The sequence below is a fragment of the Pseudarthrobacter xylosi genome, from assembly GCF_055412765.1.
Genome location: NZ_JBVAYT010000013.1, coordinates 1 through 57,312, shown reverse-complemented (window position 1 = coordinate 57,312; position 57,312 = coordinate 1). Strand labels below are relative to the sequence as shown.

The window sequence follows — 57,312 nt, the reverse complement described above, 5'->3', positions numbered from 1 at the left end:
TTCCAGTCAACCCAGCCGCCCGGGAACCGTCCCGTCTGCCAGCCGCCATAGCCGACGTCCCAAGGCTCGGCAATCAGTTTTACGTCCGACAACACAGGATCGGCGGCCACGGCAACGAGGAACGGGTGGCGTGGGTCAAAGTCGTTGTCCGCGTTGCGGCAGAGCGTCACTGCCAGGTCAAAGCGGAAGCCGTCGATGTGGAATTCGTCCACCCAGTACCGGAGTGAATCCAGCACCAGCTGGACCACCCGGGGCTGACCGAAATTCAGGGTGTTGCCGCAGCCTGTGGTGTCGATGTACTTCCCGTGGCCATCCGTGCGGTAGTACGTGTCCTCGCCGAGTCCGCGGAAGCTGATGGCCTGGCCATCCGGACCGCCCTCAGCGGTGTGGTTGTAGACAACGTCGAGAATCACCTCAAGTCCTGCCGCATGCAGCAGCTTGACCATGCCCTTGAACTCGTCCTGGACGGCGTGCGGTCCGGCATCCTGCGCAGCCTGAGAGGCATAAACCCCATGCGGTGCGAAAAACGCTGCCGTGTTGTAGCCCCAATAGTTGGTCAGGCCGAGGTTCTGCAGGTGCATTTCATCGAGGTGGAAGTGCACCGGGAGCAGCTGGACAGCGGTGATGCCCAGGCTCTTGAAGTGTTCGATGATGGCCGGATGGGCCATTCCGGCATACGTTCCGCGCAGTTCCTCGGGGACATCGGGATGCAGCATGCTCTGGCCGCGGACGTGGGCCTCATAAATGATGGTGTTCCGCCATTGCGTCCGGGGCCGTTCGTCGTTGCCCCAGTCGAAATCGCCGGCCATTCGGACGCTCGTCAGGAACCCTTCCCGCTGGTCCACCGCCCGGCCGTAAGGATCGAGCAGAAGAGGCTGCCCGCCGTCGTCGTCCAGGTCCACGGTGGGGACCGCCAGCGGCAGCGTCTCGGTCTTGGACGTGGCGCGGAATCCGTACAGCGATCCGTACGGGAAATTCTCAACAATTCCGTGGTGCACGCCATGCGTGACGTTGGGCAGGGTCTGCAGATGCCAATCACCGCCGGGGGCCTTGTAGGCAATCTCGAGGTCCTCTACGGCCGGGGCGAACACGGCCACGTTTGCGCTGGACTGCACGCCGTAATCAGCTCCCGATCCCGGGCGCGGGACGCTAACACCGAGCGGATATGCCGAAGAGGCATCCTTGGTGGAAGCGGTATCGAAAAGCGGCATGACCATCATGTCCATGGTAACGGCCAGCGGCTGGTGAGCTGCACTGCCGCTTTTATGACGTCATCCAAGGGGCCGGGCATACCGCCGGGAACTCTATAGAATCAGCAACGCTCCCCCACCGAAAAAGGTGAGAGAGCGTTGCTGTTTATCCCACCAAAGGTGAGAGAGCGTTCGCGGAACGGCGGGCATCCGGAAGCGTGCGTCAGGGCGACGAAGGAGCAGCACGCGGACGATGTCCGCCGTTCCGCCCCGTGCGCCGCACCGAGGACTACTTGACGGCGCGCTGCCTGGAGATTTCGTACAGCGAGATGCCAACGGCCATGGACGCGTTGAGCGATTCCATGGCGGAGTTGATCGGGATGGAGACGATCTGGTCGCAGTTTTCGCGGACCAGGCGGCTCAGGCCCTTGCCCTCGGAACCGACCACAATACAGACGGGCTCCGTGGCCAGGGTGAGGTCGGGCAGCGAAACGTCGCCGTCGCCGTCGAGCCCCAGGACAAAGATGCCCATGTTCTTGAACTGCTTCAGGGCACTGTTCAGGTTGCCCGCACGTGCCACCGGAACGCGAACGGCAGCGCCTGCGCTGGTCTTCCAGGCGGACGCCGTGACGCCCACGGAGCGGCGTTCCGGCACGATGACGCCGTGGCCGTTGAAGGCCGAGACGGAGCGGATGATGGCCCCGAGGTTGCGCGGGTCCGTAATGCCGTCCAGGGCGACAAACAGCGGCGCGTTGGCTACGTGGCCCTTCTTCCAGCGGTCCACGGTTTCCACGGCAAGGTCATACGCGTCCTGGTACTCGTAGGGCGGGATCTGCAGGACCAGGCCCTGGTGCACGGCGTCTTCCGTCATGCGGTCCAGTTCGACTTTGCCGGTCTCAAGCAGTGGGATGCCGCGTTCGGCGGCGATCTTCAGCGACTCCTTGACGCGGTCATCCATTTCAATCCGGATGGCGATATGCAGGGCCTTCGCAGGGATCCCGGCGCGGAGGGCTTCGACAACCGAATTACGGCCGGTGACTACTTCCTCAGTGGCGCGGCCCTTAGGGCCCGAGCGGGAGGCGCCGGCGCTGCGCGCGCCCGTGCCGCGCTTGGCGGCCGAACGTTCGGCCAATTGCTTGCTCTTGTGCGCCTTATGGTACGGGCGGTCCTCCGCCTTGGGCGTGGGACCCTTGCCTTCCAGGGCCTTGCGGCCATGACCACCGGTTCCGATGGTTGGCCCCTTCTTTGCTTTGACCGACCGGCGACCGTTGTTGGCCATGATTTTCCACCCTTGATTGTTTGACTGAGTCTGCTTACCAGTCTACTGAATCAAGTAAAATCGCCGGTTCAGTCCCGTTGCAGGCTCCAGGTAGCGCCATCCGCGCCATCTTCGACGACGATGCCGGCCGCCTTCAGCATGTCGCGGATGGCGTCGGAACCAGCCCAGTCCTTGCTTGCCCGGGCTTGCGCGCGAGCAGCGATCTGGGCTTCCACCAGGACGTTGAGGGCGGCCGATTCCCGGACGTTACCGGTGTGGGGCGCTGCAACAGCGTTTAGCCCCAAAGCAGTGGTCATGATCATGACCGCGTTCATCGCATGCCGGCCCGCTTCGTCGTCGCCCGCTGCGAGGGCGTTGTTGCCGGCGCGTACCGTTTCGTGCAGGGCCGCCAAGGCGCGCGGGACGTTCAGGTCGTCATCCATCGCCGCCTCGAAAGTGCGGAGAGCGTCCGTGGACGGGCCGAAGTTACCAGCCACAAACCCGAAATCGGTACCCAAGCGGGCTACGGCCTTCGCCTGGAATCCGTCGATGCGATCGACGGCGGCCGCCGCTTCTTCCAGCGAAGTGGGGCGGTAGTCCAGCACTGAGCGGTAGTGGGCCTGCCCGAGGTAGTAGCGGACCACCCGCGGTGACGCGAGGTCCAGCATCTCCGAAGGGCTGATGGTGTTTCCGATGGACTTGGACATCTTTTCGCCCTGGTAGGTCACCATCCCGTTGTGCATCCAGAAGTTGGCGAAACCGTGCCCCGCTGCCTGGGACTGGGCCATCTCGTTTTCGTGGTGCGGGAAGCGCAGGTCCAGTCCGCCGCCGTGGATATCAAATTCGGTGCCGAGGTACTTGGTGACCATGGCGGAGCATTCCAGGTGCCAGCCCGGGCGTCCGGCGCCCCAGGGCGAGGCCCAGCTCGCCGTCGTCGGCTCCCCTTCTTTGGAGCCCTTCCACAGCGCAAAGTCGCGGGGGTCTTTTTTGCCCCGGGGATCGGCGTCCGGGGCACCCTGCATGTCGTCAATGTTCTGCCGGGTAAGGGACCCGTACTTGTCCCAGGAGCGCACGTCGAAGTAGACGTCGCCGGAATCGTCCAGAGCCGGGTAGGCGTGGCCCCGGTCGATCAGCTGCTGGATCAGCGCATGCATTTCGGGGATATGGCCGGTTGCCCGGGGCTCATACGTGGGGCGGCCAACGCCGAGCGTGTCGTAGGCCTGCAGGAACGCCTGCTCGTAGCGGTACGCCAGTGCCCACCATTCCTCCTCGCGGGCGGTGTCCGGGCCGGCGTCGAAGTCCGGGGCGAACGACTCGGCGGATTTTGCAAGGATCTTGTCATCGATGTCCGTGACGTTACGGACCACGGTGACCCGCAGCCCCCGGTACTCGAGCCAGCGCGTGAGCTGATCAAAGGCAATCGCCGAGCGGATGTGGCCCACGTGCGGCATGCCCTGCACGGTGGCTCCGCAGTAGTACAGGCTCGCTTTTCCCGGGACGAGGGGAACGAAGTCACGGACTTCGGCGGCAGCGGTGTCATGGAAGCGGAGAGTCACCGCTCCAGATTAGCGGAAAAGGCCTGTGCGCCGGCCCCACGCGATATCCGGCATGAACAGCCCGGCGTGAATCAGCGCGGTGAATCAGCGCGGATAGACCAAAGCGGTGGCCACGGCGGAAATGCCCTCGCCCCTGCCAGTAAAACCCAGTCCATCGCTGGTGGTGGCGGTGACACTGATCGGGGCCCCTGCCGCTTCGCTCAGCACACGCTGGGATTCTTCGCGCCGTGGGCCGAATTTGGGCCGGGTAGCCACGAACTGCACAGCCACATTGCCGATCTCAAAGCCCGCAGCACGGACAATCTTGGCCGCCTCGGCCAGCAGCGTGACGCCGGAGGCGCCGGCGAACTCCGGGCGGTCGGTGCCGAAGTGCGTACCGAGGTCCCCGATGCCGGCGGCGGAGAACAGGGCGTCGGCGGCGGCATGGGCCACCGGGTCCCCGTCCGAATGCCCGGCCAAGCCACGCTCGCCTTCCCAGAACAGCCCGCCCAGCCACAGCGGACGGGGAAGGTCCTCGGAGGCGTAGGCATGGACATCAAGGCCAATACCCGTGCGGGGCAGGATCATCTTGGTTTCACTCATGATCAGCCTTCCACCCAGCGGATGCCCAGTGGGCCTTCCAGCAGCCCTTCGGCAATGATCAGATCCAGCGGCGTGGTGATTTTCAATGACTGCGTGGAGCCATGCACCGCGTGCACCGGAACGCCCAGCAGTTCCACCAGCATGGCGTCGTCCGTGACCGCGGCAGCTTGTTTCTCGTCGAAGCCCGACGCCGCCTGATGGGCCTGGATCAGCGTGGAGAGGCGGAACCCTTGGGGTGTCTGGACCGAACGGAGCTCTTCCCGCGGGGCGGTCCCCGTCACGAGTTCCGGGGCGATGCTGATGTCGTCACCGGTGGTGGGGGCAACCATCTTCACCGTATCCACCACGGGCACTGCCGGAATCACTGCAACGGCGCCGGCAGCCAGGGAATCAACAACGCGGTGGAAGACGTACTCGGGCGTCAGCGCCCTGGCGGCGTCGTGGACCAGGACGGCTTCGGTTCCGTCCAGCAAGGCGGCCAGCGCTGACCGGACGGACGCGGCACGGGTGGCGCCGCCGTCGACCGTTGTCAGCGCGGGAAGCGGGTTTTCCGGATTGCCGTCATGCCCCGCCCGCAGCTCCTCGGCGAAGGCCGCGCACAAGTCCTGCAGGACGGTATCGCCGGGCGGCAGGGCCACACAGATCTGGCGTGCAACGCCGGCGGCGGCAACACCCCGGAGGGCATGCGTGAGGATGGTGTCACTCCCCAGTGGCACGCGCGCCTTGGGCATGCCGTAACCCAGCCGTTCGCCGGAACCGGCAGCCACTATAACGACGGCGGTGACGGGGCGGGGAAGTCCGTTGTTCATGTTGTCCAGCCTACGTGTCCGCCTGCCCGGCCGGCCGAATCCCGCCCGAATCCCGCCCGAAGGACGCGCCTGGCGCACCGGACGTGGCCCGAAAAAGGGCAAAAAGAAACCCCGGAGGCACTTGCGTACCCCCGGGGCTCAATTCTTAGGAAGCCAAGACCTCGTCGAGAACGCTTGCTGCCTTCTCTTCGTCGGTCTTTTCAGCCAGAGCAAGTTCAGAGATCAGAATCTGCCGGGCCTTGGCCAGCATGCGCTTCTCACCTGCGGAAAGGCCCCGATCGTGATCGCGGCGCCAAAGGTCGCGGACGACCTCTGCTACCTTGATGACGTCACCGGATGCAAGCTTCTCCAGATTTGCCTTGTACCTGCGTGACCAGTTGGTGGGTTCTTCTGTGAACTCGGCCCGCAGCACGTCAAATACGTGCTCCAAACCTTCTTTGCCCACAACGTCGCGAACCCCAACAAGGTCAACGTTCTCTGCTGGAACTTCAATGGTCAGATCACCCTGAGCCACCTTGAGCTTGAGATACATTTTCTCTTCGCCCTTGACAGTGCGCATCTTGATTTCTTCAATTTTTGCAGCACCGTGGTGAGGGTAAACTACTGTCTCGCCGACCTCAAATACCATGTAAACATTCCCCTTTCCCGCAGACCAGTTTATCACGATTCAGGCATATGCCTGGCCTCGAACCGGCCCCGGAACCCCGGAAATACGCGGAAAATGGGCAGAATAGACCCCCTTGGACCCCTTGACGGATGCAGATAATAGTGCATGCGCGGCTCGCTGCCAAGGGCAATATGACCGCGCGGAATCCTCGTTTGGCCCGGTTTGCCGTTAGGCTATGGCTGAATAATGTTTCAAGACTCTCAAGGAGTACGTGACGTGCGTTTCACTGCGATGAACCGGGCCCAGGGCGGCAAACTGGCACTGGCGGCAGGATCCCTGGCCCTCGTCCTGGCGACGATGACAGGCTGTGGCTACATCAACCCCCAGCAGACTTCTCACCAGTACGCGGCATCGGACGGTATCCGCGCCGACCTGGGTCCGCTGCAGCTGCGCAACATGCTGATTGTCTCCGCCGGCGAAGACAAGCCCGGCCGCCTGCTCGGCGCCGTCTACAACTCCTCTTCGAAGGACGTCAAGCTCACGGTCAACGGTGCCGAGGGGTCGCAGACGCAGGTGCCGGTGAAAGCCAACTCCTACACGTTGCTCAATGACTCCACGGATGAGGCCATCCTCAGCACCAGCGGCGGTATCGCCGGTTCTCTGGTGGACGTCAAGGTCACCGAAGACGGCACTAACGTGAGCAAGACTGTACAGATCCCCGTCCTGGATGCTTCCCTCTCGGAGTACAAGGAATACCTGCCGGCAGGGAGCGAACCGACCGGTTCCGCCACACCCAGCCCGTCGCCGTCGGCCGCCAGCACAGCAGCGGCCCACTAAGCATCAGCAAGTAAGCGCAAAAGGAGGGGCTCCCCGCGGGGAGCCCCTCCTTTTGTGCTTACTGATGCCTCGCGTGCGTGACGCCTTGTGGCCTTACCGGCGGCCTACGGTTCGAACTTGTAGCCCAGGCCGCGGACGGTTACCAGGTAGCGGGGCACGGAGGGGTCGGGCTCGATTTTGCCGCGCAGCCGCTTGACGTGCACGTCAAGGGTCTTGGTATCCCCCACATAGTCCGAACCCCAGACCCGGTCGATGAGCTGGCCGCGGGTCAGGACGCGGCCGGAGTTGCGGAGCAGCATTTCCAGCAGCTCGAATTCCTTCAGCGGCAGCAGGACCTGCTGGCCATCGACGCTGACCACATGCCGTTCGATGTCCATCCGCACCGGGCCGGCCTGGACTGTGGCCGAGATCAGTTCCTCAGGTTCACCCTGCCGGCGGAGTACGGCCCGGACGCGGGCCACCAGCTCCCGGGAGGAATAGGGCTTGGTGACGTAGTCGTCGGCGCCCAGCTCCAGGCCTACCACCTTGTCTATCTCGGAGTCCTTGGCCGTGAGCATGATGACCGGAACGCTGGAGCGCTGCCGCAGCTGGCGGCAAACCTCGGTGCCTGACAGGCCGGGGAGCTGCAGATCCAGCAGCACCAGATCGGCCCCGTTCCGGTCGAATTCGGTGATGGCGTCCAAGCCGTTGTCTACAACTTCAACCTCGAAGCCCTCCTTGCCCAACAAATAGGACAACGGATCACTGAAAGATTCTTCGTCTTCAACAATCAAAATCCTGCTCAAGCGCTGGCTCCTTGCTCATGTACGCCGCGTTGTTTAGCACGCTCGGGTACAACTCGTTGTTTGACACCTGCAGTATCCGGTTCGTCCTGGCTTTCCATCTCAGGCAGCCGCAGGGTGAAAGTGGAACCCTGGCCGGGCCGTGACCACAAGGTCACTTCACCGCCGTGGTTGGAGGCGACATGTTTTACGATGCTCAGGCCCAGACCCGTTCCGCCTGTGTGGCGCGAACGCGCCGCATCCACCCGGTAGAAGCGCTCAAACACCCGCTCCTGGTCCTCCGGGGAAAGGCCCTCGCCTTGGTCCGTGACAGAAACGGCGATCAGCCCCTCCTTCGAGCGGACACCGACGCCCACCCTGGTGTTCTCCGGGGAGTAGCGGATGGCGTTGTCGATCAGGTTACGCAGTGCTGTGACCAGCAGGTCCCGGTCACCAAAGACTGTAGCTTCAACCCGGTCCCCCACCACGATCCGGATGTTCTTGCTTTCAGCGGGGAGCTGGGAGCGGTCCACTGCTTCGGTGATGACCGTGTTGATGTCCACGGCCTTGCCCTCCTGGGAGACGCTGGCACCCTGGAGGCGGGAAAGTTCGATGATGTCCTGGACCAGGGCCGCGAGCCGGCCTGATTCCTTGTGCATCCGTTTGGCGAACCGGCGAACGGCTTGTTCGTCGTCGGCTGAGGACTCCAGTGCCTCGGCCAGCAGGGATATCGCACCCACCGGGGTCTTCAGCTCGTGGGACACGTTGGCCACGAAGTCGTTTCGGATCTCTTCGGTGCGGGTGATTTCGGTGCGGTCGTCGGCCAGCAGCACGATATATTCCTCGCCGAGCATGGCTGCCCGGACCTGCACGATGATGGTGCCGTGGCCCAGCGGACCACGCTGCAGCTCCAGCCGTTTTTCCAGGATCACGCCGTCGCGGCGAACGCCGGCCGTCATGTCCAGCAGTTCCTTGTGGACCACTGTATGGCCGCGTACCAGGCCGTACGCATAAGCGGCCGGGCTGGCACGTACTACGCCGTCCACCGCGTCCACCACCACAAAAGCGCGTCCGACGACGGCCAGCACTTCCGCGGCGCCGGCAGGCAAAGCGGGTTCGTCCATGTCGACGTCAACCAGCTTGCGCTGCTTCTCGCTGATCCTGAACGCGAGCACGCCAAAGGTGCCGAGCGACAGGCCGACCAGGCCGGCGATGACACCGATGAGCATAGGATCCACAGCTCCAGCTTAGGCCGTGGTTCCTGCCGGCACGGTGCGTCATGGGCCTTAAGGGAGACGGTTCAACTAACGTTCATCTACAAGCGACTAAACGTTTACCGGACACTGACAGAGTTATATGTTGGAGTGCCGAATGGCGACATGAGTTCCGTCTGCCACCTGAGGGGCGGAGTTCCAAAGAAAGGACGCCCACGTGCGTAAGGTTTTTCAGGAAGAGCTGACCCAGGTGGGTGAACAGCTGGTGGAGATCTCGAAGCTGGTCAGCGAAGCAATGGGGAAGGCTGCTCTGTCTTTCCAGGTTGCCGACGTTGATCTGGCAGAGGACGTCATTGCCGCGGACGCCCGCATCGACTTTTTGCAGACCAGCCTCGATGAGCGCGCCATCGATATCCTCGCCCTTCAGGGGCCGGTGGCCAGCGATCTGCGGATGATCGTGGGCTCCTTGCGCATGAGTGCTTCCCTGGAGCGGATGGGGGACCTGGCCCGCCACATCGCCCAGCTGGCCCGGCTGCGGTTCCCGTCCACTGTGATTCCAGCGTCCATGACGGAAACGTTCAACCAGATGGCCGAGCAGGACCAACTGATCGCGGACAAGCTCATCGTGCTCCTGGAGTCCCGGGACCTCGAAGTAGCCCGCGACATCCTCAAGGCCAACAACACCATCGACGATCTTCACCTGAGCGTCTTCAAGGCGATCGCCGCCCCGGACTGGGCCGAATCCCCCGCCACCACGGTGGACGTAGCCCTGGCCAGCCGCTACTTCGAACGCTTCGCTGACCACGGTGTGTCCGTTGCCCGAAAGGTCACGTACCTGGTTACCGGCGAATGGCAGCCGCAGGGCTTCTAGCCTCTCTCTTTACCGCGTTCGACGGCGGGCCGGTCACCTGAGGTGACCGGCCCGCCGTCGAACGTTAACTACTGCTCTATTTCTTGCCCTGATTGGCCACGGCCAGGATGGCCTCCGCGGCGGCCGCCGGATCCAGGTAGGTGCCGCCCGGCTTGATCGGCGCGAAGTCCTCGTCCAGGTCGTAGACCAGCGGGATGCCTGTGGGGATGTTCAGGCTGGCGATGGCGTCGTCGCTGATACCGTCCAGGTGCTTGACCAAAGCGCGCAGCGAGTTGCCGTGGGCGGTGACCAGGACGGTCTTGCCGGCTTTGAGGTCTTCCTTGATGTCGGATTCCCAGTAAGGCAGCAGGCGGACCAGGACATCCTTGAGGCACTCGGTGCGGGGCAGCGCGTCGCCGAGGTCCGCGTAGCGGGGGTCGCGGGCCTGGGAGAACTCGGAGTCGTCGGCCAGGGGCGGCGGCGGGGTGTCGTAGGACCGGCGCCATTCCATGAACTGTTCCTCGCCGTATTCGGCCAGGGTCTGTGCCTTGTCCTTGCCCTGCAGGGCGCCGTAGTGGCGTTCGTTCAGGCGCCAGTCCCGCTTCACGGGGATCCAGCCGCGGTCGGCCTTGTCCAGGGAGATGTTGGCGGTGTTGATGGCCCGCTTCAGGAGCGAGGTGTAGAGGACGTCCGGGAGAAGATCGTTCTCGACCAGGAGCTCGCCGCCGCGAGCTGCTTCCTCGCGGCCCTGGTCGTTGAGGTCAACGTCCACCCAGCCGGTGAACAGGTTCTTGGCGTTCCATTCGCTGTGGCCGTGGCGCAGCAGAATCAGCTTGTAAGTCATGATTTTTATCCTAGCCGAGGGCACGCTGGAGCCCGCTGTGCGTTACAACACAGGACGCGCCGGGGATAAAGTTGGGACCGTGGTCCAAAAAGCTGAACGGGTGAACGCTCCCCATCATCGGAGCGGCCGGCCGGTCGGCAACGTCACCCGGGGCACCACCAATCCCAACCGGATGCGGCGGGTGGACCGCTGGCTCACCGGCCCCCAGGCCTGGCGCCTACGCGCCGCCGAAGACCCGCTCGTGGTTGACCTGGGCTACGGCGCAACGCCGGCCACCGCCGTCGAACTCTTTGAACGTCTCCGCGCCGTCCGGCCGGACGTGCGGGTGTGCGGCATCGAAATCGAGCCGGAGCGCGTCCGGGCGGCCAAGGAGCTGGAGAGACCGGGCCTGAGCTTCCAGGTGGGCGGGTTCGAGTTGCCGCTTCCCGGGCGCCCGGTGCTGGTTCGCGCCTTCAACGTCCTGCGGCAGTACGAAGAGGCCGATGTGGCGGGGATCTGGCGGCTGGTCCAGGGCCGGCTTGCCCCCGGCGGGCTCTTTGTCGACGGGACGTGCGATGAGATCGGGCGGCGCGTGACGTGGATTGCCCTCGACGCCGAGAGGCCGTTGTCTCTGAGCATGTCCGTGCGGTTCGGCAGCTTTGACCTGCCATCGGAAATTGCCGAGCGTCTGCCGAAGTCGCTGATCCATCGCAACGTTCCGGGCGAGCCTGTCTACGGGCTGATGCAGGCCATGGACCGCGCCTGGCTGGAGTCAGCGCCGCTGGCGTCGTTCGGCAACAGGCAACGCTGGCACGCCATGTGCCGGGCACTGCTCGACGGCGGGTGGCCGGTTCAGGACGGGCCCTCGCGGTGGCGCCTGGGCGAACTGACCGTAGGTTGGGAAGCTGTGGCTCCCACGGTCTAGGGTGGGCCCACGCCGGCAGGGTTCCCTGAGCGAGCTTGCGAGCTGAGGGTGCCGGTGGGGATTACCAGCCGCCGTAGGGCCCCGTATTGCGGCTGCCGCCGCGGCCCGCGTCCTTGACCGCTGGCCGGACGTCGGCAAGGTACACGGAGGCTGCCACCACTGCGGCAAGCCCGAAGAGGCCCAGCGTGCCGAAGATTCCGCCGCTACTGAAGAGCGAGATGACGCCGATCAGGGTGGCACCGCCGGTCAGGGCCAGCCAGAAGGTCTTGGTCCGTTTGCCCGTCGCCTCAAAGGCGGCGGACTTGTGCCTGATGCAGTCCAGCAGAGCCCACACCTCAAGTGCGAGTGCCACCAGGGCAAGGATAAAAAACACTGCCAGCTCTACAGGCCGAATAATCAGTTCACCGTCCACCGTCCAAGCCTAGCGGCCCAGCGAGTCCAGCGCCTGCCTCAAATCGGCCCAGAGGTCCTCAATGTTCTCAATGCCGACGCTCAGCCGCACCAGGTTGTCCGGGACACTCAGCGGCTCGGCGGCGTGCCGGCGGCGCCGTTCGATCAGCGATTCCACCCCGCCCAGGGAGGTGGCCGGCAGCCACAGCTGCAGGGCGCGGATCAGTTTGTCGGCGGCGTCCGCTCCGCTCAGCCCGGCAACCGGCGCGATCTGGACGCACACAATCGAACCGAAACCCGTCATCTGGGTCTTGGCCCGCTCGTGGCCTGGGTCCGTGGGCAGGCCCGGGAACCGGATGCTGTCGATCAGTGGGTGCGCGCTGAGGCGTTCAGCCAGGACCGCCGCCGACGCCTGCGACCTTTCAACACGCAGGGCAAGCGTCCGCAGCCCGCGCAGTGCCAGCCATGCCTCGAACGGCCCGGCAATGCCGCCGTGGATGATGCGGTGGTGCAGCAGCGCTGCCCGGATGTCGAGGTTGGAGGTCACCAAGGCGCCGAGGACGACGTCGGAGTGCCCGGCCAGGTATTTGGTCACCGAGTGAAGAACGACGTCGGAACCCAGGCTCAGCGGCTGCTGGACCAGCGGCGTGGAGAACGTATTGTCCGTCACCACGATGGCCCCCACCCGATGGGCGGCTGCAGTTAGTTCCCGGATATCAGCGATGCCCAGCATGGGGTTGGTGGGGCTCTCAAGCCACAGCATCCTGGCCGCCTTGGCGTCCGGGCCCTGCGGGGCGAGCTGTGCTTTGACCGCGTCTGTGTCCGCGATATCCACGGTCCGCAGTTCCAGGAAACCCTTCTGCGCCAGCTCGGTGGCCATCACAAGCGAGCCCGAGTAGCTGTGCGACGGCATCACCAGGACTCCGCCGGCGGGCAGCAGGGACAGCGCCGAACTGACGGCCGCAAGTCCGGACGCATAGAGCAGGCCGGGCAGTTCAGATCCTTCAAGCTGGCCCAGGGCTTCCTCAAAGGGGTCCCAGGTGGGGTTGGAATAGCGGCCGTAGCCCCGGTCCCCATCGCCGAGCGCTCCCGTGCCGAAGTATGTCGAGGACAGCACGATGGGCGGGTTGACGGGCTCGTCCCGTTCACGCGGCGGCCGGCCGGCGGCAACCACCAGGGTTTCGGCCGACAGGGACGCTGCATACTGTTCCGAGAGACTCATGGGGAAAGCGTACTTGGACGTGCGGCGGCGTCCGAAGTCGGTAGTCTTGAGCGGTGACAACCAACAGCCCTGGACTTTTCATCGCCTTCGAAGGCGGCGACGGCGCCGGCAAATCCACCCAGGCTGCCCGGCTTGCCGAGACCTTGGAAAAACGTGGCCTGACGGTCCTGCGGACCCGCGAACCCGGTGGGACGCCCATTGGCGAAAAACTGCGTTCCCTGGTCCTGGACCACGGCCACGGCCACATCGACGCCCACACCGAGGCCCTCATCTTTGCCGCCTCCCGCGCAGCCCATGCCAGCCAGGTTATCCGCCCGGCGCTGGAACGCGGCGAGGTTGTCCTGACGGACCGCTACATTGATTCGTCTGTGGCGTACCAGGGGGCCGGCCGGGATCTGGGTGCCGACGCCGTGCGAACCCTCAACGAATGGGCGACGTCGGGGCTGCAGCCCGATCTCACTGTGTTGCTGGACGTGGATCCCGCTGACGGCCGCCGCCGCCGCACAGCCGGCGACGCCGCCGAAGACCGCCTTGAGTCAGAGGCCGATGAGTTCCATTCAACAATCCGCGGGGCGTTCCTCGAACTGGCCGCCGGCCGGCCGGAGACATACCTGGTCCTGCCGGCGGACCTGCCGGTCACCGAACTGGCCGCGCGCATCCTCGCCCGGGTGGATGCTTTGCTCGCGTCTGCAGGCCGGGGCGCCGCATGACTGTCTGGGACGACCTTCAGGGCCAGCCCGCCGTCGTCGAACAGCTCCGCCAGGCCTCGCGGGGCGAGGGACTGACCCATGCCTGGCTGTTCACGGGCCCGCCCGGCTCCGGTCGTTCCAACGCCGCGAAGGCCTTCGCGGCGGCCCTCAACTGCGACCAGGACGACGTCGCCAGGCGCGGCTGCGGCGAGTGTCCCGCCTGCCTGACCATCCTCGGCGAAACCCATTCGGACGTGACGTACGTCAGGACCGAGAAGGTCACCATCACCATCGATGAAGCCCGCGATCTTGTATCCAAGGCGGGCAACCGGCCATCGTCCGGGCGGTGGCGGATCATTGTGGTGGAAGACGCCGACCGCATGGCCGAGCGGACCACCAATGTGCTGCTGAAGGCCATCGAGGAACCCACGCCGCGGACCATCTGGATGCTGTGCGCACCGTCGCCCGCTGACGTCCTGGTAACCATCCGTTCGCGCTGCCGCGCCGTGGCCCTGCGCCTTCCCCCGGCCGCCGACGTCGCCGCTTTGCTGGTCAAGCGCGACGGAGTGGACCCGGAGCTCGCCGAACGCGCGGCCCGCGCGGCCCAAAGCCATGTGGGAATCGCCCGCCGGCTGGCGCGGGACCCTGAGGCACGGGAACGCCGGCTGGAAACCGTGAGGTTCCCGCTGGGGCTGCGCGGCGTGACTGCGGCGGTGATGATGGCGGACAAGCTGGTGAAGATCGCCACCGCGGAAGCCAACAGTTCCAATGAAGAGCGCGACGCCGCCGAGAAGGTTGCGCTGCTGGCCACGCTGGGTGCCCCGGATTCAGGGACGCTCCCACCATCGATGCGCAGCCAGGTCAGGCAGCTTGAAGACGACCAGAAACGGCGGGCCAAGCGATCCATCACGGACTCCCTGGACCGGACACTGACGGACCTCCTCTCGTTCTACCGGGATGTGCTGATCATCCAGCTCGGGAACGCCGTGGACCTGGTGAACGTTGAGCTCAGGGGTGAGCTGGAGGAATTCGCTGCCCGGTCAGCCCCGGAGACCACCCTCGCCCGCATGGACGCCATCAACAAAGCCCGCCAACGAATTACCACCACTAACGTTGCTCCGCTATTGACCATTGAGTCGATGGCAGCCAGCCTGATCTAGCAACTACTAGGAGACCGCTCGATGACTGCACGCCCCCTACCCGCACGCTCCCGATCCCTGGCGATCGGGCTGCGGGCCGCCGGCGCCCTGGTCCTGGCCCTGACGCTGGCCTCGTGCAGCCTTTTTGGCGGGGACGCCCCGGACAACGCAGCCCCTGCTACGGCCAAGGCAGACCCTTCCATCGTGGCGTCCGCGCCCGCCGGATTGGGTGCCTTCTATTCCCAGGAGGTCGTGTGGGAGCCTTGCGAAAATGGCTTCCAGTGCGCCAAGGTCACCGTGCCCATCGACTACGCGAAGCCGGACGGCGACACGATCCAGATAGCTGCGCTGCGGGCTCCCAGCACAGGCAAGAAGACCGGCAGCCTGCTGGTCAATCCGGGCGGTCCGGGCGGGTCCGGCTACGATTTCGTCAAGGATGCGGCCGGAACGCACTTCTCGCAGTCTGTCCGGGCCAACTACGACCTGGTGGGCTTTGATCCCCGCGGCGTCAAGCGCTCCGCCCCTGTTACGTGCCTGACGGATGCCGAACGGGACGCGTCCCGGGCAAAGGTCTACGCCCTGGAGACCGACGCCGGGCTTGCCACCGCATTGGCCGACAACAAAGTCATCGCCGAGCAGTGCGCTGCAAAGACCGGTCCTGTCCTCGGTCACGTGGACACGGTCAGCGCGGCGAAGGACCTGGACGTCCTGCGGGCCGTGGTCAATGACTCCAAGCTCAACTACCTTGGCTACTCCTACGGCACGTTCCTTGGTTCCACCTACGCCTCGCTGTTCCCGGACAACGTGGGCCGGATGGTCCTCGATGGTGCCTTGGATCCATCCATCAGCAACGAGGAACTGACCAGCGGCCAGGCTGTGGCGTTCGAAAAAGCAATCAGGGCCTATGTGGCCAGCTGCCAGCAGGAATCCTCGTGTCCGCTCACCGGGAATGTGGACAGCGGAGTCCAGCAGATCCGCGACATCATCAACGCCGTCCAGGCGACACCCCGGCTGGCCAAGGACGGCCGCGTCGTGAACGCCACAATGTTCGTCAGCGGCCTCATCACCCCGCTGTATAACGACCAGAGCTGGCCGGCCCTGACCCAGGCACTGGAAGCCGCGACGACGGGCGACGTGAGCCTGATGCTCCGCCTGGCGGACCTGGGCGCAGACCGCGGCACCGACGGGAAGTACACGTCCAACTCGGCCTTCGCCTTCGCCGCCATCAACTGTCTGGACTACCCCATGGTGTCCGACACCGCCGCCATGCGTGCGGAACAGCAGCGGCTTATGCAGGCCTCCCCCACCTTGGGCTACTTCTTCGCCTACGGCGGCACCAACTGTGTGGACTGGCCATACAAAAACCTGCGCACTCCTGCCCCGGTGGAATACACCGGTGACGCCCCCATCGTGGTTGTCGGAACCACTGGCGATCCTGCCACCCCCGTGGAGTGGGCGGCGTCCCTGCGCAAGCAGCTGGGCAACGCCTCCCTGCTGACCTGGCAGGGCGAGGGCCACACCGCCTACGGCCGCGCCAACAGCTGCCTCGAAGACGCCGTGGACAAGTACCTTGTGGACGGAACGGTTCCCGCCGACAACACCGTTTGCTGACGTGTTTGGGACGCCCATTTTGACCCGGGCGCTGGGACTCTATTACAGTTGACTCTTGCATGAACCGCCCGGTTACGCCGGGTGAATTTGTGCGGTGCTTCCTTAGCTCAGTCGGTAGAGCGTTTCACTCGTAATGAAAAGGTCATCAGTTCGATTCTGATAGGAAGCTCGGGACAAACCCCCTAGAAACCAAGGTTTTTAGGGGGTTTTTCGCTGGATTGAGCGAGTCAAAAGTGGCCATGGTGTACCCGATGGTGTACTCGACCACGCTAGCCATGCACAGTCTGGACTGGGCGTGCATGTTGGAACCAAGACAAGAACGGCGCCGCACATCGGAAGATGGCGGCGCCGATTCTGTACCCGAAACGGACATCTGAGTCACGTTGCTTTTCCGGCCTGGCCGCGGCGGCATGTTGCCCTCCTGCTGCGACGATGCAGGCGTCGCAGCAGTAGCCCACAGCGGTATCACGGAGGAGCAGGCATGGGAGCCTGAAAAGTCGAGTACCGCCTACTCGTGTATCCACCCTGCCTTGTTGCGTAGCCTCGCTTGTAAGTCCTGGGGGACGCAAGTAGAGGTGGGGCGACTCTCAGGGGCTAGTCATGAGTTTGAATCTTCAAGGGCACCATGTTCTTCAGCAGGCTGACGCCAGCGCTAAACCGCTGCCGCTCTTCGATGCAGCGGTACTGGGGAGGCTGCGTGAGGAACTCGGCGAGGACGACAGCGTGTGGAGAGTGTTCGTTCAGAATTTCATTGCGCTGCTGCCCGACAGGATCCGGCGAGTGCAACTGGCTCTGACGACAGGAGACCTGGCCGGTGCGTTGGATGCCGCCCTGAGCCTGAAGACGTCCGCGCAGATGGTCGGCGCGGTGTGGCTCGCGGACCTTGCCATGGAATTGGAGCTGTCCCTGAGGGCCGTGAAAGATCAGGAGCCGGTACGAGTCCTGCCCCAGATGGCGGCTGCGCGCCTGCAGCGGATCACACGATGCAGCAGACAGACGACAGATCTGCTGCTGCGTTGCCTCGCCTGACGCCGCGCGACTGGACAGTCGGTCACGTGGTCAGGCACGGTATCCACCCGCGAGACTTCCCGGCCAGTTCAGTCCGTGCGGTGAAGGGCCCGCTACTTCCCGGCAGGACCGGAGCTAATCGGGCCTGCCGACCACCACCTGGGACGGGCTGTGCGTGACGTACCCGGTTGCCCAGGACATGAGGGCCCGGACCTTTTGCTGGAAGCCGGGGAGCAAGGCCAGGTGGACCGCCAACCATGAGACAAATGCCAACGGGCCCTGCAACTGGATCCTATTGCGGCCCAGTTCGGCTACCGCGGCGCCCCGGCCCACCATGGCCATGTAGCCCTTGTCCCAGTAGTGGAACGGCTGCCTCTGGCCCCCTGTGAGGTCAGCGAAAATATTGCGGGCCGCCCATTTGCCGGACTGCTGGGCCACCGACCCGAGCTGGGGAAGTTTGCCACCCGCCGCATCGGTGATGTTGGCGGCATCGCCCAACACGTACACACCGTCAGTCCCGGGAGCTGTCAGGTCCGGCAGGACGTCGATGCGGCCACCTCTCCCCTGCGTGAGGCCCGCTCCGGCGAGGATCCTTCCGGCTTTGAGCCCGCCGGCCCACACCACGATCCGTGCGGGAATGACAGTTCCGTCCGCCAGTGTGATGCCATCGGTGCGCACATCGGTCACGCTCTGGCCCATGTGCAGCTGAACCCCAAGCTTCACCAGCCGGTCCCGGGTGTAGGCCTGTGATTTGACGGAGAAGGCGTTCAGCACGTTCGGCACCATATCCACCAGATGAACGCGGCACCGTGCCGCAAGGTCCGGCGAGAAGTACTTCGGCACAATGTACTTGACGTTCTCCGCAAGGGCACCGGCGGTCTCCACCCCCGTGGGACCACCGCCCACTACCACTACATCCGCGCTTCCGGCTTGCTCACGGTCAGCCTCGTCGAGCACGCTGGTGAGCGCAGCGCTTAGGCGCGTGGCATCGGCCACCGAATACAACGGGTAGGCGTGCTCTTCCGCGCCCGGGGTGTTGAAGAAGTTCGGGACGGCACCGGCGGCCATGACCAGGATCCGGGCCTGATAACGGGAGCCATCGGCCGTCGTAACCGCACGGGCGGCGGCATCAACCGCCGTCACCTCCGCGGTGACTACACGCACGCCTTTGATGCCGCGGAACACCGAGCGCAGCGGCCGCGCCACCGCAGACACCCCGATCTGCGACGCCGCTACCTGGTATAGGAGCGGCTGGAACTGGTGATAGTTATTCGCATCGATCAACAGCACGCCGATGCCTTTTCTGCCGAGCTCCTCCGCGGCCGCCATGCCCGCAAACCCGCCGCCAACCACAATGACCTGATATGAATCATCCATCCGAGCAACATACCGTGAGGGCCGGTTGAACAACAGGGCGGCGCCTTTGGCGCTGGACGCTGGTTGTCCGGAGCCGTCCCCCTAAGATGACGTTCATGGATGACAAGGCGCTGGCGGCAATCGCATTCGAACTGTACGCCCTGCCTTTCGAGGAATTTGTGGCCGCCCGGACGGCCGCAGCGAAAGCCTCCGCAGGTTCCGGGAAGGAGCTCCCGGCCGCCGTCAAGGCCTTGCCAAAACCGTCAGCGGCGGCTTGGGCCGTCAACATGCTGGCCATCCATGAGCCGGGTGTGGTCACGCAACTTGCCGAGCTCGGCCAACGGATGCGCGCGGCCCAGGCATCCCTCGACGCCGGAGCCCTGCGGGAACTGGCTCGTGAGCGCCGCACCCTGCTGGCGACCGCCGTCGACACCGCCCGCTCCGTTGCCGAGCGCCAGGGGCGCACCATCAGCGCAACGATCGCGGCCGACGTCGAGCGCACCCTGCAAGCAATGACAGCCGACGAAGGTGCCACCGCCGCCGTCCAAAGCGGGCTGCTGGTCCAGGCACTGTCCGCCGACGGCGTGGACACCGTTGATCTCGAGGGAGCCGTGGCTGTGCCGGGCGCAGTGCCCGCGCAGCGCGCCACCCGGCCGTCCACCACTCCCCCAGACCGTCCACAACAGCCACGCGCCGCCGCACCGGAAGAGGAGGAACCGACGACGGCGGAACGCGCCGCCCGCAGGCCTGCGGACCAGCCACGCCTCAAGGCTGTCCGGGAGACTCCGCGACCGGCGTCCCCGTCGGCCCTGGAAAAGGCCAACGCTGTCCTGGCCGAGGCCAAGGCCGCCGAGGAGGAGTCCGCCCGGCTGGCCACGGACCGGCAGAGGCAGCTGGCGGATACGGAGGCCGAAGTGGCGGACCTGACCCGCGAAACACGTGAGCTCCGCGACCGGCTCAAGGCCGCGGAGGAGCAGCTGGACAGTGCCAGGAGAAGCCTGGGCACGGCGGCAGCCGAGGCCAAGCAGGCGGCGCGGGCGGCGGATAAGGCCAAGCGTTCAGCCGTGCTCGCGCAGGAGCGGGTGCTCCGCCTGGGCAACACGCGGGACGGATGAACGGTTATTGTCAGACCCCGGTTGCAGACTGGATTTATGGAAAACCAACTTGCACAGGAATTTCACGTCACGTACTTCGACGCCGATTGCGGCCGGATCTTCAGTGAAAGCTTCGACTCCCTGAAGGAAGCCGAGCGTTTCGTCGGCCGTAGCTGCAGCAGCGAGGAATCGTGGGCCGTAATCGACGCTGTCACGGTGGAGCAGGCCCGAATCGCCGCCTGACGTTTAGCCGGAACGACTTTCGGGCTGGCCACTGGCGGCGGCATCCTCGGCGAGCCGGCGTTCGGCGTCGGCCACCTGCTCAAACACCGATTCCGCACGGCGGCGCACCGAAGCGGCCCCCACCGGGATGGGACCGACGGCGAGCCGCAGCATGGCGGCGGCCTCGGCGGTGGTGGCCAGCGAATTGCCTGCCTTCGACAGCGACCGGTGCACACCTGCCAAGTCCCCGGGAATGTCGAGGCCTTCGCTGGGCGACCGCCGCTGGGCCTCGACGCACACAACACGGACACGCTCCATGAGCCCCGCCAGCTCGTTGGCTACTTCCACGAGTTCGGCATAAAGCTGCTCGTCTTCGACACCTTCGAGGACCTGGTGATAGCGGTCCAGGCCCCGGTGGAAGCGATCGTGGGCACGGCGCCACAGGCCCTTTCCCAGTTCAGCATCGTCTTTGCGCCCTTGGCGGGCGGCAGTTAAGAATCCCATGCAGGAACCTAGAGGTACTGGCCGGGGCCGTGGTCCGGGTCCTCCGCCGGCCCGGACGGTACCGGACCGGAACTCTGGCCGGCGGCGGCCCTCTGCGGCTCGCCGTTCTCCCCAATCACCACACCAGGGGCGATCAACGTGCCAGGCGGAAGCTGCCGCAGGTGCATCTGCGCGGCGGCCTGCTCCCGTGCCGCGTGCTGGGCGGCGATTGCTGTCTGAATGCCGTGGAAGAGGCCTTCCAGCCACCCCACCAGCTGTGCCTGGGCGATCCGAAGCTCCGCGTCCGATGGTGTGGTGTTCTCCGGGAAAGGCAGGCTGATCCGTTCCAGTTCTTCAACGAGCTCGGGGGCCAGCCCGTCCTCCAGCTCCTTGATGGAACGTTCGTGGATCTCGGCGAGGCGTTCGCGCGCGGCATCGTCCAGCGGAGCTGACTTAACCTCCGCCAGGAGCTGCCGGATCATGGTGCCGATCCGCATGACTTTCGCGGGCTCGTCCACGAGGTCCTGGAGGTTGCTGCCTTTGGTCTTGCCGCCGAGTGACGTGCTTGTAGCCGCCGGACCTGTGCTGGCCGGTCCAGCAGCTCCAGGGCCAGCGCTGGCGCTGGCTCCAGCCGGGCCGGCCGGAGCCGGTATGGCCTCTTCGCCGTTGTCGAGGGTCCTGCCCTCGACGGGGACATCATCAGGCTGAGTGTCTGTCGGATCGCTCATGCGTTCATACTCTCACGATCGGAGGACGCACAACCCAATGGATGACGCCGCCAGTAGCCGCCGGTAGAGGACACGCAGCCCAACCGGTGAAGCCGGCCAGCCGGTGAAGGCTGGCCGGCTGTCAGGATCAGCAGCACCGGCCCTGCGGGTTGGAGTCCTGCCGGTCCGTCCGGTCCCGCCAGAACTCGCGTTCCGTCAGAGGGGGCTCCCCGTGTCCGGCCGCGTAATGGTGTTCCAGGTACTTTGTGTACGCGTCAGCACCGAGCACGCCGCCGAGGTACCGGGCGAAACCCCGGAACCCTGTTGCGACGGCGGCCAGACCGGGGCTCATTTGTGGTGACCTGCCCTTTCGAACCGTAGGTCTGCCGGCAGCTTGTTCCACTCGGCCAGCAGTTCACGTTCCGCGGGTGTGGGGATCAGGCCGGCGGGTGCGAAGACCTTCGACGGCCGGGCCTCGTCCTCGTTGTCAACGTTCGGGATCCCTGCGGAATGGTTGCGGAAGGCCTTGACGGTGGACACGATCGCCATGGCGATGACGATGATGCTCAGCACCACAAAGATCACGGACAACCAGCCCTGGATCGCAGTGTTGCGCACCACGGCTTCCATGGCGACAACACTCTTGGCTGAGCCGAACTCAGTCTTGCCGTCCGCGAGCGCCTTGCTGAAGGCGGCATTGTTGGCGAAGTAGCCGACGGCGGGGGTTGAGGAGAAGATCTTCTGGTAACTCGCGGTGATGGTCACCACCGCTGCGAAGGCCAGCGGCACGGCCACGATCCAGAGGTACTTGAAGCTCCCCCGCTTGGCGACGATGGCCAGGCAAACAGACAGTGCGATGGCTGCCAGCAGCTGGTTGGCGATGCCGAAGAGCGGGAACAGCGTGTTGATGCCGCCCAGTGGATCGGTCACGCCCATCAGCAGTACGGCACCCCAGGCGCCCACCATCACGGCGGTGCACAGCCACGCTCCCGGCCGCCAGGAGGCTTCCTTGAACTTCGGGACGAAGTTGCCAATGGAGTCCTGCAGCATAAAGCGCGCAACGCGGGTACCGGCGTCGACAGCGGTGAGGATAAACAGTGCCTCGAACATGATGGCGAAGTGGTACCAGAACGCCATCAGGGCCGTGCCGCCGATGAGCTGCTGCATGATGTGGGCGAGGCCCACGGCAAGCGTGGGCGCACCGCCGGTCCGGGACACAATGCTTTGCTCGCCCACGTTGGCTGCCGTTTCCGCGAGCATGGCCGGGCTGATGTTTACCCCGGACAGGCCGAGGCCGTTGACCCAGGCGGCCGCGGTTTCCACCGTGCCGCCGGTCAGGGCCGCGGGGGCGTTCATGGCGAAGTAGAGACCCCGGTCAATGGAGATGGCCGCGACCAGGGCCATGATGGCCACAAATGACTCCATCAGCATGCCGCCGTAGCCGATGAAACGGGTCTGGCGTTCCTTCTCGATCAGCTTCGGGGTAGTGCCCGAGGAGATCAGTGCGTGAAAGCCTGATAGCGCCCCGCAGGCAATGGTGACAAACAGGAACGGGAACAACGCACCCGGGAAGACCGGACCGTTGTCCCGGCTGGCGAACTCGCTGAAGGCCGGGACCGTGATCTCAGGGCGGACCACGACGATGGCCAGCGCGAGCATCACAATCACGCCGATCTTCATAAAGGTGGAGAGGTAGTCGCGGGGAGCCAGGAGCAGCCAGACCGGAAGGATCGCGGCGATGAAGCCATAGACAATGAGGCCCCAGGCAATGGTCACCTTGTCCAGGGTGAAGAACGCCGAACCCCATTCAGTCTCCGCCACCAGGCCGCCGCCGATGATGGCGGCCATCAGCAGCACAAAGCCGATCAGGGAGACTTCCATGATCTTGCCCGGCCGGATGTAGCGCAGGTAGACGCCCATAAACAGCGCAATCGGAATGGTCATACCCACCGAGAACACGCCCCACGGGCTTTCGCCCAGGGCATTAACGACGACGAGCGCGAGGATGGCCACGATGATCACCATGATGAGCAGGGTGGCAACCAGTGCTGCGGTGCCGCCGATGACGCCCAGTTCTTCACGGGCCATCTGGCCCAGGGAACGGCCGCCGCGGCGCATGGAGAAGAACATCACCAGGTAGTCCTGGACCGCACCGGCGAGGACAACGCCGATGATGATCCAGATGGTGCCGGGGAGGTAGCCCATCTGGGCAGCGATGATGGGCCCGACCAGAGGGCCGGCGCCGGCGATGGCGGCAAAATGGTGGCCGAACAGCACGTTGCGGTCCGTGCGGACATAATCCTTGCCATCAGCCTTGTATTCCGCCGGCGTGGCGCGGCGGTCATCCGGCTTGGTGATGAGGCGTTCGATCACCTTGGAGTAGAAGCGGTAACCAATGAGGTAGGTACAAACCGAGGCAAATACGAACCAGATCGCGTTGACGGTCTCGCCGCGGACGATGGCCAGCATGAACCACGCGACGCCGCCGAGCAGTGCGATGGCTGCCCACAGGGCGATCTTGGCAGGGGTCCACTTCTTGTCTTCGGCCTCGCTGACGGCCTCATCCACGGCCGTCGGCGGAAGCTTCGGATCGGCGGTCAACGGGCCGCTTCCTTTCGCTGCACGTACCGGTTCGTCAGGCCTGCTGGCCATGTCTCCTCCTTGAGAATTGGTGCTTCAGTGAGTTGCTCAAAGGCACCCTACCAACGCCGCGCCAACGAGCACCCGGTATTGTCCCCGCGCCGCGTGTCATTGCGGTGAACGGCGGACGGGAGGCGCCGAGCGCACAAAAGCCCCCGTTCAGGGATTCCTGGACGGAGGCCTTCGTGTCTAGTCCCGAGCGGGACCCGGGGCTACGCGTGTGCGTAGGTAAGGCAGTCCGCGTTGTCAGCGCCGGGGCCCACGTGGACTTCCCGGGCGTTGCACATCAGGTGGTCGTTATGGACGCACTCGGTGCGCTGGCATGCTCCGACATCTGCCAGGACCTTGGGCAGCCCGCCGTGCGTGCCGGTGTCGATGAACGTGGCGCAGCTGGCGTGGTCTGCGCTCCCACCAACCGTGATGGCGTGAGCCGTACAGCCTTCGTGGTCATTAAACGAGCAACGGGTAACACTGCAATCGGCAACATGTGTTGTCACAAGAGGTCCCTCCGTACTTCGGCCGCCCAGGACGGACGGCGTCCTAAGCCCCACGGTAGGCCTGTTGAGCCCAATCAAAAAGACCCAACTGTGTGACCTAATTACGGCACGCCCAGGCTCCCCCTGCCAACACAGCTGCCGCCGCAAACCGCTCAGGTCCCCACCTCCCGACGGGACACCGGAAGCCTCGCCCGGGTAAACAGCCATGCCAAGGCCGCGCCGGTGAGCGGTACCGCCAGCAGCAGCGCCAGGAGCTGGAGCCAGGGCACGACGGCGGTCCGCGCCATCCCGGTTGCGGTCACCAGCAGCACAGCGGGCACTATCCCGGCAACACTTCCCAACACGGTTCCGAGACCCGCCGTCATCAGGGCCTGCGAACCGGCTAACGCCTTCCGCAACCGCGGGGCAGCGCCCACGCCGGCAAGGGTCACGTGGTCCTTCCGCGAGTCCGCCATGAACAGGCCCGTGGTGATCCCGGCCGCGCTGAGGGTGATCAGCGCGCCTAGGCCCACGATGGACCAGAGGATCAGCGAGGCGTCCCGCTCCGCTCCGCGCTCCACATGCGGGGTCCCGAAGCGGTCCTTGTAAAGGCTGGCAAGTGCTGCCGTCATTTTGTCTGCCTGGGTGGCATCCGGGTAGGCGCTGAACTGGACCAGCAGGGCGCTGTCATCCACCCGCATGCCAGCGGCCGCGGCAGCTTCGGGGGATACCACTCCGTAGTACGGCACATTGACGGACGGCTCCAGCACGGCCGCGGCCACGGCCGTCCGCGCCGTCTCCTCGTAGCCCTGGAAGGCGCCTGTGGCGGGGTCGGCGCGCGCGGGCTTGCGGACGTCCCGCGCCACCAGCGATGCCTGCCCGTCGCGGACGAACACGGGATTGCTGACTACCATTCCGCCGGACGCCAGCACGTCGCGTGCTTCCGCCGTGGGCACCGTTCCAAACAGCCTTTCGACATCATCGGCAGTCCCCACAACCATCGAGTCGGCCCTGCCCTGGGACTCATACGGGCGCATTGGCCCCTGGCAGCGCCAGTCCTCCGGATCCAGGACACGCCCGCCGGCCGTCACGGGACATGCGTTGCCATCCGGCGTGGCCAGCGAATACTGCAGGCAGCTCGACGTCGGCGTCTGGGCGGGCGACTCGCCCACCAGGTCCGGCCGCGTTTCGCAGTTCCGGATGGCGGCCGTGCGCAGCACACCCGTCCATTCGACAGTGTCCACTGCTTCATTGAGGGCGGACACCACCGCAGCGGGCTCAATCCGCAGCGGATCCGGCATTGTCCCGTCAGCCAGCAGTGGTTGCCACACGGACAACGGGAGGACCGCCTGGTTCGGCAAACCGGACCAGTTGTGGTTCCGTTGCTCGTTCGCCTGCTGGCTGGCGGCCAGCACCATGCCGGCACTGGCCAGGGTGGCAGCGGCAAGGACGGCAGCAACCGCAGGTACCGTCCGGCTTCGGTTGCGGGAAGAGTCCCGGGCGGCCATGCGCACAGCGAGGGGAAGGCGTCCCGCACGCTTGGCAAGGAGGGCCACCATCCTGCCGGTCAGCAGAACCAGGGACGCAACGCCCAGTACGGCGCCGCCCAACAGAAACGAGGCAATCACCTGCGTCCGTGAGCTGAACACGTCCGGGTCTTCGCTGCTGACGGCAAGCCACGTGCCGGCGGCCAGTGCCGTGGCGGCCACGCCCAGCAGGACGGCACCCACCAGCGTTGACGCTTTGCTGGCCGGAGTGGGTGCCCGCCCCGATTTGAGCGCGCCCAGAACAGCCTGGCGCGCCACCTGCCGCGCCGGGGCCAAGGCAGCAAGCAGGCACGCCACAAAGCCCATGATCATCACCAGTACCGTCAACAAAGCGTCCGGATGGAAGCCTGGGAATCGGACGGACCCGTTCAGGCGTGCAACGATCACCACCCCCGCGGCCGAGGCCAGTCCCATCGCAGCGCCGGCGGCTACGCCAAGACCGCCGAGCCACAGGCCAGCCGCCATCACCACCGAGCGGATGGTGGGGCTCTCGGCCCCCGTCGCGGCGAGCAGGGCCAACTCCCGGACCTGCCCCTTGGCGCCGACGGCAAACGCGGCTCCCGCCAGCAGCCCCACTTCCAGCAGTGCAAGTGCGCCCAGGAGCGCCCCGGCTGCGTAGGTGGCGAACGGCAGCGACGCGCTCGACGAGGTCCCTGCGCCGTCCGCCCCTCGCTCCGATTGAGGCGGCGGCTGAAGCACCACGGACCTGGACAGCACGGTGACGCCCACGGCGTTGGCCGCCAGGACCTGGCTCCAGGTCACCGGCTCGGAACCCACCAGGTAATACATGGTGGCCTTGATGGCCTGCTCGGTTGGGACCGGGCCGGTTGAGGCTGGGCCGGTTGAGGCTGACGGCGCCGGTGCGCCGACGCTGCCCTGGCCCGGCTTGAGGTAGGCGATGGGGTTGCTGTCCGAGTAGCCCGCATCGCGGACTGTTCCGACCGCCACGAAGGTCCCCGCCGACGTCGACAGTTCCTCCCCCAACCCCAGCCCGAAGCGTTTCAGCAGTCCGGGCGACACAAGCATCTCGGCATCAGTCTTGGGGGCCCTGCCGTCCAGCAGCGTGTATTTTCCGGCAAATGCAGGGGCCAGCGCGTCCACCGCCCGGCCCACCACAGGCACTTCCGCAGCACCCGACCCGGCGGTGAGGTCCAGGGTGGATTCTGTGAGCACGTCGTAGCCGGCCGGAATCGCGTCCTGCGGATCGGTCGGTGTGAAGTCAGGGTTGCTGTCCCAGTCGCTGGTGGTTATCCGCAGCTCTTCGACAGGGTGCTGGACCATGACCCCGTTGGCCATGGGCATGGGCCGGAAACGAGCCTGGGTGGTGCCGAGCTGGTACTGCACGCGCTCGGCGGCGCTTTCCTGGGTGCTCTGAACCAAGGTGACCGCACCCGTCATTGCGGCCACGGGAAGCATGATCAGCAGGATGATCGGGAGGGAACGCCCTTTGTGGCGGAGGATATCGCGCCGCGCCATCCGCACTGCGACGCGGAAAGTCTGCCGGCGCCCGCCGGGCGCCGGGTCGAGGGTGAGCGCCACGTCAGTGGCCGGCTTGCGTGAGGAGCATGGCGGGATCGTGCATGGCTGTTGCCTGGTCCACGATCCGGCCGTCCCGAAGGAACACCACGCGGTCAGCCCATGCTGCATGCCGGGCCTCATGGGTCACCAGCATCACGGCCGCACCGGCATCGGCACGTGCGCGGAGCACTTCCATCACGCCGTGGCCGGTGGTGGAATCCAGGGCTCCGGTGGGTTCGTCGGCGAGGATGAGCCGGCGGTCACCCACGATGGCCCGCGCGATGGCCACGCGCTGCTGCTGTCCGCCGGACATCTGGTCCATAAAGCGGTCCGCGAGTTCCGGGATGCCCACCTGACGCAGCGCGTCCAGCGCCTGCCGTTGCGCCTTCCTGCTGGCCGTCCCGTCCAGTTCCAGCGGGAGCGCCACGTTTTCGGCCGCGGTCAGGGTGGGGACAAGGTTGAAGTCCTGGAAGACGTAGCCGACGGCGCGGCGGCGCAACCGGGCTAGTTCGTTAAGTCCCAGCCCGCCCAGGGGGGTCGATTCGACAAAGACACCGCCCGACGTCGGCCGGTCAAGTCCCCCGGCAAGCGCCAGGAGGGAGGATTTCCCGGAACCTGACGGACCCATCACGGCGACGAACTCGCCAGCCCTGATACTGAGGTCCACCTCGCGCAACGCGGCGACCGCCGTCGCGCCTTCACCGAACGTCCTGCTGACCTTGGCGAGTTCCAGGACCTGCTGCGGTCCTAGGACGCTCATCGGCGGTTATCCGCGATGAGCGGGGCAGCCTCTTCCACAGTGACCCCGTTGGACGATTTGCGTGGTGTGGCGTGGCCTGCGGTCTGTGCCTGCTGCAGCATCCGGGCCTCGCAAAGATCCAGCCAGCGGACCTCCGCTTCCGTTTGGAAGATCAGCGAGTCCAGCACCAGCAGCCAGGCCGTATCCGCCGCCCGTTGGTTGGCGGCCGTGTCGCGGCGGGCCTTGGTGTAATCCTGCAGGGCCCGGATGGACGCCACCCGCTGGGCCTGGATGATGGCCTGCACATCCACGCCGGGCAGCGTGACCGCGAGCGCCAGTTTGATGGCCAGCTCGTTCCGTGGCGGGTTGTTGCGTTCCACGGGGGCAGCAAACCAGTTCTGCACTTCCGCCTTGCCCGCGTGGGTGATGCTGTAGACCACGTGGCCTTCGCCGTCACTGCCATCGTTGCTGACCAAGCCGTCGCGTTCCAGCCTGTCCAGCGTGGTGTACACCTGCCCGATGTTGAGGGGCCAGGTGGATCCGGTGCGGTTCTCGAACTCAACCCTGAGCTGGTAGCCGTAACGCGGCTGGTCCTGCAGCAGGGCGAGGAGGCTGTGGCGGATGGACATGATGCTCCTAGCGGGGGCGTGAGCGTCGGTATGCACGACCCCCAAGACCCGTGCATACCGCGTATAGAGTGAGGCTAACCCAGTCCACCCCGCAAAGCAATACTCAGTATCTACCCGGTCTACATAACCAGCAGGATCTTGCCCACATGATCGCCGCTGTCGAAGTACCGGTGTGCGGCCGCTGCCTGGTCCAGCGGGAAAGTCTTGGCCACCAGCGGGCGGATCCGGCCGTCTGTAATCAGGGGCCACACGGATTCGCGCACGGCGTTCATAATGGCGCCCTTCTCCGCCACCGGGCGTGGCCTCAGTGCCGTGGCAACCACTGCCGCGCGCTTCCGCAGGAGCTGGCCAAGATCCAGTTCCCCCTTGGCCCCGCCCTGCAGGCCGATGACAATGAGCCGGCCGTAGTCAGCGAGCGCATCAACGTTCTGCGCCAGGTACTTGGCACCCACGACGTCCAGGATCACGTCGGCACCCTTGCCGCCGTTCTGCCTCCGCAGGCTGTCCGGAAAGTCCTCTTCGGTGTAGTTGATGGCGATGTCGGCGCCCAGGAACGCCTTCGCGGTCCCCACCTTTTCCGCGGTTCCTGCGGTGGTGGCCACCCTGGCACCGAATGCTTTGGCCAGCTGGATGGCCATCGTGCCGATCCCGCCGGTGGCGCCGTGGATCAGGACAGTCTCGCCCGCCTGCAGCTGCGCAGTCATGATCAGATTGGAGTAGACCGTGGCTGCGACTTCCGGCAGCGACGCAGCGGTGACCACATCAACGCCGTCGGGAATCCGCAGGACCTGCTCTGCCGGCACCGCTACCTGCTCCGCATAGCCACCGCCGGACAGCAGAGCCACCACCTTGTCACCCACGGAGAACGCTTTGGTGACGCCAGGACCGAACCCGGCGATCCGGCCGGAAACTTCCAGTCCGGGGATCTCGGAGGCACCCGGCGGCGGTGGGTAAAAGCCCCGCCGCTGCTGCACGTCTGCGCGGTTCAGGCCGGCGGCGACGACGTCGATCAGCACCTCGCCCTGACCGGGCACCGGCGCGTCCACGTCGCGGACTTCCAGAACCTCCGGACCACCGGGTTCTGCAATGTAGACGGCTTTCATGGAGGACTCCCGTTTTCTAGCTGATTCGTGCCCCAGAACCAGTGTGCACCGGACGCACGGCAGACTCTGTTTTGTTGCAGCCAACTGCCTATGAAACACTACTCGTTAGGGAAGGTTGTCCGAGCGGCCGAAGGAGCTAGTCTTGAAAACTAGTGTGCGGTAACCCCGTACCAAGAGTTCGAATCTCTTACCTTCCGCGAATGAACCCCGGTACGCCAGATGATGGCGCACCGGGGTTCTTTGTTTACCCGGCTCGTGGGCCGGCACGCCGGACCCATTGAAACTGTCGGAGCCCGGACATAGGGTCGTTCCTGTTGCCACCCATCGACAGAAAGAGCCCCACCATGCCTGCACCCGAGATCACCCCCGGCGCACCCTGCTGGATCGACCTGATGACATCAGACATCACCAAGGCCCGCGAGTTCTACGGCGAACTCTTCGGCTGGGAATACGAAACCGGCGACGAGGAGAAGTACGGCGGCTACACCACTGCACGGAAGAACGGCAAGACTGTGGCCGGGCTCATGCAGAAGGACGAGGCCCAGGCCGGCATGCCGGACGTTTGGTCCACGTACCTCCGCTCGGACGACGCCGAGGCCACAGCGTCCGCTGTCATGGCCAACGGCGGCCAGGTCCACATGCCACCCATGGATGTGCCGGAGCAGGGCCACATGGCCATCTTCGGCGACGCCGCCGGCGCGGCCATCGGCGTGTGGCAGCCGCGTGAGATGAAGGGATATGAGCTCGTTGCCGAGCCCGGCACCGCCGCATGGCATGAACTCCACACCAAGGACTACGACGCCGCCGTGAAGTTCTACCAGGACGTGTTTGGCTGGGACACGGCTGTCTTGAGTGACACGCCGGACTTCCGGTACACCACCCTGGGTGCCGGGGACTCCGCCAAGGCGGGCATCATCGACGCCTCCGGCTATCTGCCGGCTGAGGTTCCCGCCAACTGGCAGGTCTACTTCAACGTCGAAGATGCGGACGCCTCGGTTGAGAAGGCCGTTTCGCTCGGAGCCACCGTCGTTGACGGCCCGGACGATTCCCCGTTCGGGCGCCTCGCCACCCTGACCGACCCCACCGGAGCCATGTTCAAGATCGTCGCATAAGTAAATTCCTTCGAAGAAATACCGGCCGGCGGCTTCCATTGAAGCTACCGGCCGGTATTGTTTTGCCCCACGGACATTTCGCCAAGTGCACCCACCATCAACCTTGCGTTCATACGGCGCTGCTTTGCTGTGCCGGACACCACTCGATCAAACGTGGAGTCCGGCCACTGTCCGTAGGTACAACCCGGACACACTCCATCGGGTCCCCTACCGGGACACCCCTATGAAAGTAGAGCGGATGCACCATTCACCTTGGAAATTAGCGCTGGGAACAGCATTGTCTGCGGGGCTTATCGCCGCCCCGTTGGCTTCGGTCCCCGCCTTCGCCATCGACGCAGCTCCAGCCGGAACTTCACCCGTTGTGATCAACGAGGCGTATCTGAGTGGCGGCAGTGCCGGCGCCGCGTACAAGAGTAAGTTCGTTGAGCTCTACAACGCCTCCGATGCCGCGGTCTCCCTTGACGGCTGGTCGGTCCAATACCGTTCAGGCCCGGGAACTGCGGCACCCACCAGCGTGGCTGCCCTCACCGGCTCCATCCCGGCCAAGGGCCACTACCTCATCAAGGGCGGCAGCAACAACGGCGGGGTTGAAGGTGCCGACCTGCCGACTCCGGATCTTGTGGCGACCTCCCTGAACTTCAGCGGCTCCGCCGGCACGATCATCCTGGCGAAGCAGGCCACGGCCGCCACGCTCGCTACCGGCTCGGTTATTGAACCGGCCGGGGTGGCAGACCTCCTGGGCTACGGTTCCTCCAACACCTTTGAAACCCAGGCCGCAGCAGCGCCAGCCAGCAACGCCGATGTCAAGAGCCTGAACCGCAGCGCCGGGACGGACAGCAACAGCAACCGGGCGGACTTCACGCTGGACTCCGCCGTCACGCCGACGGCGGCGGGCGGCACCCCGGATCCGGATCCAACACCTGACCCCGATCCAACACCGGTCCCGGTCCCCGGCACCAAAACGATTGCGGAAATCCAGGGCCCCGGTACGGCCAGTCCGCTTGCCGGCACTGCCGTGACAACGCGCGGCAAAGTCACCGCGGCCTTCCCCACCGGCGGTTTCGCCGGTTACTACGTCCAGACCCCCGGCACCGGCGGCGACCTCACCCCGGCCGGCCACACGGCGTCGGACGCTGTTTTTGTCTACTCCCCTGCCACCGCAGGGTCCGTGCAGATCGGCGACTTCGTGGAAGTCACCGGCACGGTTTCCGAGTTCTTCGGCATGACCCAGGTCAGTGTGGCGGACCCCGCCGGGCTGACCAAGCTCACCGACGCTGCACCGGAGGTGAAGGCCACCGCTTTCACGCTCCCGGCGGCCGAATCCTTCCGCGAGGCACTCGAGGGCATGCTGCTGGCGCCGCAAGGGCCGGTCACCGTCACCGACAACTACTCGCTGAACCAGTACGGCGAAATCGGGCTTGCGGGCGGGACTACCACTCTGGTGCAGCCCACCGCCGTCGCGCGTTACGGTTCTGCCGAATACCAGGCCGCCGTAGCGGACAACGCTGCCCGCGGCATCAAGCTCGACGACGGATCTACAACCAATTTCCTCAAAGACGCCAGCACCAAAGCCCAGGCACTGCCGTACCTGACCGCTACGGACCCGGTCCGGGTGGGCTCGCCGGTGACTTTCGCAACCAACGTGGTGCTCAGCTACACCAACAACGCCTGGAAGTTCCAGCCGCTGACCCACCTCACGGAGGCCAACAAGGGCACGGTCCAGCCGGCCAGCTTCGGCGCCACCCGCACCGAGGCTCCCGCCAATGTGGGCGGCAACCTGAAGATTGCCTCCTTCAACGTGCTGAACTACTTCCCCACCACGGGCGACACCCTCACGGGCTGTTCCTTCTACAAGGACCGCGATGGCAACCCCATCACGGTGCAGGGCGGCTGCGACGCCCGCGGCGCCGCAAACGCGGAGAATTTCCTCCGCCAACAGGCCAAGATTGTCGCCGCGATCACCAAGTCCGGCGCCGACGTGGTGTCCCTGATGGAAATTGAAAACTCCGCCCAGTTCGGCAAGGACCGGGACGACGCCCTGGCCAAGCTGGTGGACGCCCTCAACATCGCGACACCCGGCATCTGGGACTACGTGCGCACACCCGCCAACGCTCCCCCGCTGGCTGACGAAGACATGATCCGCACCGGGTTCATTTTCAAGAAGGCCGCTGCTGAACCTGTGGGCGAGTCCGTCATCCACAACGACACTGCCGCCTTCGCCAACGCCCGCAAGCCGCTGGCGCAGGTGTTCAAGCCCGTGGGCGCCGGGGATGACAAGAAGTTCATCGCCGTCGCCAACCACTTCAAGTCCAAGGGTTCGGCAGCAACGCCGGATGACACGGACAAGGGCCAGGGCGCCTCCAACCTGGCACGCACGGCCCAGGCCAAATCGTTGCTGGACTTCGCCACCGGCCTGCAGGCAACGAAGGGCACGGACAAGGTTTTCCTCATCGGCGACTTCAACTCCTACGCCCAGGAGGCCCCGATGAACGTCTTCGCGGACGCTGGCTATGTCAACCAGGACGGAAAGGCGAAGAACGCCGACGGGTCCGCGAAGCACTCCTACCTTTTCGGCGGCCTGGTGGGTTCGCTGGACCACATCCTTGCCTCCCCGGGCGCTGATGCAGTGGTCACCGGAGCGGACATCTGGAACATCAACTCCGTAGAGTCCGTGGCCCTGGAGTACAGCAGGTACAACAACAATGTGACCAACTACTATGCGCCGGACCAGTTCCGTGCCAGCGACCACGATCCTGTGGTGGTGGGCGTGGACCTGCCTGCCGGCCCGGTCACGCCGGCCAGCGTTGAGCTGAACTTCCTGGGCATCAACGATTTCCACGGCCGCATCGACACCAACACGGTGCTGTTCGCCGGCACCATCGAGAAGCTGCGCGCCGCGGCACCCGGGGCCACGGCCTTCCTGTCCGCGGGCGACAACATCGGCGCATCATTGTTCGCCTCGGCTGTTGCCAAGGACCAGCCCACCATCGACGTGCTGAACGCGCTGGAGCTGGACGCTTCCGCTGTGGGCAACCACGAGTTCGACGGCGGCTGGGCGGACCTGCGCGACCGCGTCATTGCGGGTGGCACCAACGCCACGTTCCCGCTGCTCGGGGCGAACGTCTACCAGAAGGGAACCACCGAACCGGTCCTGCCGGAATACACGGTGCTCGACATGGACGGCGTGAAGGTTGCCGTCATCGGCACCGTCACCCAGGAAGTCCCGTCCCTGGTGACGCCCGCCGGCATCGCCGATCTTGAGTTCGGCGATCCCGTGGACGCCATCAACCGCGTGGCAGCCAAGATCACGGCAGGCAACCTCGCTGATGTGATTATCGTGGAAAGCCACGACGGCGCCGGCTCCGGAACCCCGGAGGGCGCCACCCTGGAGCAGGAAGTGGCAGCCGGCGGACCGTTCGCGAAGCTGGTCACCGAAACTTCCGCCGACGTGGATGCCATCTTTACCGGCCACACGCACAAGGAATACGCCTGGGACGCCCCTGTCCCCGGTGCTGGGGGAAAGACCCGTCCGATTGTCCAGACCGGCAACTACGGCGAGAACATCGGCCAGATCCAGCTCACGGTGGATACGGCCACCAAGGAAGTCTCCGCTTCGAAGGCCGGGAACGTCAAACGCACCACTGACTTGGCCAGTGACCTCGTGAACGCGTACCCGCGGGTTGCAGCCGTTGACGCCATTGTGCAGAAGGCCCTGGCTGGCGCCGCCGCCATCGGCAACCAGCCGGTCGGGGCGCTGACTGCAGATATCACCACGGCCTTCACCGCTGACCCCGCAGGCGGGCCCGCCAAGCGCGATGACCGGGCCAGCGAATCGACGCTGGGCAACCTGGTGGCCGACTCACTGTTGGAATCGCTCCAGCCTGCCGAGCTGGGCGCCGCCGAAATCGGCGTCGTCAATCCCGGCGGCCTCCGCAACGAGCTGTACTACGCCCCGGACGGCACCATCACGTATGCGGAGGCCAACTCGGTCCTGCCGTTTGTGAACAACCTGTGGACCACGTCCCTGACGGGCGCGCAGTTCAAGGCGCTCCTGGAGCAGCAATGGCAGACCAACGTGGACGGCACGGTCCCCAGCCGCGCCTACCAGCAGCTGGGCCTGTCCAAGAACGTGAACTACACCTACGATGCAACGCGTGCTGCCGGTGACCGGATCACCTCCATCCGCGTGGCCGGTGCCCTGATCGATCCGGCGAAGTCCTACCGGATCGGGACGTTCAGCTTCCTTGCCACCGGTGGAGACAACTTCCGGGTCTTCAAGGACGGCACCGGGACCAAGGATTCGGGGCTGGTGGACCGGGACGCCTGGATCACGTACCTGCAGGCGCATAACCCCGTGTCGCCGGACTTCGCCCGGCGGACAGTGGCCGTCGTGAACACCACGGCAGCCGAGGTCAAGGCCGGGGACGCCATCACGCTGGCGGTTTCCAAACTTGACCTCACGTCGCTGGGCAGCCCGGTCAATACCTCACTGGCTGCGGTGTTCACCGACAGCGCCGGGACCAAGACGGATCTTGGCGCGGTGCCGGTTTCGGCCGGCACCGCCGCCGTGAATCTCGCCGTTCCTGCCGGCGCTGCTGCGGGGGCCGGAACTTTGGTGCTCACGGCCGCCGAGTCCGGCACCGTGGTGACGGCTGCTGTCCAGGTCGCTGCCGGCGGACCCGTTCCGCCGGTCTGCACGGCACCGGTACCGCCCACCAGGTGGTACGACATCCTGGGCTGGATCCGTTACGGCATTGCCTGGATCCAGTACCAGCACTGCCTGCGCGGCTAACCACTTCGCACGAAAACCAACGCGGGGTCACTTCGCGCCCATTCCGAACGGAAATATGGGCGCTAAGTGACCCCGCGTTGGCTTTAAACGGGCTGCGGGCGTGTGCCCCGTTGGTTTACGCAGGCTGCGGTAGCCGTTCGAACTGGTTGGCCGGGACGGCCAGTCCAAAGTGCTCGCGGAGCGTACGCCCGGTGTATTCACGCCGGAACAACCCGCGGTCCTGGAGGATGGGAACCACTTGGTCCACAAAGATGTCCAGGCCGGAGGGCAGCACGGGCGGCATGATGTTGAAGCCGTCCGCGGCACCCGACTGGAACCAATGCTGGATGGCATCGGCCACCTGCTCCGGTGTTCCCGCGAAGGTCCGGTGCCCGCGGCCTCCGCCGAGACGGCCGATGAGCTGCCGGACGGTCAGGTGTTCGCTGCGGGCGAGGTTCACGATCAGGGTGTAGCGGCTCTTGGCACCCTCGATCTCGTCCTCCGACGGGAGGTCGGCCGGCAGCTGGCCGTCCAGTTTCAGGGATTCCGGCGAGACGCGCAGCAGGTTGGCCAGCTGCCGCACCGCGTGCTCGGGCAGGATCAGCTCATCCAGCTCCCGCTCCAGCGTCAGGGCCTCGGCCTCCGTGGCACCGATGACGGGAACGATGCCCGGCAGGATCTTGATGGACTCCGGGTCCCGGCCTGCCGCCGTCGTCCGCCTTTTCAGGTCTGCGTAAAAGTCCTGGGCATCCGCCAGGGTCTGGTGCGCCGTGAAGACCGCCTCCGCGTACCGCGCCGCGAAGTCCTTGCCGTTCTCGGACGAGCCTGCCTGGACAATCACCGGGTGCCCCTGGATGGACCTGGGCACATCCAGGCCGCCCTCCACCTGGAAATGCGGTCCCTGGTGGTTGACCGGATGGACGCGTGAACTGTCCGCCCAGACGCCGGCACCCTTGTCCGCCACCACGGCATCACTTTCCCAGCTGTCCCAGAGCTTCTTGGCCACATCCAGGAATTCCGCTGCCCGCTCGTACCGCTGCGAGTGGGCAGGCTGGCCGGCGAGGGAGAAGTTCCGGGCGGCCGCGTCTCCCGCCGTGGTCACCACGTTCCACCCCGCCCTTCCGCCGCTGATGTGGTCAACCGAGGCGAAGCGCCGCGCCAGGTTGTACGGCTCGTTGTAGGTTGTGGACGCGGTGGCAATCAGCCCGATCCGCTCCGTGACCGCTGCGATGGCGGCGAGCAACACCGTGGGTTCGAGGCTGCCGTAGGGCCGCTGGGCCACGTTTCCGTGCAGCACCGGAGAGTCGGCGAAGAAGATCGAGTCCAGCTTGCCGCGCTCTGCCGTCTGGGCGAGCCGCTGGAAGTGGGCCACGTCCGTGCCGGCGAAACTGTTGCTCGCCGGCAGCCGCCACGAGGCTTCGTGGTGGCCGGTGCTCATCAGGAAGGCGTTCAGGTGCAGCTGCCTGGCGCCGCCAAGCCCGGCGCTCACGCGAGCACCCCGGCAGTTTCAGTGCGGCCAGCAGTTTCAGTGCGGCCAGCAGTTTCAGTGCGGCCAGCAGTTTCGGGAACGACGACGGTCTCGGAGTAGGCGGACGAGTCGCCCTTGATGGAGGTGCTGCTGCGTCCGTCCACACCCCGGGGAAGGTCACCGGCGATGGTGACGCGGTTCAGCTGGCGGGGCTGGCCGTCGTAGTTGTCCGGCGCGTAGTGCTGCGTGATGCGGTTGTCGAACAGGACCAGCTGGTCCGGTTCCCAGTTCACCCGCACCACGTTCTCCGGGCGCGTGATGTAGGCCTGCAGGAGTCGCAGGATGTCCTTGGACTCGGTGTTGGACAGGCCGACGATCCGCAGCCGCTGCGCGAAGCCCCCAATGAACAATCCACGCTCCCCGGTCAGCGGGTGGACCCGGACCACGGGGTGGGCGGATTCGAAGTGGATCCTGGTGAACTCCTTGCGCCGTTCGTCGGCGTTGGCGTGTTCGAGGTTCTTGGGCACGGAGTAGTCGTAGTCGTTGGTGTGGATGGCCCAGAGGGTGTCGGCGAAGTTCCGCAGCTCCTCCGGCAGGTCCTGGTAGGCCCCGGCCGAGGACGCGATCAGGGTTTCCCCGCCGTAACCCGGGAGGGTGATGCTGCGCAGCGTGGAGGCCTGCGGCGGGTTCACCACAAAGGTAACGTCGGTGTGCCAGTTGTTGGCGCTGCCGTTTTCGCTGTCCACCGGCAGGACCGAGGGCTTTCCGTCCACGGAGGCCACGGTGGGGTGGGCCTTGGTGAGGGGACCGAAGCGGCTGGCGAAGCGCACCTGGTCTTCGTCAGTGCGGATGTTTGCTTCCCGGAAGACCAGGGCCTTGTGCGTGTTCAGGGCGTCCCGGAGCTGCGCCACGGTGTCCGGCGAGAGGTCAGCGCTGAGGTCCAGGCCGCGGATTTCGGCGCCGATGCGCGAGCTGAGCTTGGTGAACTGGAGTTTGGTTTCGGTGATGACGGTCATGGTGTTTCCTTTGCAGTTCAGAAGGTATGTGTTGAGGAGTTCGGGCGTGCCGGCTGGGCGGTCAGCTGTCCGAGCCGACGGCGGTGCGCCAGCGGGAGAAATGCCGTTCCAGTGCCACGAGTACGGTGTTGACCAGCAGACCGACGACGGAGACGGTCAGGATGCCTGCGTACATGTCCGGGATCAGGAAGCTGCTCTGCGCATTGACGATCAGGTAGCCCAGACCGGCTTTGGCGCCCACCATTTCGGCCGCGATGAGCACCAGGATGGACGAGGTTCCGGCCATCCGGATCCCGGTGAAGATCGTGGGCACCGCGGACGGCAGGATCACCTTCTGAAAGAGCCGGAAACTGTTCAGCCCCAGGGATTTCGCCGCCCGGATCAGCAGCGGGTCCACGGTCCTGACGCCGGCGATGGTGTTCAGCAGGACGGGGAAGAACGCGGCGTAGGCCACGATGGTGATCTTGGATTCCTCCCCGATGCCCAGCAGCAGGGTGAACACCGGCAGCAGGGCCAGGGTTGCCGTGTTGCGGAAGAGCTCCAGCAGCGGATTGAGGAACGAATTCAGCCAGCCGTACCAGGCGATCAGGAGTCCCAGGACGACGGCGGACACCACGGCGATGCCGAAACCGGACGCCGAACGGGTCAGGCTGGCCTGCAGGTGGCTCTGCAGCTGCCCGTTCTCCAGGAGCTTGGCTCCCGCGGCCAGCACCTCATGCAGCGGCGGCAGGAACACTCGCGTGGCCGGGCTGGCCAGGTACAGCGGACCCACTTCCCACAGTGCCAGGAACAGGACAACGGCGAGCGATTTCCAGCCAGCCCGCCCTGCGTGGCGGGCTGCGGCCCCCAACCTGGCTGCCGGCGTCGGGCGTTGCCCGCGCTCCGAATTAGACGGTGCGGACGGTCCGGGCTGCGGTGCTCCGGACTGCAGTGAAGGGTCGACGGCGGCAGCCGCCTCTTGCGGTCGGGTCAACACAGCGCTCATCAGGCCGCACTCCTTTCGAGGGGTTGTTCATCGGGGGCGGTGCCGTCCGGGAGGATCTTCCGGTGGCCGGAGTTCTGGGCCAGGCGGACTTCGTCATGCAGCAGGGACCAGACCTGGTGCCGGTGTTCCACAAAGGCCGGGTGCGAGCGGATGTCCGCGTCGCCGTCGCGGTCGGAGATGTTGATGTCCACGATTTCCTTGAGCCTGCCGGGCCGGGCGCTGAGCACCGCCACGCGCTGGCCGAGGTAAACCGCCTCGTCGATCCCGTGGGTGATGAAGACGATGGTTTTGCCCGTGGCTTTCCAGATCCGCAGGAGCTCGTCCTGGAGCTGTTCGCGGGTCTGGGCGTCCAGGGCGGCGAAGGGTTCGTCCATCAGCAGAACGTCCGGCTCATAGGCGAGGCTTCTGGCGATGGCCACGCGCTGCTTCATACCGCCGGACAGTTCATGCGGGTAGCGGTCCTCGAACCCGGCAAGGCCCACCAGGTCGAGGAACTCGCTGGCCTTCGCCGCCCTTTCCTTCTTGGACAAACCCGTGTTCTCGAGGCCGATGGACACGTTGGCCGACGCCGTGCGCCAGGGGAACAGCGCGTACTGCTGGAAAACTACGGCTCGGTCCTGGCCGGGCCCGGTCACTTCTTTGCCGTCCACCAGGACCTTCCCCGAGGTGGGACGGGAAAGTCCGGCCAGCAGGTCCAGCAGCGTGGTTTTGCCGGAGCCGCTGGGGCCCACCAGGGTGAGGAATTCACCGGCGGCGACATCCAGGCTGAGGTCATCCAAAGCCGTGAGGACGGAGGCCTCCGTTCTTGTGTTCCTGCCCGCCCCTTTGCCCGGCCGGACAATGAATTCCTTGGTGACGTTTCTGAGACTGATCTTGGGTGTCATCTTCTATCCTTTCGAGGTTGCTGCCGGTGCCGGGGTTTCCAGCAGGTTGAACTCGTTGGTGTAGAGCTTCTTGGTGTCCAGCTCGCCGGTGATGATGCCCGCAGATTTCAGGTAATCGGCCCAGCGAGTGAAGTCCTGGTCCTGGATCCGGCCGCCCGGCGAGGCTACTCCCACGCTCTTCCAGTACTTCAGTGCATCTGTGCTCTCATTTCGGCCGCGCTTGGCAATGATTTCCTCGAACTTGGCGATCACCTGTTCCCGCGGGGTGGTGCGCTCCCATTCGATGGCCTTGGCGATTCCGGTGACCACCGTGCGGCTGGTTTCCGGGTTCTTGGCCAGAAAGTCCTTCCGCAGGACGTACTGGCCGGCGTCGAACGGGCCGCCGATCACCCCAACATCGGTGAACAGGGCACGCACGCCTCCCTCGGCGAGCGCCCGGTCCTGGAGCACCCCGCCGAGAGTGCCGACGTCGACCTGTTTCTTGCGGAGGGCCACTTCGGTTTCGTTCGGCGGCACCACCACCAGCTGGACCTGCTTGATTTCCTCCGGAGTCAGTCCGCTGTTTTTCAGGTGGGTGTTGATGATCGCTTCGTGGTGGGCGCCCAGGGTGTTCACTGCGACCTTTTTGCCGATCAGGTCCCGGGCTGTCTTGATGGGGCTGCCTTCTTCCACGTAGTAGCCGGTGAACGTCTCCTTGTCCTCGCCGTAGTAGTTGATCACTGCCTGGACGGGCGCGCCCGCCTCGATGAGTTTGATGACGGCACCGGTGAACGCTCCCCCGATGTCTGTCTGGTCGGTGGCCACGGACTGGATGCTCTGCGGCCCGCTGGTGGTGTTGCTGACCCACTCGAGCTTGACGTCGCCCAGATAGCCGAGGTCCTCCGCCACTTCCACCAAGGCCACGGTGTTGGGCGAACCCTGGTAGCGGACGGTTTTCACTTCCGCGTCGCTGCCTCCGGACTGGGCTGTCGCTGCGCCGCCACAGCCCGTCAGCACCAGCGAGAGTGCCAGGGCTGCGGCGACGGCGGCCGCACTGCCTGCTGCCTTCCCGGCAGCCCCACCTGCAGCGGGGGCGGTTCGTGCGGATGACTTTCGGAATTTCATGGCTGAATCTTTCTGCGCTGGGGGTGTGGAACCGGTGATGCGGGTCCGGCCGACTGGCTCGTGGCAACCACTAGAACAGAGAAGAACGGGCGGCAAAAGGGTGGCGTTCACAGCGCGAAACTGCGCGAAATGGCAGGAAATCCGGGGTAACGGGCGTCCGTGCGGCGTCGTTTTCGGACACGGAGCCCCATGCGGGGACGCGCGGCGAAACATGCTGGAACCTGAGGCAACGCGGCGCAATCCATGGCACACGCCAGCAGGTAACCGGCGGTCACGGCTGGCCACGCGACGACGCAACCAGGTCCGCCGCCGCCACACGCAAGGTACTGACAGGCACCATCGGCGACCAGGCGGACGGCGGACGTCAAGTCACGCGACTCACAGGCTCACGTCACGCGCAAAAAGGCCAGCAAATATTTCTGTGCGGGACGTGCCTATGTGACGCGGCCCGACCCGGGCTCGCGCCAGTCAGGCGCAGGTGTCAGTGTCCGAGGATCGCCTGTGCGATTTCGTCGGCGTCGCGGAGGGTCCGCTGCCCGCTGGCGTATGTAGGGCCGCCCGGCTGGAGCGCTTCCGCGGCGATGGCCGTGCCCCACTGGGTGGCCGAGAGCTGCAGGCCCAGCACGTACAGACCGTCCGTGACCGAGCCGTTGGCCGCCAGAGGCCGGTACGGGTGCGGCGCAACGTCAAGTCCGGTGGCCTGCACCGGCGCACCTTCCGCCGTCATCATCAGCCTGGGCCGCACCATCCCGTCCGCGAGGAGCTGTTCCAGCAGCGGTGAGTCATTCGCGGACACGCGGTTGGCCGGCGCGAGGGCCTCCACCATGGTCTTCGCCGCAACCGGCGGACCGCTCACCCAAGGTGACATGGCCGTAAAGCGGCCTGCCCGGCGGTCCACGCTGAACCGGGGGTCTGGCCCCACAAAGCTGACCACGCCGGCGCGCGCCAAGGCGGCCAACTGTTCAGCGCGCAGCGCAGGTGGCCCGCTGGCCAGGCCCTCGACAAACGACTCAAACCAGCCACGCAGGCCGGCCACCCAGGACTCATCGGTGATGCCGCCGTCAGCCACTGCCGTTTTCAGCACCGCACGCCCGTGATGCAGGGCGCCGATGGCCATCTTCACCGGATCCTCTTCGCCGAGGGCCGAGCGGCGGGCGTCATCGAGCAGGTACTCGACGACGGCGGCATCCAGTTCGGCACGCGATCCGAAGGACCTGCCCGCCAGGGGAGACGCGAGGCCCCGCAGATCGAGCCGGTGCCGCGGCCCGACGTGCACGGCCAGGACGCTCTCCACCGCGGCCTCCCAGTTGGCGGCGCTGTGGGCATGCGGGCGCAGCGCCTCATCCAGCGCGGCCAGGAACTCGGACGCGTCGGGGACTGCCGCCGGCTGCGAGCGCACCAGGGTGGAGTAGTAGGCCCAGAGGGTGTCGCGGTGCAGCAGGGGCCAGAGATCGTGGTCGAACCCGGGCCTGATCCCGGTAGCCGCAAACCGCTCCAGCGCGGCCTCGGTCAGGTACCGCAGGGTGACCGACGCCGGGTAGTAGCCGGCCAATGCGGCCTTGGCCCGGTACGGGGTTCCGCGGCGGGAGGCGGCAATGATCAGGGGCTCCTGGCCGGAAGGCTGATAGTCAAGCCGGGTTCCGGCGTCGATGAACTTTCCGCCGCGGCCCTCCGTAAGCTGGCCCATCACGTCGAAGAAGTTCAGCCCCATACCCCGGACCAGGACCGGTTCGCCGGCCGGGATCGCGGCCCAGTCGACGTCCGCCGGGACAGCCGGCGGGAAGTAGCTCAGGCCCAGCTGTGTGGCCGATGCCTGGAGTTCACGCTGTTCCGGGTTCAGCCGGGACGCAAGGTGCCCCAGGGCAAGGACCACGGAATCGACCGTGAGCGTACCGCCGCCGGCCAGTCCGACGTCGAACGTTCCGGTTTTTGGCGTTACCCCACCCGGAGTGACGTCCCCCGAAGTACCTTCATCCGGGCTGCTTTTATCCGGGGCGCCGTCCCCCGGCGCGCTTTCTACCGGCGTCCGGCGCGTTCCGTCGCCCGACGGGCGCACCGACACGGCGGTGGTTTCGTGGAAACTGACGGTGACGCCGTCGGGCAGTTTTGCCGTCAACTCGTCCAGCGTGCAGCGCAGGTAGCGGCCGTACAGTGCCCGGCTGGGGAAGTCCCGCGATCCCAAGCCTGCCAGTTCGGACCGCTCGTCCAGCGTCAGGGCCGGCATCGGCTCACGCTGCTGCCGGGCACGCCAGTGGTCGAACGTGGTGCCCGCGACTGGCGGCGCCAGCCGGGGGTCCTCAGGGACGACCGTGGGATAGAAGGACTGGGTGTTCATGAGGTACAGCCGGGACTGGCCGGGCTGCCACACGTGCCCCGGGCCCGCCGGATAGGGGTCGATGACGTCTATATGGAGAGCTGCGGGGCCGGGGTGGGCGGCGGCGTACGCGGCCGCGTGTGCGAGCAAACGCTCCAGCACACTGGTTCCCCGGGGTCCGGCGCCGATGATGGCTGTCCGGATGCTCTTCGATTTACCCACGGCATCCAGAGTATCGGCATGCGCCCCAGGCACTTGACTTGCTTGCAGCGCGAATTTGTTGTTTGGATGGGGCGCATGACCACCACTGCAGCTGATCAAGCGCCCGGTTCATCGCCCGCCCCCGAACCCACTGATGAGAACGTGTGGCTGGAGGAAATCTACGGCGAGGCACCGCTTGCCTGGGTCCGGGAGCAGAACGCACGCACCGAGGACCTCCTGGAGGACGCCGATTACGCAGGCCTGGAAGGAAGCATCCTGGAGGTGCTGGACTCCACGGACCGGATCGCCATGGTGGGCAAACGGGGCGAGTGGTACTACAACTTCTGGAAGGACCAGGCGAACCCCAAGGGGCTGTGGCGCCGCACCACCTGGGAAAGCTACCTGACCGACTCCCCCGACTGGGATGTCCTGCTGGATGTGGATGCCCTCGCCGCCGCCGAAGGAGCGGAATGGGTCTTCCACGGTGCCACGTTCCTCCGCCCGGCCGCCGGCGAACCGTACCGCCTCGCGCTGCTGGCGCTCTCCCCCGACGGCGGCGACGCCAACCGCTACCGCGAGTTCGACGTCGGGACCCGCACGTTCGTTGACCCGGCCGGCGGCGGTTTTGACTTGCCGACGGCGAAGGGAAACGTCTCGTGGCTGGACACGGACACGCTGCTGGTCGCCTCCACAGCCGGGGACCTGCCGCGGACTGCCTCGTCCTACGCCCGGACGGCCGTCACCCTGCGGCGCGGCGAAACCCTCGCCGCGGCTGCCCGGCTTTTTGAGGTGCCCGAGGACCACATGATGGCCGTGGTGGCTCATGATTCGACTCCCGGTTTCGAGCGCACGTTCGCTGTGGACTACATCGATTTCTACAACCGCAGCACCTTTATCCGCTGGGACGACGCCTGGCTCGAGATCGACGCGCCGACAGATGTGAACCTCAGCGCGCACCGCGAGTGGCTCCTGTTCCGGCCGCAGCAGGACTGGTCCCTGGACGGCACAACGTACCCCGCCGGGTCCTTGTTGGCCGCGAAGTTCGAAGACTACCTTGCCGGGTCACGGGATCTCTTGGTGCTCTTTGCCCCCGATGCACACACGTCGCTGCAGTCGTGGAGCTGGACCCGGAATTTCCTACTGTTGAACCTGCTGCGGGATGTCTCGTCCGAAATCCGAGTGCTGGATCCTTCCGCGCCTGGTGCAGCAACGGACGGGAGTGCGGCCGACGGGGGCGCGACCGACGGGGGCGCGACCGACGGGGGCGCGACCAGCGGGGGCGCCTGGGCTTCCTCGCTGCTGGACGCCTGCCCGCCGCTGCACGACGTCAACGCCTACGCGGTAGACGACGAAGATGAAGGACCGGCCGACGGCGGTGCGGGCGACGACTTCTGGCTGGTCGCCACCGGATTCACCACCCCCAGCACACTGATGCGCGGAACACTGGAGCGCGCGGGTTCCGGCAGCACCGATGAGGCGGGCACCGTTGGGGTGACCGCCGCTGTGGCCACCGCAGGTGTGGCGACCACAGGCGTGGTGAGCCATCATGCCGAAGTGAAGGCGTCGCCGTCGTTCTTTGATGACGACCAGTACGAGGTGCAGCAGCACTTCGCCGTGTCCGCGGACGGCACCCGGGTCCCGTACTTCCAGGTGGCCTCACGGGACCTGGTCCTGGACGGGCAGAACCCGACGCAGCTCTCCGGGTACGGCGGCTTTGAGGTTTCCCGGACCCCTGCGTACAGCGGAACCGTCGGCAGGGCGTGGCTGGAACGCCGGACCGCCACTTCCGGCGTGCCCGGCGAGGCCGCGCACTCCCGCGGCGGTGTCTACGTGGTGGCGAACATCCGCGGCGGCGGCGAATACGGGCCGTCCTGGCACCGGGCCGCGCTGAAGGAAAACCGGCACCGTGCCTTCGAGGACTTTGCCGCCGTGGCACAGCACCTCGTCCACCGCGGCGTCACCTCCCGCGAGCGGCTTGGCTGCGTGGGCGGGTCCAACGGCGGGCTGCTGGTGGGCAACATGCTCACGACTTACCCGGAGCTTTTCGGAGCTATCTCCTGCGGCGTTCCGCTACTGGACATGAGGCGCTACACGAGGCTCTCCGCCGGGCACTCCTGGATCGCCGAATATGGCGACCCGGACGTGGCGGCGGAATGGGAGTACATCCGGACCTTCTCGCCGTACCACCTGCTCAAGGACGGCGTGGAGTACCCCGAAACGTTCATCTGGACGGCCACGTCGGATGACAGGGTGGGGCCGGTCCAGGCCCGCAAGATGGCTGCCCGGATGCAGGCCATGGGCATCCCGAATGTCTGGTTCCACGAGGCGCTCGAAGGCGGCCACGCCGGAGCGTCGGACAACCGGCAGGCCGCCGCGCTGCAGGCCCGCAGCCAGCACTTCCTATGGCGGACGCTGGCAGGCGGATGACCATAGCGGCCGCTGTGGACGTCAGGCGGGCCACAGCGTCCGATGCCGTCAGACTGGCTGACGTCCATACCCAGTGCTGGCAGCAGACGTACCGTGGCTTGATGTCGGACGCCTTCCTGGCTGCCCTGAAACCAGCCCACCGGCTAGGGATGTGGTGTCAGTTGCTGCTGGCCCCAGAGCCGGCGGCGTGGGTGGCGTGCGTGGACGGCTCAGTGGTGGGGTTCTCCGCAACCCGCGCCGTGCCGCAAGGGCACCTTGGTCAGGATCTTCCCGCTTCAGGGAGCCTGGAGCTGTGGGGACTCTATCTGCTTCAGTCCCATCAGGGGCTGGGGCTTGGACGCAGGCTGCTTGAGGCTGCACTCGGTACAGCACCCGCCAGTCTCTGGGTGGCGGCAGGCAATACCAAGGCCATCGGATTCTACGAACGGCTGGGTTTCGCTCCGGACGGGGCCGAAGACCGGGTGGCCGAGTGGGAAGACCTTCGCGAAATCAGGATGATCCGCTCCGGTTGATCCGCTCAGGTCCGGCTGTTCTGTTCAGGTATTTTCGCCGGGCGAGCGGCCCCTTGAAGGTTGTGTGCCGGCCCTGAGACAGGCGTTCGGTGGCCGTTTTGCACTGCGTGCCCCGTTCTGCGTATCCTTGGTGGGCTAGTAATAGCCATTGGAGACGTGCCAGAGCGGCCGAATGGGCTTCACTGCTAATGAAGTGTGGGGCACAACTCCACCGGGGGTTCAAATCCCCCCGTCTCCGCGTTTGGCCCCGGTCCTGGACCGGGGCCTTTTGCGTTCCCAGGGCGCGAGCCGGGCGTGGTGCGCGGGCAGGAACCGGTGTGCGGGCGCAAAGGCTGGGCTGCCGGTCCGGGGTGCGGACGCACAAGGCTTCACCCCCGCCGGCGGTGGCAGGATGGTGGAATGGCAGCTAGCAATTCCCCGGGCGCGGAGACCAGCACAAGCCAGGCGTGGAATCCCCGCCTGGCACTACTGGTGGCTGCCACGTTCTTTATGGAGTTCCTGGACGGCACCATCCTCACCACCGCCATCCCCAACATCGCCAGCGACTTTGGCGTTCCAGCCGCCGACGTCAACATCACCATGACGGCCTACCTCATGACCGTGGCCATGGGCATCCCGCTCAGCGGCTGGCTTGCTGAACGCGTGGGGGCACGCAAAGTGTTCTGCGTCGCGATTGCCCTCTTCACGCTCGCCTCGTTGGGGTGCGCCGTCAGCCCGGACCTGACCGTGTTGACGCTGAGCAGGATCCTGCAGGGCGCCGGCGGGGCCATGATGGTTCCGGTGGGCACCCTCCTGGTACTGCGCGGCACACCCAAATCGGAGCTCCTGCGCGCCACGGCCTTCCTGGTGTGGCCCGCATTGCTGGCGCCGGTACTGGCGCCGCTGGTGGGCGGCGCCTTGACCACTTACTTGTCGTGGCACTGGATCTTCCTCATCAATCTCCCACTGGGCGCGGCCGCCTTCATCGCCGCACTGAGGCTGGTTCCAACCGGCGCGGGAGACAGCACTCGCCGGCTGGACTGGCTGGGCCTGCTCCTCACCACCACAGGCGTGGGCGCCCTGGTGGTTGGCCTGGAACTGGCAACCGCACACCCCGACGGTCCATGGGCAGCACTGAGCGCCGCGGCAGGCGCGTGTGCCCTCGCGGCCGCCGTGTTGTGGATGAGGCGGGCCAAAAACCCACTGTTCGACCTCAGCGTTTTTTCAACGCGGACATTCCGGGCCATGGCCACGGGCGGGTTTGTCTACCGCCTGACCATTTCTTCGGTGCCGTTCCTCCTGCCCCTGATGTTCCAGACCGGCTTCGGCTGGTCACCGCTGCACGCAGGAATCATGGTGGCGGCCGTGTTCATCGGCAATATTGGCATCAAGCCGGCCACCACGCCGCTGATCCGACGGTTCGGTTTCCGGGCCATGCTGGTCTTCGGATCCCTGGCCTCGGCGGTGACCTTCGCCCTGTGCGCCCTGCTCACGCCGGACACGCCGCAGGCCCTGACCTTCGCCTTGTTGGTCTGCAGCGGGGCTTTCCGCTCCATCGGCTTCTCCGCCTACGCGTCGGTGCAGTACGCGGACATAGCGCCAGCCCAGCTGACGTCGGCCAATTCCGTGTCGGCCACCTTGGTGCAGCTCGCCGCAGGTGCCGGCATCGCCGTTGGTGCCTTGCTGATCCGGATTTTCGACGGCGTGTCGGCCTTCCCCGCGGATGATGCGGGCCCCTTCCGCGGAGCCTTCCTCACCATGGCCGTCCTGATGCTCGTCAGCACGGCGGACAGCCTGTCACTGCACCGGCAGGCCGGCGCCGAGGTCAGCCGGCCTGGGCAAGCACCAGCGGAAGAACAGCCCCCGCCCCCGCCTGGCGCAGGGCACGTCCAGCAACGGTAACGGTCCACCGGCTGTCCACGAGGTCGTCGATCAGCATCACGCCTTGACCACGGAGTGATGCCATGGCCGCCTCCAACTCCGGCCCCACCACCACGCGGTCCCAGACGCCCGCCAGCCGGTAGGCGCTGTTGCCGCCGCGGCTTCCAGTGGGTCCGCCGTGGCCCAGGGCCAGCTCGCCAAGGTAGGGGATCCTGCCGATTTCCGAAATTCCCTGGGCGAGGGACCGAACCAGTTCAGGCTTGCTGCGGGAGGGCATGCTGACGATTGCGGCCGGCCGGCCTGCACCGCTCCAGCCCGGGTTCCGGCCGTCACCGGTAGCCCATTCCCGCAGGACCTGGACACAGGCCTGCAACATGGCCGGGTCCACTGGACGGTCCGCGGCGCCGGCAGCAAAGAGTTCCCGCAGGGCTCCGCCCCAGCCGAGATCAGTCAGCCTTGCCAGCACGCGGCCATCGGCCAGTCCTTCATCGGGCTTGATCTTGCCCTTGACCGGAACGCCCAGGCGGTCCATGCCGCTGGGCCACTGCAGGCGTGCCTCCAGGACACCGCCGGCACGGGTGAGGGTCTGGCCCGCCGCTGCCGTGGCATCCGCGGCTATGTCCGCCCGGAACCAGCAGCCCGCACAGTTATCGCACTTCCCGCAGGGGTGCGCGGTCTCGTCATCGAGGACCGAGGTGATGTATTCCATCCGGCACCCGGCGGTGTCCTGATAGATCACCATGGAGTCCTGCTCATCCACCCTGGCCTCGGCGATCCGGCGGTAGCGCTCGGCGTCGTAGATCCAGGGCTGGCCGGTGGAACGCCACCCGCCACCGACCCGTTCCACGGCGCCGTCCACGGCCAGGACCTTCAGCAGCAGCTCCAGCGGAGTGCGGCGGAGGTCAACCCTGGCCTCCAACGCAACCGTTGACACCGCAGTGCCGGCCTCAGCCAACGCCGTCAGCACCCCTGTGGCTTTTTCCTCCGAGGGCATGGAAGCGGTGGCGAAGTACTGCCAGATATCCCGGTCTTCAGAACCCGGCAGCAGCAGGACATCTGCGTTCGCCGCGCCACGGCCCGCACGGCCCACCTGCTGGTAGTAGGCCACCGGGGAGGACGGCGCCCCGAGGTGCACGACGAAGCCAAGATCCGGTTTGTCGAAGCCCATGCCGAGCGCCGAGGTGGCCACCAATGCCTTGACCTGGTTGTCTTTGAGCATCTGCTCTGCGCGCTCCCGGTCCGCGGGATCGGTCCTGCCGGTGTAGGCCTGCACGGTGTGCCCCGCGTCGGCGAGAAGCCGGGCGGTGTCCTCCGCGGCGGAAACTGTCAACGTGTAGATGATGCCGCTGCCGGGCAGGTCGGCCAGGTGCGTCAGCAGCCAGCCCAACCGTTCGCGGGAATTCGGGAGTGTGAGGACGCCCAGCCGCAGGGAATCACGGCCAAGGGTTCCGCGGATGGTGAGGACCCCCGCACCCAGCTGTTCCTCGATGTCGTGGACCACGCGTGAGTTGGCCGTGGCAGTGGTGGCCAGGACGGGAACAGACTCCGGCAGCTGGGTGATCAAGTCAGCGATCCGGCGGTAGTCCGGCCGGAAGTCGTGGCCCCAGTCCGAAATACAGTGTGCCTCGTCAATAACCAGCAGGCCCGTCCGCCGGATGAGCTCCGGCAGCTGGTGTTCACGGAAGGACGGGTTGGTGAGCCGTTCCGGCGAAACCAGCAGCACGTCGACTTCATCGGCCGCGAGCTGTTCCCGTACGGTGTCCCATTCCAGCTGGTTCGCGGAGTTGATGGCCACTGCACGCACTCCGGCGCGGGCGGCGGCCGCCACCTGGTCCCGCATCAGGGCGAGCAGCGGGGAAACGATCAGGGTAGGGCCGGCCCCGCTGCGCCGGAGGAGCAGGGACGCCACAAAGTACACCGCCGATTTTCCCCAACCGGTGCGCTGGACCACCAAAGCCCGCCGGCCGCCGTCGACCAGCGCTTCAATCGCCTCAAACTGTCCGTCGTGGAAATCCGCCGCCGGATGCCCCACAAGTTCGCGGAGAACCTCCAAGGCCTGGCTTTTTGTGGCGGACGGTGAATCAGGGGAAGCGGAAAGAAGGGCGGCGTTCTGGGTATCAACCATTGATCAAGTATCCCAGCCGCCACCGACACCCATAAAGCCGGGACCTCCGTATGTGAACAACCGGGAAGGTCCGCAGGTCCACGTAAGATAAGACCCGTGACTAGCGAACAGACAAAGACTTTTGACCTCTCGGCATCCTTCAAGGCGTACGACGTTCGGGGCATCGTGGGCGAATCCATCACCGCTGAAATCGTCGAAGCCGTGGGCGCCGCGTTCGTAGATGTCCTGGAACTGGAGGGCCAGACGATCCTGGTAGGCGGCGACATGCGCCCCTCCTCCCCCGAGTTCGCCAAGGCTTTCGCTGACGGCGCGGCCACCCGCGGCGCCGACGTCAAGCTCCTTGACCTGATCTCCACCGATGAGCTGTACTTCGCCTGCGGCTCCCTCAACGCTGCCGGCGCCACGTTCACCGCCAGCCACAACCCTGCCGAATACAACGGCATCAAGATGTCGAAGGCCGGCGCGCAGCCCATCTCCTCCGAATCAGGCCTCAAAGAGATCCAGGCCCTCGCGGAGCAGTATCTCAACGAAGGCTTCATCCCGGCGGCCCCCGCCCGTGGTCTGATCGGCGTCCACGACGTCCTGAAGGACTACTCCGAGTACCTCCGCCAACTGGTGGACCTCTCCGGATCCCGGCCGCTGAAGGTAGTTGTGGACGCAGGCAACGGCATGGCCGGCCTCACCACGCCGGCGGTGCTGGGCAACGCCCTCCTGCCCAAGCTGCCATTCGAGATCATCCCCCTGTACTTCGAGCTGGACGGCTCCTTCCCCAACCACCCGGCCAACCCCCTCGAGCCCGAAAACCTCCGCGACCTGCAGGCCGCCGTCATTGAGCACGGCGCCGATCTCGGCCTGGCCTTCGACGGCGACGCCGACCGCTGCTTCGTCATCGACGAAAAGGGCGAGCCCGTGTCGCCGTCGGCCGTCACCGGCATGGTGGCACGCCGCGAAATCGCCCGCGCCCAGGCACAGGGCGAGGCAACTCCCACCATCATCCACAACCTGCTCACCTCCCGTGCAGTGCCGGAACTGGTGGAGCACGACGGCGGCCGCGCCGTCCGCACGCGCGTGGGCCACTCCTTCATCAAGGCAGTCATGGCCGAGGAAGGTGCCGTGTTCGGCGGCGAGCACTCAGCCCACTTCTACTTCCGCGACTTCTGGAACGCAGACACCGGGATGCTCGCAGCCATGCACGTGCTTGCAGCCCTCGGAGAGCAGGACGGACCGTTGTCCGAGCTCGGCCGCGAGTACGAACCCTATGTCTCCTCCGGCGAGATCAACTCCGAAATCGAGGACAAGGCTGGCGCCGTGGAGCGCGTCCGCGCCGACTTCGCCTCCCAGGACATCACCGTTGACACCATGGATGGCAGCACGTTCACGGCAAATGACGGCAGCTTCTGGTTCAACCTGCGCCCGTCCAACACGGAGCCCTTCCTCCGCCTGAACGTGGAAGCAACGGACCTTGCCACGATGGAACGCGTCCGCGACCGCGTGCTCTCCAATGTCAGGCGCTAAGCCGGAGGTGGCCCACGAAGCCACAGACAGCCCGGCTGCGGTGGCTTCGTGGCGGGATTCCGTTCCGGAGGCCTCAGCCACGGATCTGGAAAACCTGCTGGGCACAGGCGTCGGCGCAGCCCAGGAGCAGCTGGAGCGAAACGGCGGCTTCCTGCCGTTCGCACTGGTGGTGGAGAACGACGGCGAAGTCCGTCTCGTGGCCGTCACACCGGCTGATGCCCAGGACGGCTCCGACGCTGACTTCGACGCGGACACGATGATCAGTGACCTCACCGAGCTGCTCCGGCAGAACCGTGCTGATTTCCAGGCGGCCGCGATCGTCTGTGACATCCTCTTGGTGGAGGAAGAAACAGATGCCATCCATGTAGCTGCTGAGCACCGTGACGGATCCGTTTTCGCCGCGGTCCTTCCCTACGCCGCCAACACCGGGACGCACGAATGGGAGTTTGGCCAGCTCGCTGCTGACACCAGCGAACCCACCGTCTGGGTGGACTAGACCGCACCCCGGTTGCCATGAAAATCAACGCCTTCGCAGACGTCAGCCTCCGGGCGCTGATGGTCCTTGCGGCCGCGCCCGGGGCCACCCTCCTGACCACGCAGAACATCGCCGATGCTGTGGGTACTCCGTACAACCACGTCAGCAAGGCGATGGCCAGGCTGCGCGGGCTGGGCCTGATCGAGGTTGAGCGCGGCAGGTCGGGCGGATCCCGGTTGAGTTCTATTGGCCGCCTGGTAACGGTGGGCCAGGTCCTGCGGGACCTGGACACCCGGACGGACGCTGCGGACTGTGTGTCGCCGGGCGGTATCTGCCCGCTGATCCACGAATGCAGGCTTCGCGCCGCACTGGCCCGCGCCCGTGAAGCGTTTTACCGGGAACTTGATGGCGTGGTTGTTGCCGAGCTCCCCGGCTCGGGGCAGATGACACCCGTCTTCCAGCTGATCGGCCTGCGCCCGGGCCTGTAGCCTGTAGCCGGTAACCCCGCGTCCACACCCTCACCGATTTGATTCCAACTTCTACGGGGTGTAGAACTTGAGGTACGAATATACGCATTTCAAATGTAAGTATTCACATTGACCGGATGAAAGTCCGGTCCCCTATCGCAGGAGTGCACATGCTCTCGGACAAATCCCGCCCCGTCATCGAGGCCACGCTGCCGCTCGTCGGTTCGCGGATCGGCGCCATCACTCCCAAGTTCTACGCCCGGCTCTTCGCGGCCCATCCGGAACTGCTGGATGGCCTGTTCAGCCGCTCCAACCAACGCTCGGGCGACCAGCAGCAGGCGCTGGCCGGAAGCATCGCCGCTTTCGCCACGCACCTGGTCAACAACCCGGGCTCCCTCCCCGAAACCGTGCTTTCCCGCATCGCCCACCGGCACGCATCGCTCGGCATCACTGAACCCCAGTACCAGGTGGTCTACGAGCACCTCTTCGCGGCCATCGCGGAGGACCTGGCGGAGGTCATCACGCCGGAGATCGCCGAAGCCTGGACCGAGGTGTACTGGCTTATGGCCGACGCACTGATCAAGCTCGAAAAGGGCCTCTATGCAGGACAGGCCAACGGCAAAATGTGGACCCTGTGGAAGGTTGCCGCAAAGAGCCCTGCCGGTCTTGGCTCCATGACCTTTACCCTGGAACCCGCAGACGACACCCCGGTCACACCCGCTCTGGCCGGCCAGTACGTCAGCGTCAAGGTCCAGCTGCCGGACGGCCTGCGCCAGGTCCGGCAGTACTCACTTTCGGGTGATGTAGGCACCAGCCGCAGCTTCACCACCAAGCTCGACGACGGCGGCGAGGTCTCCCCCGTGCTGCACAACGCTGTCGAGGTGGGCGACATCCTGGAGATTTCCAATCCGTACGGCGAGATCACCCTGAAGGACGGCGACGGTCCGGTGGTCCTCGCATCGGCCGGTATCGGCTGCACGCCGACGGCGTCGATCCTCCGGTCCCTCGCCGAGTCGGGCTCCGACCGGCAGGTGCTGGTGCTCCACGCGGAAAGCACACTGGACAACTGGGCCCTGCGCGGTCAGATGACGGACGACGTCGAACGCCTGGACAGTGCCGAGCTCACGCTTTGGTTGGAGGAACCGCGCGCAGGGGCCAACGAGGGCTTTATGTCGCTGCGTGAAGTAGACCTGCCGGCCAACGCCTCGCTGTACCTCTGCGGGCCGCTGCCGTTTATGAAGCACATCCGCAATGAGGCCATCAACGCCGGCATCCCGGCCACGAAGATCCACTATGAGGTTTTCGGACCGGACATCTGGCTCGCCAGCTAAAACACACATCGGTTGCTCCGTAACGGCCCTTTTTTGACGGCTCAACCGGGCCGCTACGGAGCAACGATGGGTAACGACGGCGGCCCCGCACCTTTCTTGCAAAAGGTGCGGGGCCGCCGTCGTCATAAGCGGGGCCTCCGCCGCCGAGGGTTCCCTAGCTGAGCGGAGCGAAGCCAGGGAGGCGGTGGGGACTCAGCCCAGACGGGACTTCAGGCCGGCAAGCTCGGACTGCAGCGCCTCGGGGAGGGAATCGCCGAAGTTGGCGTACCACTCCTCGATGGATGCGAGCTCGGTGGCCCACTCTGCCGGGTCGACACGGACGGCCTCTTCGACCTGCGCGGGCGTCATGTCCAGGCCCTTGAGGTCGATGGATTCGCCCGTGGGAACAAAGCCGATCGGCGTTTCAACGGCGTCCGCCTTGCCTTCCAGGCGCTCGATGGCCCACTTGAGGACGCGGGCGTTGTCGCCGAAGCCAGGCCAGGCGAAGCCACCCTCGGCCGTGCGGCGGAACCAGTTGACCAGGAAGATCTTGGGCAGGCGCTCCGGGTTGGCCTTGGCGGACAGGTTGACCCAGTGGTTCAGGTAATCGCCTGCGTCGTAGCCCATGAACGGCAGCATGGCCATCGGATCGCGACGGACAACGCCCACGGCGCCGGCCGCCGCGGCAGTGGTCTCGGAGGACAACGTGGAACCCATGAAGATGCCGTTTGACCAGCTGCGGGCCTCGGTCACCAGGGGGATGGTGGTCTTGCGGCGGCCGCCGAACAGGATCGCGGAAAGCTCTACACCGTCCGGGTTGTTGTACTCCTCGGCCAGCATGTCGATCTGGTCGATCGGCGTGCAGAAGCGCGAGTTCGGGTGAGCGGCTGGCTTATCGGAGTCCGAGGTCCAGGAGTTGCCCTGCCAGTCGGTCAGGTGAGCGGGCACTTCCTCAGTCATGCCCTCCCACCACACACCGCCGTCGTCGGTCAGTGCGACGTTGGTAAAGATGCTGTTGCCCTTGGCGATGGCGCGCATCGCATTGGGGTTGGTGCCCCAACCGGTGCCCGGAGCCACGCCGAAGAGGCCGGCCTCGGGATTGACGGCGCGGAGTTCGCCTTCCTTGCCGAAACGCATCCAGGTGATGTCGTCGCCAAGGGTTTCCACCTTCCAGCCCTCGATGGTGGGATCGAGCAGCGCGAGGTTGGTTTTGCCGCAGGCGGACGGGAAGGCAGCCGAGACGTAGTACGTCTTCTGCTCCGGCGAAGTCAGCTTCAGGATGAGCATGTGCTCGGCCAGCCAGCCTTCGTCGCGGGCCATCACGGAGGCAATACGGAGGGCGTAGCACTTCTTGCCCAGGAGTGCGTTTCCGCCGTAGCCGGAGCCGTAGGACCAGATGGAGCGCTCCTCGGGGAAGTGGACGATCCACTTGTCCGGGTTGCACGGCCACGGCACGTCCGCCTGGCCCGCTTCGAGCGGCGCACCCAGGGAGTGCAGGGCCGGGACGAAGAAGGCGTTGGTCTCGGTGATGCGGTTCAGTACATCGGTACCGATGCGGGCCATGATGCGCATCGAGGCAACAACGTAAGCGCTGTCGGTGATCTCGACGCCGAACTTGGGATCTTCGGCATCCAGGTGGCCCATAACGAAGGGGATCACATACATGGTGCGGCCGCGCATGGAGCCGGCAAACAGCCCACGCAGCTTCTGCTTCATCTCGGCCGGAGCCATCCAGTTGTTGGTGAAGCCGGCGTCATGCTCCTTCTCGGAGCAGATGAAGGTCTGCTCTTCCACACGGGCTACGTCCGCGGGATCAGAGAATGCAGCGAAAGAGTTGGGGAAGAGCTCCTGGTTCAGGCGCGTCAGTGTCCCCGCTGCGACGAGTTCGTCAGTAAGACGGTTGTTTTCCTCTTCGGTACCGTCAACCCAGTGGATGCGGTCCGGCTGAGTAAGTTCTGCAACCTCTTCGACCCATGCCAGCAGGCCAGCATGTGTGGTGGGTGCTTTCTCAAGCAGCGGCAGTCTTGCGAGATCGCCCATTGCGGTTCCCTTCCTCGGGTTCATCGGTGTGGACTAAATGCTATTGGCCGCCAAAGGGCCTCAAGCAGGACCCGCGGTGCACGTTCGTGAGCGTTTGGGCCGAAAACCGCGCAAATTCAAGGAAACGGCGCGCAAACTATTGGATTTAAGTGACGAAGGTCACCTAGACCGGTCTAGTCAGCTAGATTACATGCTTCTCGATTTGGAACTCGGGGTCTCCCTCGCGTAAAGTAATTCGAGGTTCGGGGAGCAAGAAACTCCGCGAAACACAAGATGCGCCCATAGCTCAGCTGGATAGAGCGTCTGTCTACGGAACAGAAGGCCGGGGGTTCGAATCCCTCTGGGCGCACAGNGTCTTCGGACCGGGGTGTTTTTCTTTGTCCGGATTCTCTGGGTTGGTAGTCCTTGGTGGGGTCGATGGTGAGTTCGCGGATGATTTCTCCGGTGGTGGCGTCGCTGATGGTGACGTCGGCGTCGTGGATGAGCATCAGGACATGTTTACGGGCGTGGGCCCGGCCGATGCCGATGTGGCGGAGCTGTCCGGCGTGGCGGAGGGTGAGTTTCCCGAACTGGTCAACCCGGTCGATGCGGCGGTGCCAGTGGTCTCCCTGTTTCGTTCCGGCCGGTGCGGCCTTGGGTGTTGCGGCGTAGGCGGCGGCGGGTGTGCGTCGGTCCAGAGCGCGGTGAGGGCGTTCATGGTTGTAGATGTGCCGGAACTTTTCCAGTTGTTCGTTGAGGTCT

At 65.8% G+C, this 57,312-nt stretch carries 47 protein-coding genes and 4 tRNA genes (1 of these 51 only partly in view); 22 read left to right on the top strand and 29 right to left on the bottom strand.

The genetic code is table 11. The features are described 5' to 3' along the window. The 6 genes from glgX to ACZY1F_RS20230 all read right to left on the bottom strand — a co-directional run. A protein-coding gene (gene glgX, locus ACZY1F_RS20255) for a glycogen debranching protein GlgX (protein ID WP_463944222.1) crosses the window boundary here: on the bottom strand, positions 1-1,217 show its 5' portion. 895 nt of this gene lie to the left of the window's left edge; 1,217 of the gene's 2,112 nt are visible here — the first part of the coding sequence; its start codon is at positions 1,215-1,217; its stop codon lies beyond the left edge, outside the window. A 262-nt stretch (positions 1,218-1,479) separates the two neighbouring features. Then, positions 1,480-2,469 (bottom strand): 23S rRNA (guanosine(2251)-2'-O)-methyltransferase RlmB, encoded by a 990-nt coding sequence (rlmB, locus tag ACZY1F_RS20250; RefSeq protein ID WP_463944221.1) that lies wholly within the window; start codon positions 2,467-2,469, stop codon positions 1,480-1,482. A 68-nt stretch (positions 2,470-2,537) separates the two neighbouring features. Next, complete coding sequence (gene cysS / locus ACZY1F_RS20245) at positions 2,538-4,004, bottom strand: cysteine--tRNA ligase (protein WP_463944220.1); 1,467 nt, start codon at positions 4,002-4,004, stop codon at positions 2,538-2,540. 84 nt (positions 4,005-4,088) lie between these two features. Beyond that, complete coding sequence (ispF, locus tag ACZY1F_RS20240; RefSeq protein WP_463944231.1) at positions 4,089-4,571, bottom strand: 2-C-methyl-D-erythritol 2,4-cyclodiphosphate synthase; 483 nt, start codon at positions 4,569-4,571, stop codon at positions 4,089-4,091. A gap of 17 nt (positions 4,572-4,588) precedes the next feature. Then, on the bottom strand, positions 4,589-5,395 hold the full coding sequence (ispD, locus tag ACZY1F_RS20235) for a 2-C-methyl-D-erythritol 4-phosphate cytidylyltransferase (protein ID WP_463944219.1): 807 nt from the start codon (positions 5,393-5,395) through the stop codon (positions 4,589-4,591). 145 nt (positions 5,396-5,540) lie between these two features. Further along, complete coding sequence (locus tag ACZY1F_RS20230) at positions 5,541-6,023, bottom strand: CarD family transcriptional regulator (protein WP_026266570.1); 483 nt, start codon at positions 6,021-6,023, stop codon at positions 5,541-5,543. Positions 6,024-6,293: 270 nt separating this feature from the next. Here ACZY1F_RS20230 and ACZY1F_RS20225 point away from each other — a divergent pair, with 270 nt between their 5' ends. Further along, the gene (locus ACZY1F_RS20225) at positions 6,294-6,839 is read left to right on the top strand and encodes a hypothetical protein (protein WP_463944230.1); all 546 of its coding nucleotides are present in this window, start codon (positions 6,294-6,296) and stop codon (positions 6,837-6,839) included. A 104-nt stretch (positions 6,840-6,943) separates the two neighbouring features. Here ACZY1F_RS20225 and ACZY1F_RS20220 read toward each other — a convergent pair whose 3' ends face one another. Together ACZY1F_RS20220 and ACZY1F_RS20215 are read right to left on the bottom strand one after the other, a co-directional pair. Then, positions 6,944-7,624, bottom strand: coding sequence for a response regulator (locus ACZY1F_RS20220; RefSeq protein WP_354253015.1), 681 nt, complete (start codon positions 7,622-7,624; stop codon positions 6,944-6,946). Beyond that, positions 7,621-8,829 (bottom strand): sensor histidine kinase, encoded by a 1,209-nt coding sequence (locus tag ACZY1F_RS20215; RefSeq protein ID WP_463944229.1) that lies wholly within the window; start codon positions 8,827-8,829, stop codon positions 7,621-7,623. The genes ACZY1F_RS20220 and ACZY1F_RS20215 overlap by 4 nt, the downstream gene beginning before the upstream one ends. A gap of 202 nt (positions 8,830-9,031) precedes the next feature. On the opposite strand from ACZY1F_RS20215, the gene phoU reads away from it, so the two are divergent. Next, positions 9,032-9,685 carry a phosphate signaling complex protein PhoU gene (gene phoU / locus ACZY1F_RS20210; protein ID WP_463944218.1) on the top strand — a complete coding sequence of 218 codons (654 nt, stop codon included), beginning with the start codon at positions 9,032-9,034 and terminating at the stop codon, positions 9,683-9,685. A gap of 76 nt (positions 9,686-9,761) precedes the next feature. On the opposite strand, the gene ACZY1F_RS20205 is transcribed toward phoU, so the two are convergent. Continuing rightward, on the bottom strand, positions 9,762-10,508 hold the full coding sequence (locus ACZY1F_RS20205; protein WP_463944217.1) for a phosphoglyceromutase: 747 nt from the start codon (positions 10,506-10,508) through the stop codon (positions 9,762-9,764). Between the two features lie 79 nt (positions 10,509-10,587). Here ACZY1F_RS20205 and ACZY1F_RS20200 point away from each other — a divergent pair, with 79 nt between their 5' ends. Continuing rightward, on the top strand, positions 10,588-11,412 hold the full coding sequence (locus tag ACZY1F_RS20200; RefSeq protein WP_463944228.1) for a class I SAM-dependent methyltransferase: 825 nt from the start codon (positions 10,588-10,590) through the stop codon (positions 11,410-11,412). 61 nt (positions 11,413-11,473) lie between these two features. Here ACZY1F_RS20200 and ACZY1F_RS20195 read toward each other — a convergent pair whose 3' ends face one another. Together ACZY1F_RS20195 and ACZY1F_RS20190 are read right to left on the bottom strand one after the other, a co-directional pair. Further along, entirely contained in the window at positions 11,474-11,824 is a 351-nt protein-coding gene (locus ACZY1F_RS20195) for a DUF2516 family protein (protein ID WP_463944216.1), read from the bottom strand. Positions 11,825-11,833: 9 nt separating this feature from the next. Continuing rightward, positions 11,834-13,024 carry a trans-sulfuration enzyme family protein gene (locus ACZY1F_RS20190; RefSeq protein WP_463944215.1) on the bottom strand — a complete coding sequence of 397 codons (1,191 nt, stop codon included), beginning with the start codon at positions 13,022-13,024 and terminating at the stop codon, positions 11,834-11,836. 53 nt (positions 13,025-13,077) lie between these two features. On the opposite strand from ACZY1F_RS20190, the gene tmk reads away from it, so the two are divergent. From tmk to ACZY1F_RS20165, 5 genes are all read left to right on the top strand, one after another. Next, a complete protein-coding gene (gene tmk / locus ACZY1F_RS20185) occupies positions 13,078-13,734 on the top strand; it encodes a dTMP kinase (RefSeq protein WP_463944214.1) in 657 nt (218 codons plus the stop codon). Continuing rightward, a complete protein-coding gene (locus ACZY1F_RS20180) occupies positions 13,731-14,873 on the top strand; it encodes a DNA polymerase III subunit delta' (RefSeq protein ID WP_463944213.1) in 1,143 nt (380 codons plus the stop codon). Before tmk ends, ACZY1F_RS20180 begins: the two co-directional genes overlap by 4 nt. A gap of 21 nt (positions 14,874-14,894) precedes the next feature. Continuing rightward, entirely contained in the window at positions 14,895-16,463 is a 1,569-nt protein-coding gene (locus ACZY1F_RS20175; RefSeq protein WP_463944212.1) for an alpha/beta hydrolase, read from the top strand. Between the two features lie 96 nt (positions 16,464-16,559). Then, positions 16,560-16,632 (top strand) — tRNA-Thr (locus ACZY1F_RS20170). Between the two features lie 431 nt (positions 16,633-17,063). Beyond that, entirely contained in the window at positions 17,064-17,492 is a 429-nt protein-coding gene (locus ACZY1F_RS20165; RefSeq protein WP_463944211.1) for an Hpt domain-containing protein, read from the top strand. Between the two features lie 114 nt (positions 17,493-17,606). Here the strand turns inward: ACZY1F_RS20165 and ACZY1F_RS20160 are convergent, their stop codons facing one another. Next, positions 17,607-18,848, bottom strand: a complete 1,242-nt coding sequence (locus ACZY1F_RS20160) for an NAD(P)/FAD-dependent oxidoreductase (protein WP_463944210.1) — start codon at positions 18,846-18,848, stop codon at positions 17,607-17,609. A 95-nt stretch (positions 18,849-18,943) separates the two neighbouring features. On the opposite strand from ACZY1F_RS20160, the gene ACZY1F_RS20155 reads away from it, so the two are divergent. Both ACZY1F_RS20155 and ACZY1F_RS20150 read left to right on the top strand, forming a co-directional pair. After that, positions 18,944-19,942: a hypothetical protein gene (locus ACZY1F_RS20155; RefSeq protein WP_463944209.1), complete on the top strand. Its 999-nt coding sequence runs from the start codon at positions 18,944-18,946 to the stop codon at positions 19,940-19,942. Positions 19,943-19,978: 36 nt separating this feature from the next. Continuing rightward, entirely contained in the window at positions 19,979-20,164 is a 186-nt protein-coding gene (locus ACZY1F_RS20150) for a hypothetical protein (RefSeq protein WP_463944208.1), read from the top strand. Positions 20,165-20,167: 3 nt separating this feature from the next. Here ACZY1F_RS20150 and ACZY1F_RS20145 read toward each other — a convergent pair whose 3' ends face one another. The 9 genes from ACZY1F_RS20145 to ACZY1F_RS20105 all read right to left on the bottom strand — a co-directional run bounded on the left by ACZY1F_RS20145 (position 20,168) and on the right by ACZY1F_RS20105 (position 29,985). Continuing rightward, positions 20,168-20,647 (bottom strand): hypothetical protein, encoded by a 480-nt coding sequence (locus ACZY1F_RS20145; protein WP_463944207.1) that lies wholly within the window; start codon positions 20,645-20,647, stop codon positions 20,168-20,170. 8 nt (positions 20,648-20,655) lie between these two features. Continuing rightward, entirely contained in the window at positions 20,656-21,354 is a 699-nt protein-coding gene (locus ACZY1F_RS20140; RefSeq protein ID WP_463944206.1) for a bacterial proteasome activator family protein, read from the bottom strand. Between the two features lie 127 nt (positions 21,355-21,481). After that, the gene (locus ACZY1F_RS20135) at positions 21,482-21,685 is read right to left on the bottom strand and encodes a YbdD/YjiX family protein (protein ID WP_463944205.1); all 204 of its coding nucleotides are present in this window, start codon (positions 21,683-21,685) and stop codon (positions 21,482-21,484) included. Then, entirely contained in the window at positions 21,682-23,985 is a 2,304-nt protein-coding gene (locus ACZY1F_RS20130; protein WP_463944204.1) for a carbon starvation CstA family protein, read from the bottom strand. Before ACZY1F_RS20130 ends, ACZY1F_RS20135 begins: the two co-directional genes overlap by 4 nt. Positions 23,986-24,185: 200 nt before the next feature. Further along, positions 24,186-24,470 (bottom strand): DUF1540 domain-containing protein, encoded by a 285-nt coding sequence (locus ACZY1F_RS20125; protein ID WP_463944203.1) that lies wholly within the window; start codon positions 24,468-24,470, stop codon positions 24,186-24,188. A gap of 152 nt (positions 24,471-24,622) precedes the next feature. Continuing rightward, entirely contained in the window at positions 24,623-27,535 is a 2,913-nt protein-coding gene (locus ACZY1F_RS20120; RefSeq protein ID WP_463944202.1) for an ABC transporter permease family protein, read from the bottom strand. A gap of 1 nt (position 27,536) precedes the next feature. Further along, positions 27,537-28,274: an ABC transporter ATP-binding protein gene (locus ACZY1F_RS20115; protein ID WP_463944201.1), complete on the bottom strand. Its 738-nt coding sequence runs from the start codon at positions 28,272-28,274 to the stop codon at positions 27,537-27,539. After that, complete coding sequence (locus ACZY1F_RS20110; protein WP_463917639.1) at positions 28,271-28,882, bottom strand: PadR family transcriptional regulator; 612 nt, start codon at positions 28,880-28,882, stop codon at positions 28,271-28,273. The genes ACZY1F_RS20115 and ACZY1F_RS20110 overlap by 4 nt, the downstream gene beginning before the upstream one ends. 119 nt (positions 28,883-29,001) lie before the next feature. Next, positions 29,002-29,985, bottom strand: coding sequence for an NAD(P)H-quinone oxidoreductase (locus tag ACZY1F_RS20105; RefSeq protein WP_463944200.1), 984 nt, complete (start codon positions 29,983-29,985; stop codon positions 29,002-29,004). Positions 29,986-30,094: 109 nt separating this feature from the next. Here ACZY1F_RS20105 and ACZY1F_RS20100 point away from each other — a divergent pair. The 3 genes from ACZY1F_RS20100 to ACZY1F_RS20090 all read left to right on the top strand — a co-directional run bounded on the left by ACZY1F_RS20100 (position 30,095) and on the right by ACZY1F_RS20090 (position 35,889). Further along, a tRNA-Ser gene (locus ACZY1F_RS20100) sits at positions 30,095-30,182 on the top strand. Between the two features lie 147 nt (positions 30,183-30,329). Next, positions 30,330-31,097: a VOC family protein gene (locus ACZY1F_RS20095; protein WP_463944199.1), complete on the top strand. Its 768-nt coding sequence runs from the start codon at positions 30,330-30,332 to the stop codon at positions 31,095-31,097. Between the two features lie 238 nt (positions 31,098-31,335). After that, on the top strand, positions 31,336-35,889 hold the full coding sequence (locus tag ACZY1F_RS20090; protein WP_463944198.1) for an ExeM/NucH family extracellular endonuclease: 4,554 nt from the start codon (positions 31,336-31,338) through the stop codon (positions 35,887-35,889). A 115-nt stretch (positions 35,890-36,004) separates the two neighbouring features. Here ACZY1F_RS20090 and ACZY1F_RS20085 read toward each other — a convergent pair whose 3' ends face one another. From ACZY1F_RS20085 to ACZY1F_RS20060, 6 genes are all read right to left on the bottom strand, one after another. Next, positions 36,005-37,357: an LLM class flavin-dependent oxidoreductase gene (locus tag ACZY1F_RS20085; protein WP_463944197.1), complete on the bottom strand. Its 1,353-nt coding sequence runs from the start codon at positions 37,355-37,357 to the stop codon at positions 36,005-36,007. Next, positions 37,354-38,352, bottom strand: a complete 999-nt coding sequence (locus ACZY1F_RS20080; protein WP_463944196.1) for a TauD/TfdA dioxygenase family protein — start codon at positions 38,350-38,352, stop codon at positions 37,354-37,356. Before ACZY1F_RS20080 ends, ACZY1F_RS20085 begins: the two co-directional genes overlap by 4 nt. Before the next feature lie 61 nt (positions 38,353-38,413). Further along, positions 38,414-39,337, bottom strand: a complete 924-nt coding sequence (locus ACZY1F_RS20075; RefSeq protein WP_463944195.1) for an ABC transporter permease — start codon at positions 39,335-39,337, stop codon at positions 38,414-38,416. Beyond that, positions 39,337-40,221, bottom strand: coding sequence for an ABC transporter ATP-binding protein (locus tag ACZY1F_RS20070; protein ID WP_463944194.1), 885 nt, complete (start codon positions 40,219-40,221; stop codon positions 39,337-39,339). Before ACZY1F_RS20070 ends, ACZY1F_RS20075 begins: the two co-directional genes overlap by 1 nt. Before the next feature lie 3 nt (positions 40,222-40,224). Further along, positions 40,225-41,325 (bottom strand): ABC transporter substrate-binding protein, encoded by a 1,101-nt coding sequence (locus tag ACZY1F_RS20065; RefSeq protein ID WP_463944193.1) that lies wholly within the window; start codon positions 41,323-41,325, stop codon positions 40,225-40,227. A gap of 481 nt (positions 41,326-41,806) precedes the next feature. Further along, positions 41,807-43,861: an FAD/NAD(P)-binding protein gene (locus ACZY1F_RS20060; RefSeq protein ID WP_463944192.1), complete on the bottom strand. Its 2,055-nt coding sequence runs from the start codon at positions 43,859-43,861 to the stop codon at positions 41,807-41,809. Between the two features lie 75 nt (positions 43,862-43,936). Here ACZY1F_RS20060 and ACZY1F_RS20055 point away from each other — a divergent pair, with 75 nt between their 5' ends. The 4 genes from ACZY1F_RS20055 (at position 43,937) to ACZY1F_RS20040 (ending at position 48,660) form a co-directional block, all read left to right on the top strand. Beyond that, positions 43,937-46,267: a prolyl oligopeptidase family serine peptidase gene (locus ACZY1F_RS20055; protein WP_463944191.1), complete on the top strand. Its 2,331-nt coding sequence runs from the start codon at positions 43,937-43,939 to the stop codon at positions 46,265-46,267. Continuing rightward, the gene (locus ACZY1F_RS20050) at positions 46,264-46,779 is read left to right on the top strand and encodes a GNAT family N-acetyltransferase (RefSeq protein ID WP_463944190.1); all 516 of its coding nucleotides are present in this window, start codon (positions 46,264-46,266) and stop codon (positions 46,777-46,779) included. The genes ACZY1F_RS20055 and ACZY1F_RS20050 overlap by 4 nt, the downstream gene beginning before the upstream one ends. Positions 46,780-46,929: 150 nt before the next feature. Next, positions 46,930-47,017 (top strand) — tRNA-Ser (locus ACZY1F_RS20045). Between the two features lie 161 nt (positions 47,018-47,178). Further along, positions 47,179-48,660: an MFS transporter gene (locus ACZY1F_RS20040; RefSeq protein WP_463944189.1), complete on the top strand. Its 1,482-nt coding sequence runs from the start codon at positions 47,179-47,181 to the stop codon at positions 48,658-48,660. Here ACZY1F_RS20040 and ACZY1F_RS20035 read toward each other — a convergent pair. After that, positions 48,584-50,764, bottom strand: a complete 2,181-nt coding sequence (locus ACZY1F_RS20035; RefSeq protein WP_463944188.1) for a RecQ family ATP-dependent DNA helicase — start codon at positions 50,762-50,764, stop codon at positions 48,584-48,586. The genes ACZY1F_RS20040 and ACZY1F_RS20035 overlap by 77 nt on opposite strands. Positions 50,765-50,860: 96 nt before the next feature. Between ACZY1F_RS20035 and ACZY1F_RS20030 the strand changes: the two genes are divergently transcribed. The 4 genes from ACZY1F_RS20030 to ACZY1F_RS20015 all read left to right on the top strand — a co-directional run bounded on the left by ACZY1F_RS20030 (position 50,861) and on the right by ACZY1F_RS20015 (position 54,552). Next, on the top strand, positions 50,861-52,279 hold the full coding sequence (locus tag ACZY1F_RS20030; RefSeq protein ID WP_463944187.1) for a phosphomannomutase/phosphoglucomutase: 1,419 nt from the start codon (positions 50,861-50,863) through the stop codon (positions 52,277-52,279). Then, positions 52,266-52,775, top strand: a complete 510-nt coding sequence (locus ACZY1F_RS20025) for a hypothetical protein (protein ID WP_463944186.1) — start codon at positions 52,266-52,268, stop codon at positions 52,773-52,775. The genes ACZY1F_RS20030 and ACZY1F_RS20025 overlap by 14 nt, the downstream gene beginning before the upstream one ends. Positions 52,776-52,792: 17 nt before the next feature. Continuing rightward, the gene (locus ACZY1F_RS20020) at positions 52,793-53,242 is read left to right on the top strand and encodes an RrF2 family transcriptional regulator (RefSeq protein WP_463944185.1); all 450 of its coding nucleotides are present in this window, start codon (positions 52,793-52,795) and stop codon (positions 53,240-53,242) included. Between the two features lie 149 nt (positions 53,243-53,391). Next, positions 53,392-54,552: a globin domain-containing protein gene (locus ACZY1F_RS20015; protein WP_463944184.1), complete on the top strand. Its 1,161-nt coding sequence runs from the start codon at positions 53,392-53,394 to the stop codon at positions 54,550-54,552. Positions 54,553-54,744: 192 nt separating this feature from the next. Here the strand turns inward: ACZY1F_RS20015 and ACZY1F_RS20010 are convergent, their stop codons facing one another. Next, positions 54,745-56,571, bottom strand: coding sequence for a phosphoenolpyruvate carboxykinase (GTP) (locus ACZY1F_RS20010; RefSeq protein WP_463944183.1), 1,827 nt, complete (start codon positions 56,569-56,571; stop codon positions 54,745-54,747). 275 nt (positions 56,572-56,846) lie between these two features. Between ACZY1F_RS20010 and ACZY1F_RS20005 the strand changes: the two genes are divergently transcribed. After that, a tRNA-Arg gene (locus tag ACZY1F_RS20005) sits at positions 56,847-56,920 on the top strand. Positions 56,921-57,312 lie beyond the last annotated feature (392 nt).

What these genes read in the sequence shown, in the direction of transcription:
- ACZY1F_RS20020 (WP_463944185.1), top strand. Translation starts at nt 52,793, where the DNA reads ATGAAAATCAACGCCTTCGCAGACGTCAGCCTCCGGGCGCTGATGGTC.
- ACZY1F_RS20150 (WP_463944208.1), top strand. Translation starts at nt 19,979, where the DNA reads ATGGAAAACCAACTTGCACAGGAATTTCACGTCACGTACTTCGACGCC.
- ACZY1F_RS20010 (WP_463944183.1), bottom strand. Translation starts at nt 56,571, where the DNA reads ATGGGCGATCTCGCAAGACTGCCGCTGCTTGAGAAAGCACCCACCACA.
- ACZY1F_RS20215 (WP_463944229.1), bottom strand. Translation starts at nt 8,829, where the DNA reads ATGCTCATCGGTGTCATCGCCGGCCTGGTCGGCCTGTCGCTCGGCACC.
- ACZY1F_RS20050 (WP_463944190.1), top strand. Translation starts at nt 46,264, where the DNA reads ATGACCATAGCGGCCGCTGTGGACGTCAGGCGGGCCACAGCGTCCGAT.
- ACZY1F_RS20130 (WP_463944204.1), bottom strand. Translation starts at nt 23,985, where the DNA reads ATGGCCAGCAGGCCTGACGAACCGGTACGTGCAGCGAAAGGAAGCGGC.
- ACZY1F_RS20155 (WP_463944209.1), top strand. Translation starts at nt 18,944, where the DNA reads ATGGATGACAAGGCGCTGGCGGCAATCGCATTCGAACTGTACGCCCTG.
- ACZY1F_RS20180 (WP_463944213.1), top strand. Translation starts at nt 13,731, where the DNA reads ATGACTGTCTGGGACGACCTTCAGGGCCAGCCCGCCGTCGTCGAACAG.
- ispF (WP_463944231.1), bottom strand. Translation starts at nt 4,571, where the DNA reads ATGATCCTGCCCCGCACGGGTATTGGCCTTGATGTCCATGCCTACGCC.
- ACZY1F_RS20230 (WP_026266570.1), bottom strand. Translation starts at nt 6,023, where the DNA reads ATGGTATTTGAGGTCGGCGAGACAGTAGTTTACCCTCACCACGGTGCT.
- ACZY1F_RS20135 (WP_463944205.1), bottom strand. Translation starts at nt 21,685, where the DNA reads ATGAGCCCCGGTCTGGCCGCCGTCGCAACAGGGTTCCGGGGTTTCGCC.
- ACZY1F_RS20165 (WP_463944211.1), top strand. Translation starts at nt 17,064, where the DNA reads ATGAGTTTGAATCTTCAAGGGCACCATGTTCTTCAGCAGGCTGACGCC.
- ACZY1F_RS20070 (WP_463944194.1), bottom strand. Translation starts at nt 40,221, where the DNA reads ATGACACCCAAGATCAGTCTCAGAAACGTCACCAAGGAATTCATTGTC.
- ACZY1F_RS20190 (WP_463944215.1), bottom strand. Translation starts at nt 13,024, where the DNA reads ATGAGTCTCTCGGAACAGTATGCAGCGTCCCTGTCGGCCGAAACCCTG.
- ACZY1F_RS20040 (WP_463944189.1), top strand. Translation starts at nt 47,179, where the DNA reads ATGGCAGCTAGCAATTCCCCGGGCGCGGAGACCAGCACAAGCCAGGCG.
- ACZY1F_RS20015 (WP_463944184.1), top strand. Translation starts at nt 53,392, where the DNA reads ATGCTCTCGGACAAATCCCGCCCCGTCATCGAGGCCACGCTGCCGCTC.
- ACZY1F_RS20065 (WP_463944193.1), bottom strand. Translation starts at nt 41,325, where the DNA reads ATGAAATTCCGAAAGTCATCCGCACGAACCGCCCCCGCTGCAGGTGGG.
- ACZY1F_RS20140 (WP_463944206.1), bottom strand. Translation starts at nt 21,354, where the DNA reads ATGAGCGATCCGACAGACACTCAGCCTGATGATGTCCCCGTCGAGGGC.
- ACZY1F_RS20090 (WP_463944198.1), top strand. Translation starts at nt 31,336, where the DNA reads ATGCACCATTCACCTTGGAAATTAGCGCTGGGAACAGCATTGTCTGCG.
- ACZY1F_RS20080 (WP_463944196.1), bottom strand. Translation starts at nt 38,352, where the DNA reads ATGACCGTCATCACCGAAACCAAACTCCAGTTCACCAAGCTCAGCTCG.
- ACZY1F_RS20205 (WP_463944217.1), bottom strand. Translation starts at nt 10,508, where the DNA reads ATGACTTACAAGCTGATTCTGCTGCGCCACGGCCACAGCGAATGGAAC.
- ACZY1F_RS20115 (WP_463944201.1), bottom strand. Translation starts at nt 28,274, where the DNA reads ATGAGCGTCCTAGGACCGCAGCAGGTCCTGGAACTCGCCAAGGTCAGC.
- ACZY1F_RS20110 (WP_463917639.1), bottom strand. Translation starts at nt 28,882, where the DNA reads ATGTCCATCCGCCACAGCCTCCTCGCCCTGCTGCAGGACCAGCCGCGT.
- ispD (WP_463944219.1), bottom strand. Translation starts at nt 5,395, where the DNA reads ATGAACAACGGACTTCCCCGCCCCGTCACCGCCGTCGTTATAGTGGCT.
- rlmB (WP_463944221.1), bottom strand. Translation starts at nt 2,469, where the DNA reads ATGGCCAACAACGGTCGCCGGTCGGTCAAAGCAAAGAAGGGGCCAACC.
- ACZY1F_RS20145 (WP_463944207.1), bottom strand. Translation starts at nt 20,647, where the DNA reads ATGGGATTCTTAACTGCCGCCCGCCAAGGGCGCAAAGACGATGCTGAA.
- ACZY1F_RS20055 (WP_463944191.1), top strand. Translation starts at nt 43,937, where the DNA reads ATGACCACCACTGCAGCTGATCAAGCGCCCGGTTCATCGCCCGCCCCC.
- ACZY1F_RS20075 (WP_463944195.1), bottom strand. Translation starts at nt 39,337, where the DNA reads ATGAGCGCTGTGTTGACCCGACCGCAAGAGGCGGCTGCCGCCGTCGAC.
- ACZY1F_RS20160 (WP_463944210.1), bottom strand. Translation starts at nt 18,848, where the DNA reads ATGGATGATTCATATCAGGTCATTGTGGTTGGCGGCGGGTTTGCGGGC.
- ACZY1F_RS20025 (WP_463944186.1), top strand. Translation starts at nt 52,266, where the DNA reads ATGTCAGGCGCTAAGCCGGAGGTGGCCCACGAAGCCACAGACAGCCCG.
- ACZY1F_RS20175 (WP_463944212.1), top strand. Translation starts at nt 14,895, where the DNA reads ATGACTGCACGCCCCCTACCCGCACGCTCCCGATCCCTGGCGATCGGG.
- ACZY1F_RS20035 (WP_463944188.1), bottom strand. Translation starts at nt 50,764, where the DNA reads ATGGTTGATACCCAGAACGCCGCCCTTCTTTCCGCTTCCCCTGATTCA.
- ACZY1F_RS20225 (WP_463944230.1), top strand. Translation starts at nt 6,294, where the DNA reads ATGAACCGGGCCCAGGGCGGCAAACTGGCACTGGCGGCAGGATCCCTG.
- ACZY1F_RS20105 (WP_463944200.1), bottom strand. Translation starts at nt 29,985, where the DNA reads ATGAAAGCCGTCTACATTGCAGAACCCGGTGGTCCGGAGGTTCTGGAA.
- ACZY1F_RS20095 (WP_463944199.1), top strand. Translation starts at nt 30,330, where the DNA reads ATGCCTGCACCCGAGATCACCCCCGGCGCACCCTGCTGGATCGACCTG.